The 49,030-nt window shown below is 73.0% G+C and carries 44 protein-coding genes, 1 other RNA gene and 1 pseudogene; 28 read left to right on the top strand and 18 right to left on the bottom strand.

The features are described 5' to 3' along the window. Positions 1-28: 28 nt before the first annotated feature. The 3 genes from ACFCV8_RS12265 to ACFCV8_RS12275 form a co-directional block, all read right to left on the bottom strand. Positions 29-715: a PhzF family phenazine biosynthesis protein gene (locus ACFCV8_RS12265; protein ID WP_376685231.1), complete on the bottom strand. Its 687-nt coding sequence runs from the start codon at positions 713-715 to the stop codon at positions 29-31. A 69-nt stretch (positions 716-784) separates the two neighbouring features. Beyond that, positions 785-2,371 (bottom strand): HtaA domain-containing protein, encoded by a 1,587-nt coding sequence (locus ACFCV8_RS12270; RefSeq protein WP_376685232.1) that lies wholly within the window; start codon positions 2,369-2,371, stop codon positions 785-787. Positions 2,372-2,419: 48 nt separating this feature from the next. Continuing rightward, positions 2,420-3,829 carry an HtaA domain-containing protein gene (locus ACFCV8_RS12275; protein WP_376685233.1) on the bottom strand — a complete coding sequence of 470 codons (1,410 nt, stop codon included), beginning with the start codon at positions 3,827-3,829 and terminating at the stop codon, positions 2,420-2,422. 133 nt (positions 3,830-3,962) lie between these two features. Here ACFCV8_RS12275 and ACFCV8_RS12280 point away from each other — a divergent pair, with 133 nt between their 5' ends. From ACFCV8_RS12280 to ACFCV8_RS12310, 7 genes are all read left to right on the top strand, one after another. After that, positions 3,963-5,054, top strand: a complete 1,092-nt coding sequence (locus ACFCV8_RS12280; RefSeq protein ID WP_376685234.1) for a hemin ABC transporter substrate-binding protein — start codon at positions 3,963-3,965, stop codon at positions 5,052-5,054. Next, complete coding sequence (locus ACFCV8_RS12285) at positions 5,051-6,145, top strand: FecCD family ABC transporter permease (RefSeq protein ID WP_376685235.1); 1,095 nt, start codon at positions 5,051-5,053, stop codon at positions 6,143-6,145. The genes ACFCV8_RS12280 and ACFCV8_RS12285 overlap by 4 nt, the downstream gene beginning before the upstream one ends. Further along, positions 6,142-6,999 (top strand): heme ABC transporter ATP-binding protein, encoded by an 858-nt coding sequence (locus tag ACFCV8_RS12290; protein WP_376685236.1) that lies wholly within the window; start codon positions 6,142-6,144, stop codon positions 6,997-6,999. Before ACFCV8_RS12285 ends, ACFCV8_RS12290 begins: the two co-directional genes overlap by 4 nt. Before the next feature lie 188 nt (positions 7,000-7,187). After that, a complete protein-coding gene (efeO, locus tag ACFCV8_RS12295; protein ID WP_376685237.1) occupies positions 7,188-8,324 on the top strand; it encodes an iron uptake system protein EfeO in 1,137 nt (378 codons plus the stop codon). 20 nt (positions 8,325-8,344) lie between these two features. Beyond that, the gene (gene efeB, locus ACFCV8_RS12300) at positions 8,345-9,646 is read left to right on the top strand and encodes an iron uptake transporter deferrochelatase/peroxidase subunit (RefSeq protein ID WP_376685238.1); all 1,302 of its coding nucleotides are present in this window, start codon (positions 8,345-8,347) and stop codon (positions 9,644-9,646) included. 30 nt (positions 9,647-9,676) lie between these two features. After that, on the top strand, positions 9,677-10,660 hold the full coding sequence (efeU, locus tag ACFCV8_RS12305) for an iron uptake transporter permease EfeU (protein WP_376685239.1): 984 nt from the start codon (positions 9,677-9,679) through the stop codon (positions 10,658-10,660). After that, positions 10,593-11,531 (top strand): hypothetical protein, encoded by a 939-nt coding sequence (locus tag ACFCV8_RS12310; RefSeq protein WP_376685240.1) that lies wholly within the window; start codon positions 10,593-10,595, stop codon positions 11,529-11,531. The genes efeU and ACFCV8_RS12310 overlap by 68 nt, the downstream gene beginning before the upstream one ends. 82 nt (positions 11,532-11,613) lie before the next feature. Here the strand turns inward: ACFCV8_RS12310 and ACFCV8_RS12315 are convergent, their stop codons facing one another. Further along, complete coding sequence (locus ACFCV8_RS12315; RefSeq protein ID WP_376685241.1) at positions 11,614-12,360, bottom strand: bifunctional DNA primase/polymerase; 747 nt, start codon at positions 12,358-12,360, stop codon at positions 11,614-11,616. Between the two features lie 326 nt (positions 12,361-12,686). On the opposite strand from ACFCV8_RS12315, the gene ddaH reads away from it, so the two are divergent. Further along, positions 12,687-13,502, top strand: a complete 816-nt coding sequence (ddaH, locus tag ACFCV8_RS12320) for a dimethylargininase (RefSeq protein ID WP_376685242.1) — start codon at positions 12,687-12,689, stop codon at positions 13,500-13,502. A gap of 52 nt (positions 13,503-13,554) precedes the next feature. Here the strand turns inward: ddaH and ACFCV8_RS12325 are convergent, their stop codons facing one another. Then, complete coding sequence (locus ACFCV8_RS12325) at positions 13,555-14,553, bottom strand: small ribosomal subunit Rsm22 family protein (RefSeq protein ID WP_376685243.1); 999 nt, start codon at positions 14,551-14,553, stop codon at positions 13,555-13,557. Positions 14,554-14,693: 140 nt separating this feature from the next. Between ACFCV8_RS12325 and ACFCV8_RS12330 the strand changes: the two genes are divergently transcribed. Next, positions 14,694-16,007, top strand: a complete 1,314-nt coding sequence (locus tag ACFCV8_RS12330; protein WP_376685244.1) for a hypothetical protein — start codon at positions 14,694-14,696, stop codon at positions 16,005-16,007. Here ACFCV8_RS12330 and ACFCV8_RS12335 read toward each other — a convergent pair. Further along, a complete protein-coding gene (locus ACFCV8_RS12335; protein WP_376685272.1) occupies positions 16,004-17,347 on the bottom strand; it encodes a multidrug effflux MFS transporter in 1,344 nt (447 codons plus the stop codon). The genes ACFCV8_RS12330 and ACFCV8_RS12335 overlap by 4 nt on opposite strands. A gap of 30 nt (positions 17,348-17,377) precedes the next feature. On the opposite strand from ACFCV8_RS12335, the gene ACFCV8_RS12340 reads away from it, so the two are divergent. Then, positions 17,378-18,442: a Gfo/Idh/MocA family protein gene (locus ACFCV8_RS12340; RefSeq protein ID WP_376685245.1), complete on the top strand. Its 1,065-nt coding sequence runs from the start codon at positions 17,378-17,380 to the stop codon at positions 18,440-18,442. Here ACFCV8_RS12340 and ACFCV8_RS12345 read toward each other — a convergent pair. Next, on the bottom strand, positions 18,429-20,066 hold the full coding sequence (locus tag ACFCV8_RS12345) for an alkaline phosphatase D family protein (RefSeq protein WP_376685246.1): 1,638 nt from the start codon (positions 20,064-20,066) through the stop codon (positions 18,429-18,431). The two genes, ACFCV8_RS12340 and ACFCV8_RS12345, sit on opposite strands and share 14 nt — an antisense overlap. Before the next feature lie 127 nt (positions 20,067-20,193). On the opposite strand from ACFCV8_RS12345, the gene ACFCV8_RS12350 reads away from it, so the two are divergent. The 3 genes from ACFCV8_RS12350 to ACFCV8_RS12360 all read left to right on the top strand — a co-directional run bounded on the left by ACFCV8_RS12350 (position 20,194) and on the right by ACFCV8_RS12360 (position 22,615). Beyond that, positions 20,194-20,979 carry an SDR family oxidoreductase gene (locus tag ACFCV8_RS12350; protein WP_376685247.1) on the top strand — a complete coding sequence of 262 codons (786 nt, stop codon included), beginning with the start codon at positions 20,194-20,196 and terminating at the stop codon, positions 20,977-20,979. Positions 20,980-21,109: 130 nt separating this feature from the next. Further along, complete coding sequence (locus tag ACFCV8_RS12355) at positions 21,110-21,577, top strand: lamin tail domain-containing protein (protein WP_376685248.1); 468 nt, start codon at positions 21,110-21,112, stop codon at positions 21,575-21,577. A 135-nt stretch (positions 21,578-21,712) separates the two neighbouring features. Then, positions 21,713-22,615 (top strand): glycosyltransferase family 2 protein, encoded by a 903-nt coding sequence (locus ACFCV8_RS12360; protein ID WP_376685249.1) that lies wholly within the window; start codon positions 21,713-21,715, stop codon positions 22,613-22,615. Positions 22,616-22,663: 48 nt separating this feature from the next. On the opposite strand, the pseudogene ACFCV8_RS12365 reads toward ACFCV8_RS12360, so the two are convergent. Further along, a pseudogene (locus ACFCV8_RS12365) lies at positions 22,664-23,515 on the bottom strand (metallophosphoesterase family protein); the annotation flags it as partial. A 181-nt stretch (positions 23,516-23,696) separates the two neighbouring features. Here ACFCV8_RS12365 and ACFCV8_RS12370 point away from each other — a divergent pair. Next, entirely contained in the window at positions 23,697-26,093 is a 2,397-nt protein-coding gene (locus ACFCV8_RS12370) for a SpoIIE family protein phosphatase (RefSeq protein ID WP_376685250.1), read from the top strand. A 108-nt stretch (positions 26,094-26,201) separates the two neighbouring features. Further along, positions 26,202-28,643, top strand: coding sequence for a polysaccharide lyase 8 family protein (locus ACFCV8_RS12375; RefSeq protein WP_376685251.1), 2,442 nt, complete (start codon positions 26,202-26,204; stop codon positions 28,641-28,643). 12 nt (positions 28,644-28,655) lie between these two features. Here ACFCV8_RS12375 and ACFCV8_RS12380 read toward each other — a convergent pair whose 3' ends face one another. After that, positions 28,656-29,270 carry a TetR family transcriptional regulator gene (locus ACFCV8_RS12380; protein ID WP_376685252.1) on the bottom strand — a complete coding sequence of 205 codons (615 nt, stop codon included), beginning with the start codon at positions 29,268-29,270 and terminating at the stop codon, positions 28,656-28,658. 108 nt (positions 29,271-29,378) lie between these two features. Between ACFCV8_RS12380 and ACFCV8_RS12385 the strand changes: the two genes are divergently transcribed. Then, positions 29,379-30,224 (top strand): class I SAM-dependent methyltransferase, encoded by an 846-nt coding sequence (locus ACFCV8_RS12385; protein ID WP_376685253.1) that lies wholly within the window; start codon positions 29,379-29,381, stop codon positions 30,222-30,224. A gap of 31 nt (positions 30,225-30,255) precedes the next feature. On the opposite strand, the gene ACFCV8_RS12390 is transcribed toward ACFCV8_RS12385, so the two are convergent. Beyond that, positions 30,256-31,731, bottom strand: coding sequence for an MFS transporter (locus ACFCV8_RS12390; protein ID WP_376685254.1), 1,476 nt, complete (start codon positions 31,729-31,731; stop codon positions 30,256-30,258). A 226-nt stretch (positions 31,732-31,957) separates the two neighbouring features. On the opposite strand from ACFCV8_RS12390, the gene ACFCV8_RS12395 reads away from it, so the two are divergent. Beyond that, on the top strand, positions 31,958-32,884 hold the full coding sequence (locus tag ACFCV8_RS12395) for an NADP-dependent oxidoreductase (RefSeq protein WP_376685255.1): 927 nt from the start codon (positions 31,958-31,960) through the stop codon (positions 32,882-32,884). 112 nt (positions 32,885-32,996) lie between these two features. Next, positions 32,997-33,860, top strand: a complete 864-nt coding sequence (locus tag ACFCV8_RS12400) for an RNA methyltransferase (RefSeq protein ID WP_376685273.1) — start codon at positions 32,997-32,999, stop codon at positions 33,858-33,860. A 55-nt stretch (positions 33,861-33,915) separates the two neighbouring features. Here ACFCV8_RS12400 and ACFCV8_RS12405 read toward each other — a convergent pair whose 3' ends face one another. Continuing rightward, on the bottom strand, positions 33,916-34,434 hold the full coding sequence (locus ACFCV8_RS12405) for a GNAT family N-acetyltransferase (protein WP_376685256.1): 519 nt from the start codon (positions 34,432-34,434) through the stop codon (positions 33,916-33,918). A gap of 62 nt (positions 34,435-34,496) precedes the next feature. Here ACFCV8_RS12405 and ACFCV8_RS12410 point away from each other — a divergent pair, with 62 nt between their 5' ends. Continuing rightward, complete coding sequence (locus tag ACFCV8_RS12410; protein WP_376685257.1) at positions 34,497-34,685, top strand: hypothetical protein; 189 nt, start codon at positions 34,497-34,499, stop codon at positions 34,683-34,685. Positions 34,686-34,710: 25 nt separating this feature from the next. On the opposite strand, the gene ACFCV8_RS12415 is transcribed toward ACFCV8_RS12410, so the two are convergent. Both ACFCV8_RS12415 and ACFCV8_RS12420 read right to left on the bottom strand, forming a co-directional pair. After that, on the bottom strand, positions 34,711-35,229 hold the full coding sequence (locus ACFCV8_RS12415) for a GNAT family N-acetyltransferase (RefSeq protein ID WP_376685258.1): 519 nt from the start codon (positions 35,227-35,229) through the stop codon (positions 34,711-34,713). Next, on the bottom strand, positions 35,220-36,458 hold the full coding sequence (locus ACFCV8_RS12420) for a helix-turn-helix domain-containing protein (RefSeq protein ID WP_376685259.1): 1,239 nt from the start codon (positions 36,456-36,458) through the stop codon (positions 35,220-35,222). Before ACFCV8_RS12420 ends, ACFCV8_RS12415 begins: the two co-directional genes overlap by 10 nt. A gap of 409 nt (positions 36,459-36,867) precedes the next feature. Here ACFCV8_RS12420 and ACFCV8_RS12425 point away from each other — a divergent pair, with 409 nt between their 5' ends. The 4 genes from ACFCV8_RS12425 to tgmC all read left to right on the top strand — a co-directional run bounded on the left by ACFCV8_RS12425 (position 36,868) and on the right by tgmC (position 39,539). Then, the gene (locus ACFCV8_RS12425; RefSeq protein ID WP_376685260.1) at positions 36,868-37,074 is read left to right on the top strand and encodes a hypothetical protein; all 207 of its coding nucleotides are present in this window, start codon (positions 36,868-36,870) and stop codon (positions 37,072-37,074) included. 79 nt (positions 37,075-37,153) lie between these two features. Beyond that, positions 37,154-37,414: a putative ATP-grasp-modified RiPP gene (gene tgmA, locus ACFCV8_RS12430; RefSeq protein ID WP_376685261.1), complete on the top strand. Its 261-nt coding sequence runs from the start codon at positions 37,154-37,156 to the stop codon at positions 37,412-37,414. A gap of 5 nt (positions 37,415-37,419) precedes the next feature. Next, on the top strand, positions 37,420-38,379 hold the full coding sequence (gene tgmB / locus ACFCV8_RS12435) for an ATP-grasp ribosomal peptide maturase (protein ID WP_376685262.1): 960 nt from the start codon (positions 37,420-37,422) through the stop codon (positions 38,377-38,379). Continuing rightward, positions 38,376-39,539 carry an ATP-grasp peptide maturase system methyltransferase gene (gene tgmC, locus ACFCV8_RS12440; RefSeq protein ID WP_376685263.1) on the top strand — a complete coding sequence of 388 codons (1,164 nt, stop codon included), beginning with the start codon at positions 38,376-38,378 and terminating at the stop codon, positions 39,537-39,539. Before tgmB ends, tgmC begins: the two co-directional genes overlap by 4 nt. An 85-nt stretch (positions 39,540-39,624) precedes the next feature. On the opposite strand, the gene rnpB is transcribed toward tgmC, so the two are convergent. Beyond that, an RNA gene (gene rnpB / locus ACFCV8_RS12445) (RNase P RNA component class A) lies at positions 39,625-40,026 on the bottom strand. Between the two features lie 107 nt (positions 40,027-40,133). Between rnpB and ACFCV8_RS12450 the strand changes: the two genes are divergently transcribed. The 4 genes from ACFCV8_RS12450 to eda all read left to right on the top strand — a co-directional run bounded on the left by ACFCV8_RS12450 (position 40,134) and on the right by eda (position 43,043). Then, the gene (locus tag ACFCV8_RS12450) at positions 40,134-40,865 is read left to right on the top strand and encodes a MerR family transcriptional regulator (protein WP_376685264.1); all 732 of its coding nucleotides are present in this window, start codon (positions 40,134-40,136) and stop codon (positions 40,863-40,865) included. Then, a complete protein-coding gene (locus ACFCV8_RS12455) occupies positions 40,862-41,461 on the top strand; it encodes a hypothetical protein (protein ID WP_376685265.1) in 600 nt (199 codons plus the stop codon). Before ACFCV8_RS12450 ends, ACFCV8_RS12455 begins: the two co-directional genes overlap by 4 nt. A 68-nt stretch (positions 41,462-41,529) precedes the next feature. After that, on the top strand, positions 41,530-42,330 hold the full coding sequence (yaaA, locus tag ACFCV8_RS12460; RefSeq protein WP_376685266.1) for a peroxide stress protein YaaA: 801 nt from the start codon (positions 41,530-41,532) through the stop codon (positions 42,328-42,330). 89 nt (positions 42,331-42,419) lie between these two features. Beyond that, complete coding sequence (gene eda, locus ACFCV8_RS12465; protein WP_376685267.1) at positions 42,420-43,043, top strand: bifunctional 4-hydroxy-2-oxoglutarate aldolase/2-dehydro-3-deoxy-phosphogluconate aldolase; 624 nt, start codon at positions 42,420-42,422, stop codon at positions 43,041-43,043. Between the two features lie 25 nt (positions 43,044-43,068). Here eda and ACFCV8_RS12470 read toward each other — a convergent pair whose 3' ends face one another. From ACFCV8_RS12470 to ACFCV8_RS12485, 4 genes are all read right to left on the bottom strand, one after another. Next, a complete protein-coding gene (locus ACFCV8_RS12470; RefSeq protein WP_376685268.1) occupies positions 43,069-44,340 on the bottom strand; it encodes a bifunctional RNase H/acid phosphatase in 1,272 nt (423 codons plus the stop codon). Next, a complete protein-coding gene (locus tag ACFCV8_RS12475) occupies positions 44,340-45,083 on the bottom strand; it encodes a zinc ribbon domain-containing protein (protein ID WP_376685274.1) in 744 nt (247 codons plus the stop codon). The genes ACFCV8_RS12470 and ACFCV8_RS12475 overlap by 1 nt, the downstream gene beginning before the upstream one ends. Continuing rightward, positions 45,080-45,919 carry a Nif3-like dinuclear metal center hexameric protein gene (locus ACFCV8_RS12480; protein WP_376685269.1) on the bottom strand — a complete coding sequence of 280 codons (840 nt, stop codon included), beginning with the start codon at positions 45,917-45,919 and terminating at the stop codon, positions 45,080-45,082. Before ACFCV8_RS12480 ends, ACFCV8_RS12475 begins: the two co-directional genes overlap by 4 nt. 308 nt (positions 45,920-46,227) lie before the next feature. After that, positions 46,228-47,268, bottom strand: a complete 1,041-nt coding sequence (locus tag ACFCV8_RS12485; RefSeq protein ID WP_376685270.1) for an ABC transporter substrate-binding protein — start codon at positions 47,266-47,268, stop codon at positions 46,228-46,230. A gap of 197 nt (positions 47,269-47,465) precedes the next feature. Here ACFCV8_RS12485 and ACFCV8_RS12490 point away from each other — a divergent pair, with 197 nt between their 5' ends. After that, positions 47,466-48,683 carry a hypothetical protein gene (locus tag ACFCV8_RS12490; protein WP_376685271.1) on the top strand — a complete coding sequence of 406 codons (1,218 nt, stop codon included), beginning with the start codon at positions 47,466-47,468 and terminating at the stop codon, positions 48,681-48,683. Positions 48,684-49,030 lie beyond the last annotated feature (347 nt).

Below are 49,030 nucleotides of genomic sequence, written 5' to 3' on the forward strand. Positions count from 1 at the left end.
GGTGAGCACACCGGCCCCGCCCCTCGTGTCATCGCCCGGCGCGGACCCGTCCCGGGGCGACCCGTCCGCCGATCTCCACCGTGCCGCCGGGGGCCGGGGCGGTGAGGATCTGGGAGCCGCGGCCCTGGACGATGTTGAGTGCCCGGCCCAGTTCGGCGCTGAGCAGCAGCGCCGCCGCCCCGGTCGCCTCGTCCTCCACGATCCCGTCGTCGCGCCGGGGGAAGGCCCGCGCACGCACCCGGCCCGCCGCCTCGTCCTCCCAGGCCCAGGCGTAGAGCCAGCCCTCCCCCGCCGGCGGCCCGGCGAGCGCCTCGATCTCGGCGACGGACGCGTACCGCTCCAGCGTGCGCGGGGGCGCCCACTCGGGGCGGGCGGTGATCCAGGTGAACTCGCCGTCCTGGCGGGCGAAGACCTCCCCGACCGGCAGCTCCAGGATCTCCAGGTCGAGCAGCCAGGCCGCGCCGACGACCGGATGTCCGGCGAACGGGAGGCGGAGCCCGGGGGTGTAGATCTCCAGATGGCCGCGCTCGGGGTCGTCGACGAACACGGTCTCGCTGAAGCCGAGCCGGGCGGCCAGCGCCTGCCGGTCCGCCCGGTCCGGCCAGGCGCCGCCGTCGCGCACGACTCCGAGGGCGTTGCCGTGGCGGCCGTCGGGCCCGCAGAACACCCGCAGTACGTCGATGCCCGGGGGTACGTCGAAGTCGCTCTCGTCCATCCGGGCATTGAAGCACCGCCCGGACGGCGGCCGTGCGGCCGGTCGGCCCGGGCGGTGCGGGTGCGGGGGTCAGGCGGTACGGCGACGGCGGGCCGCGGCCACCGCTCCGGCACCGGCCGCCACGACCACGCCCGAGGCGGCGAGCAGGGCGCCGGCCGGGACGCCGGAGCCGGTGGCGGCGAGCGAGCCCGCCCCGCCGACCGAGCCCCCGCCCACCGAACCGCCGCCGACCGAGCCACCCGCGAGGCCGTCGGCCGAACCGGACCCGCCGGTGGCCGAGGAGCCGCCCGCCGAGCCGGATCCGCCGGTGGCGCCCGGGAGTTCGGCGTCCTTGTCGAGCGCGACCGCGACGGTCAGCGCGTCGAGCTTCTCACCGGCCCCGTACATGCCGCCGAACGCCTTGGTGCCGTCGGCGGTGAGCGTCGCGGGGACGGCCGAGAGCTTCACCACGCCGTCCTTCGCGGTCAGCCCGCCCGCCGGGATCTCGAGGTCGGCGACGGCCAGACCGGTGTACGTGGAGACCTTCTTGGTGGTGCGGTCCTTGGTGGAGACGTCCGCGACCAGGGTGCCCCCGGTGCCGTTCGCCCGGATCTCCATGCCGCTCAGGGAGAGGTCGAGGGTGTACGCGCCGTTCTCCTCGTGGCCCAGGAAGCGGACCTTGCCCTGGAACCGGGCCTTCAGGGTCTGCTTCTCCGCGTCGAAGCGGCCGGTGGCGTCGGGGAAGCGGTAGCCGTTCGCGGAGGCGGTGGCGCCGTTCGCCGTCTCGGCCCTGCCGTGGGCGATCGGGCCGGTGACGTAGGCGCGGAAGGACTCCTTCACGCCCCAGTCCAGGGTGCCGTCGACGATCTCGCCCCGGACGGCGTCCGGCTTCTCGGCGTCCGGCTTCTCGGTGGCGGGCTTGTCGGTGGCGGGCCTGTCGGTCGCCGGGGCGGAGGGGGACGGGGAGGCGGGCGTGGTCGGTTCGGTGGTGGGCTTCCCGGTCGGCTCCGGGGAGGGCTCCCCGGTGGGTTCGGTGGTCGGGGGCGTGACCGCCTTCACCGAGAGGGTGGCCGGGTCGAGCGCGTCGCCCTCCTTGTACTGGCCGTCGAACGCCTCGGCGCCCGCCCTGGTGAGGGTCGCCGGGATGTCCGCGAAGACCATCGCACCGCCCTCGCCCCGGCCCGGCTTGACCGCCGAGAGGTCGAGGGCGGCGAACTCCACGTCGTCGACGGTGCCCTTCGGGGTGGTGACGTCGACGGTGATGGCGCCGCCGGTGCCGGAGGTGGCCAGCTTCACGTCGGAGAGCGTGATGTCGAGGACGCCGCCGTGGGCGTAGAAGTTGACCCCGCCGTCGAACGCGGTGCCGGTGCCGTGCGTGGCCGTGTCGTAGGTGCCCTTGCCGCCGGAGAAGGTGAACGCCCCGTTGCCGGGTGCCTGGACGGCACCGTCCCGGACGGTGATCCGCCCGCCGGAGAACGGCGAGGCGAGGTACTTGCGGAAGGACTCCTTGACACCCCACTCCAGCGTGCCGTCGGTCAGTTCCATCGTCGGCGCGGCGGCGGGCTTGCTGCCGGTGGTGCCGTCGGCGAGCGCCGGAAGGGCGAACACGGTGGCGCCGAGAGCGGCCGCGGTGGCGACTGCGGCGGTACGGGCTATGAGGCGGCGGGTTGCTGCCATGGTCGTGGATCTCCTCGGGAGCGAAGGGGGGTTGGGGGAGGGAGGCTGCTAGTCGCCGGTGCGCGCGGTGCGGTGACGGCGGAACAGGTGGACCGCACCGGCCGCCGCCACGAGCACGGCTCCGCCACCGGCGGCGAGGTAGGCGCCGGCCGTGGTGGAGGAACGGGCGGACGCGGCGGCCGGGGCGGGGTCGGCGGAAGCGGCGGTGGAGGGCTCCGGTGACGGGTCCGGGTCGCTGCCCAGGTCGGGCAGGGCGGGCAGTTCGGCCCCGGCGTCGACGGCGACGGCCAGCGAGACCGGGTCCATCGCGGTGCCCGTCCGGTAGAGGGCGCCGAAGGTCTTCGCGCCGTCGCCGGTGAGGGTGGCGGGGGCCTCGGTGAGAACGGCGAGCCCGTTCTCCGGTGCGAAGTCCTTCGCGGGGAAAGTGACGAGCGGGACGGCGCCGCGCCGCTCGCCGTCGCCGCGGACGTCGGCCAGGAGCGTGCCGCGGCCCGCCTCGATCCGGACCGCGACCGCCGAGAGTTCCAGGTCGAGCCCGTCGGCGGCGGTGAAGCGGACGCTCCCCGCGAACTCGGCGTCCAGGGTGCGCTTCGCCGGGTCGTACGTGCCGGTGCCGCGCGGGAAGCGGAAGAGCGCCCCGCCGTCCCGGGCACCGTCGGCCAGGGTCCACTTCCCCTTGCCGACCGGGCCGGTGACGTACTCGCGGAAGGTCCGGCGTACGCCCCAGTCGACGGCGGCGTCCTCGAAGCGTCCGGCGGCCTTCGCGGACTTCTCCCGCTTCGCCTTCGGCTTCTTCCCGGGGGACTCGGTGGCGGCGGGCTGCCCGGCCGGGGCGACGGTGTCCACGGAGAGGCTGACCGGGTCGAGCGGGGTGCCCGCCGGGTAGTAGCCCGCGAACGCCTTCGCGCCCTGGGCGGTCAGGGTCGCCGGGACGCCCCGCAGGGCGATCGGGGTGGAGCCGCCCCGCATGTCGATCCCGGACAGGCCGAGCGTCGCCAGCGGCACCTGGGCGGTCGAGGTGACCCGGCCGCTGCCCCGGTCCTTGCTGACCATGTCCGCGTACAGGGTGCCGGTGCCGCCCGTGATGCGGACGGTGGGGCGGCTGATGGTGAGGTCCAGTTCGTGGCCGCCGTCGGACTTCTTGTGGCCCAGGAAGCGCACCCCTCCGGCGAAGCGCGCGGTGAAGTCGCCGGTCGCCGGGGCGTAGGAGCCGGTGGCGGAGTGGAAGCGGAACCGGCTGCCACCGGCCGTGGCCGCGCCGCCGGTCAGGCTCCAGCTGCCGTTCGCGATCGGCCCGGTGACGTAGCTCTGGAAGGAGGACTTGATGGCCCAGTCCAGCCTGCCGCCCTGCACCGTACGGCCGGTCGCCGCCTGTGCGGCGCCGGCCGGGAGCAGGACTCCCAGCACCGTCAGCAGCAGCGTGACGGCGAGTGTGCGGGCAGGTCTGGGCGACAGCATGGAACCCCTCCGGAACGTGGAAATTGAGGTAAGGCTAACCTAAGCTAAGCACGTCATCCGGAGGACCCCCTTCCGCAGCACTTGCTGACAAACCATGACGAACTCCCCCCGCACGACAACAGGACGGTGCCCCGTGCGCATCTCGCAGGACTTCGCCCCACCGGGCCGCGTCGCCCGGCAGCGGAGGACCGGACGGGCTCCGGCCCGCGGCCCACTCGGCGCCCTGGCGGCCGGGCTCGCCCTTGCCCTCGCCCTCACCGGCTGCGCGGGCGGTACGGACGGCACGTCCCCGGCCACCACCAAAAAGGCGTCCGCCGGAACCGCCCCCGACCGCGTCGAGCCGCTGGCCACCACGCCGGAGCCGAAGCTGCCCGTGACGGTGGAGTCGGCGGACGGCGCCGAGGTCACCGTCACCTCGGCGGACCGGATCGTTCCGCTGAGCGGCGGGCTGAGCGAGATCGCCTTCACCCTGGGCCTCGGGAAGAAGGTCGTGGCCCGGGACATCACCGCCACTTTCGAACAGGCGGAGAGGCTCCCGGTGGTGACCCGCGCTCATGACGTGTCGGCGGAGAGCGTGCTGTCGCTGCGGCCGACCGTGGTGCTCGCCGAGACCACCACCGGCCCGGCGGAGGCCGTCGAGCAGATCCGGGAGGCCGGCGTCCCGGTCGTCGTCGTACGGCCCGCCGGGCAGCTCTCCGACGTGGGCCGCCGGATCGAGGCCGTGGCCGCCGCCCTGGGCGTGCCGGACGCGGGCGCCGAACTGGACGCGCGGACCACGTCGCGCATCGACGCCGTACGCAGGTCCGTCCCCGCACCGGCCGACGGGGGCGAGAAACCCCGGGTCGCCTTCCTCTACCTGCGCGGCTCGGCCTCCGTCCATCTGCTGGGCGGCCGGGAGTCCGGGGCGAGTTCGCTGATCGAGGCGGCGGGCGGCGTCGACGCGGGCAAGGCGTCCGGGCTGACGAAGGACTTCACCGCGATCACCAGCGAGGCCCTGGCGAAGGCCGCCCCCGACGCCTTCCTGGTGATGAGCAAGGGCCTCGAATCGGTGGGCGGCGTCGACGGGCTCCTGAAGCTCCCCGGTATCGCCGAGACCCCCGCCGGGCTCGACCGGCGGATCGTCTCCGTCGACGACGGGGTGCTGCTGAACTACGGGCCGCGCACCGACCGGGTGCTGGCCGAACTGGTCGCGCGGCTCCACCCGGAGAGCGGGGCCGCGCGATGACCGCCACCTCCCCGCCGCTCCCCCGCACCGCGCCCGTCGGCGCGCCGGAGCCGCGAAAGCCCCGGCGTTCCTCCACGTTCGCGCTGACCGCCGGGCTGCTCGTCGCGCTCCTGGTGTGCTGCCTGGTCTCCGCCGGGACCGGCGCGTACGGCATCCCGCTCGGCGACGTGCTCGGCTCCGTGCAGCACCGGCTCGGCCTCGGCGGGGCGGCGCTGGACCGGGTCGGCGAGAGCGTGCTGTGGAACGTACGGCTGCCGAGGGTCGTCCTCGCCCTGCTGGTGGGGGCGTCGCTGGGCTGTGCGGGCGCCCTGATGCAGGGGGTGTTCGGCAATCCGCTGGCCGAGCCCGGGGTGATCGGGATCTCCTCCGGTGCGGCGGTCGGCGCGGTCGGCTCGATCGCGCTCGGGCTGACCTTCCTCGGCAACTGGACCGTCACCGTCTGCGCGTTCGCCGCCGGACTGGTGACCGTCCTGCTGGTGTACGCGCTGTCCCGGTCGGGCGGGCGGACCGAGGTGGTGACGCTGATCCTCACCGGGATCGCGGTCAACGCCTTCGCGGGCGCGCTGATCGGACTGTTCGTCTTCTTCGCCGACAACGCGCAGATCTCGCAGATCACCTTCTGGCAGCTGGGCTCGCTGGCCCAGGCGACCTGGCCCAAGGTGCTCGCCGTGCTGCCGTGCGCGCTGCTCGGTCTGCTCGTCGCGCCGTTCCACGCCCGGCGGCTGGACCTCCTCGCGCTCGGCGAGCGGCCCGCCCGGCATCTGGGGGTCGACGTCGAACGGCTGCGGGTGGTGCTGGTGCTGGTGGTGGCGCTGCTGACCGCCGCCGCGGTGGCGGTCGCCGGGATCATCACGTTCGTGGGGCTGCTGGTGCCGCATCTGCTGCGGATGGCGAACGGCCCCGGTCACCGCTTCCTGCTCCCCGGCAGCGCGCTCGGCGGCGCCCTGGTGCTGGTGGCGGGCGACCTCGCGGCCCGTACCGTGGCCGCCCCCGCCGAGCTGCCGCTCGGTGTGCTGACCGCGCTCATCGGCAGCCCGTTCTTCTTCTGGCTGCTGCGCAGGACCCGTCGCAAGCAAGGTGGTTGGGCATGAGGACGCCGGTGGGCACGAGGGTGCCGTGGAATCCGTTCCGGGCCCGGGAGCGGCGGCTGCCCGCGCCCTTCTCCCCCGGCTCCGCCGTCGCCGAGGCCCGCGGGCTGCGGGTGCTGCTGGGGCGGCGGCCGGTGCTGGACGGGGTCGACCTGGCCGCGTACGCGGGCGAGGTGCTGGCGTTGGTGGGGCCGAACGGGGCGGGGAAGTCGACCCTGTTGGCGGCGCTGGCCGCCGATCTGCCCGCCGAGCGGGGCGAGATCCTGATCGACGGGCGCCCGGCCGGCGCGTGGTCGGCCGCCGAACTGGCGCTGCGCCGGGCGGTGCTGCCGCAGTCCGCCGCGCTGTCCTTCCCGTTCCCGGTGGCGGACGTGGTCCGGATGGGGCGGGCGCCCTGGGCCGGTACGGAGCGGGCGGACGCGGACGACCGGGCGGTCGCCGAGGCGATGGCGGCCACCGAGGTCACCGCCTTCGCCGCGCGCCCCTTCGCCGCGCTGTCCGGCGGCGAACGCGCCCGGGTCGCGCTGGCCCGGGTACTGGCGCAGCGCGCCCCGCTGCTGCTGCTCGACGAGCCGACCGCCGCGCTGGACCTGCGCCACCAGGAACTGGTGCTGAGGATCTGCCGGGAGCGGGCCGCCGCGGGCGACGCGGTCGTGGTCGTCCTGCACGACCTGGGGCTCGCGGCGGCGTACGCGGACCGGGTCGCGGTGCTGCACGGAGGGCGGATCGCGGCGGCCGGACCGCCCTCCGGGGTCTTCACCGGCGAGCTGCTCGGCGAGGTGTACCGGCAGCCGGTCGAGGTGTTCCCGCACCCGCGGACCGGGGTGCCGCTCGTCGTACCGGACCGGAGGGCTTGACCATCACTTGACCTTTCCGTGGGTCACCCATGGATCACCCGTGATCGGTCCGTTTCCGGGCCCGCGGGATGAGAGCTGAATCACTGCACGAGTGGGTACCGCTCAGGTAAGCCTCGGTTAAGTTAGGTCTGCCTCACCTGTCTTTGTCCGTTCTTCTCCCGCTTCTCTTCGTCCCCAGTGGAGCCCGCATGCGAGCCGTTCGTTTCTCCGTCGTCACCGCTGCCGCCACGGTGGCCGCCCTGACCGCCGTCACGGGCTGCGCGCAGAAGAGCGACGGCAAGGGCGACAAGGCCCTGGAGGTCGTCGCGAAGGACGACTCCTGCGAGGTGTCGAAGAAGAAGCTGCCCGCCGGTCACATCGAACTGGCCGTGCAGAACAAGGGCTCCAAGGTCACCGAGGTCTACGTCCTGTTCCCGGACGACCGCATCGTCGCCGAGCGCGAGAACATCGGCCCCGGCACCAAGGCCACCATCACCGCCGAGATCAAGGCCGGTTCGTACGAGATCGCCTGCAAGCCCGGTATGAAGGGCCACGGCATCCGGCAGAAGCTGGAGATCACCGGCGGCACCGCGGCCAGGCGCAGTCCCGAGATGGACAAGGCCGTCGCCGAGTACCGCACGTATGTGCAGGCGCAGGCCGACGAGACGCTGCCGAAGGCCAAGAAGTTCACGGATGCCGTCGCCGCCGGGGACATCGAGGCCGCGAAGAAGCTCTACGCCGACTCCCGGCTCGGCTGGGAGCGCACCGAGCCCGTCGCCGAGTCCTTTGGTGACATCGACCCGAAGGTCGACATCCGCGAGGACGGCCTGGAGGACGGCCAGAAGTGGACCGGCTGGCACCGCCTGGAGAAGGCGCTGTGGCAGGAGAAGAAGCTGGGCGCCGAGGAGAAGGCGCTCGCCCCGGTCCTCCACAAGGACCTGCTGGACTGGCAGAAGCGGGTCGGCACCGCCGACATCACCCCGACCTCGATGGCCAACGGCGCCAAGGAGCTGCTGGACGAGGTCGCCACCGGCAAGGTCACCGGTGAGGAGGAGCGCTACAGCCACACCGACCTGGTCGACTTCAAGGGCAACGTCGAGGGCGCCGAGAAGTCCTACGAGCTGCTGAGGCCGATCGCGGTGAAGAACGACGGGGCGCTCACCACCACCCTGGACAAGCGTTTCGCCGAGCTGAACAAGCTGCTGGACAAGTACCGCGAGGACAAGGACTCCTACGCGTTCGTCTCGTACGACAAGGTCGGCAAGGCGGACCGCAAGGCGCTGTCGGACGCGGTGAACGCCCTGGCCGAGCCGCTCTCCCGGCTCGCCGCCGCGGTGACGAAGTAACGAGCCGGAGGGGCTTGGTCATGTCCGAACAGAAGCAGTCCGACGCCGCCGCGGAACCGGCCGCGGAACCGGCTGCCCCCGCCGTCCCGTCCCGGCCCGCCCCGTCCCGCCGCGCGCTGCTCGGCTGGGGCGGCGCGGGCCTCGCGCTGGGCGCCGTCGCGGCCGGCGGTACGGTCGCGGCGGTGCGCGGCGGCGACGACGCGGTACCGGCCGCGGACAGCGGCGGGGCGGTGCCGTTCCACGGCGCGCACCAGGCCGGGATCGCCACCGCCGTGCAGGACCGGCTGCACTTCGCCGCGTTCGACGTCACGACCGGGGACCGCGCCGAACTGATCGCGCTGCTCAAGGAGTGGACGCGGGCGGCGGAGCGGATGACCGCCGGACACGCGGTGGGCGACGGGGCGTACGGCGGCCTCGCCGAGGCCCCGCCGGACGACACGGGCGAGGCGCTGGGGCTCAAGCCGTCCCGGCTCACCCTCACCATCGGCTTCGGCCCCTCGCTCTTCGCCAAGGGCCGGTTCGGCCTGGAGGACAAGCGGCCCGAGGCCCTGGTGGACCTGCCGAAGTTCCCCGGTGACAACCTCGACGCGGCGCGCAGCGGCGGCGACCTCTGTGTCCAGGCATGCGCGGACGACCCGCAGGTCGCGGTGCACGCCATCCGCAACCTGGCCAGGATCGGCATGGGCCGCGCCGCGATCCGCTGGTCCCAGCTGGGCTTCGGCAAGACGTCCTCGACGACGCCGGACGCCCACACCCCGCGCAACATGTTCGGCTTCAAGGACGGCACCCGGAACGTCTCCGGCACCGACACCGCCGCCCTGGACCACCATGTGTGGGCCGACGGGAAGGACGGCGCGGACTGGATGACCGGGGGTTCGTACCTGGTGGCCCGCCGCATCCGGATGCACATCGAGACCTGGGACCGCGCCTCGCTCCAGGAGCAGGAGGACGTCTTCGGCCGCGACAAGGGCGAGGGCGCCCCGGCCGGCAAGTCCAAGGAGCACGACGAGCCGTTCCTGAAGGCCATGAAGCCGACGGCGCACGTGCGGCTCGCCCACCCGAGCAGCAACGACGGGGTGATGATCCTGCGCCGCGGCTACTCGTTCACCGACGGCACGGACGGCCTCGGCCGCCTCGACGCCGGGCTGTTCTTCATCGCGTACCAGCGCGACACCCGCAAGGCGTTCATCCCGCTCCAGCGGCGGCTGGCGGCACACGACGCACTCAACGAGTACATCCAGCACGTGGGTTCGGCGCATTTCGCCGTCCCGCCGGGCGTCCGCGACAAGGGCGACTGGTGGGGCCGGGCGCTGTTCTCGTAACGGGACTCGGAACAGAAGGAGAACCGAAACGTGTTCAGCAACTTCCTGATCGGCCTGCGCGAGGGCCTCGAGGCCAGCCTGGTCGTCTGCATCCTCATCGCCTACCTGGTGAAGACCGGCAACAAGAACAAGCTGGTGCCGATCTGGATCGGCGTCGGCATCGCCATCGTGGTCAGCCTGGCGTTCGGCGCCGGGCTCGAGTTCGGCTCGCAGGAGATGACGTTCAAGGCGCAGGAGGCGCTCGGCGGTTCGCTGTCGATCGTCTCCGTCGGCCTGGTCACCTGGATGGTCTTCTGGATGCGGCGCACCGCGCGGCATCTGAAGACGGAGCTGCACGGCAAGCTCGACGCCGCCCTCGCGATGGGCACCGGTGCGCTGGTCGCCACGGCGCTGCTCGCGGTGGGCCGGGAGGGCCTGGAGACCTCGCTGTTCGTGTGGCGTGCGGTGCACGCGGCGGACGACGGCTGGCACCCGATGATCGGCGCCTTCCTCGGCATCGCCGCCGCGGTCGTGCTGGGCTGGCTGTTCTACCGGGGTGCGCTGAAGATCAACCTGTCGAAGTTCTTCACCTGGACCGGCGGAATGCTGGTGATCGTCGCCGCGGGCGTGCTCGCGTACGGCGTCCACGACCTCCAGGAGGCGGAGTTCATCGGTGGCCTGCACAACCAGGCCTTCGACATCAGCGGTGCGATCCCGCCGGACAGCTGGTACGGCACGCTCCTCAAGGGCACGTTCAACTTCCAGCCCGACCCGACCGTTCTTCAGGTCACGGTGTGGGCGCTGTATCTGATCCCCACCCTCGCGCTGTTCCTCTCCCCGGTAGGGTTCGGACGGGCAGGGGCCCCCTCCGGAGGGGCGACGGATCAGAAGGCGCGGAAAGCAACGGATGAGAAGTCTGAGGCCGGTTCGGCTGGCGACGGGGCTCGCGGCGGCGACGGTGCTGTCGATGACGGCGAGCGGTTGCGTGACGGTGCACGGCGAGCTGGCAGTGGTGCCGGCGGCAACCAGGTCTGAGGCCGCGCAGGCCCTGAAGGACTTCACCGACGCGTACAACGCGGCGGACAAGGCCTACGACCCGGCCCTCGACGCGGACCGGGTCACCGGCTCGCTCGGGGCGATCAACCAGGCCGGGCTGAAGGCGCGGCGCAAGAGCCACCCGGACGGCAACCCGGACCACCGGCCGCTGGTGCTGTCCGACGCCACCTACCTCGTCCCGAAGAAGGCGGGCTGGCCGCGCTGGTTCCTCGCGGACACCGACTCCGACCGCGACCAGGACAGCGGGAAGCTCGACACCCGCTGGCTGATCGTCTTCGTCAAGTCCGGTCCCGACGACGGCTGGAAGGCCGCCTATCTGTCGGTGGTCGCCCCCGACCAGCTGCCCGCCCTGGCCAGGAACGGTGACGGCACGGCCCGGCCGGTGGCCGTGGACAGCGCCGCGACGGCCGTCGCGCCGAAGGACCTGAGCACGCAATACACGCAGTACCTCCAGAAGGGCAGCCCGGACGTCTTCGCCCCGGGCTCCGCCACCTCGGGCTGGCGGGAGACCCGCCGGACCACCCGGCAGGCGGGCTTCTCGTACCAGTACGTCGACCAGCCGCTGGACAGCGGCGCGTTCGGCCCGCTCGGCCTGGAGACGGAGGACGGCGGGGCGCTGGTCTTCTTCAGCAGCAAGCACTTCGAGCAGCAGACCGCGGCGAAGGGGCTGCGCCCGCCGCTCAACGACGACGTGGAGGCGCTGCTGACCGGTGAGGTGCGGTCCACCCTCACCGAGGAGCGGGTCTCCAGCGAACTGGTGTACGTCCCGAAGAAGGGCTCGTCGAAGAACGGCGGCAAGGTCGTCGTCCTGAACCGGCTGCCGGGCCTGACGGCCGCGAAGGGCTCCTGACCGACGGACCGGAGGCCGCCCGGGCGGCCCGCCCGGGCGGCCCGGCCACTCACCGGCCTCACCGACCCAACGGCTCAACGGCTCAACGGCTCAACGGCCAGGCCACCGCGTCGTGGTCCAGTTCGCTCTGGTCGGCCGCGTCGGCGTACTGCGCGCAGGCGTCGGTGAGCGTTTCCAGCAGGGTCAGCGGATCGGGCAGCGAAAGCTCCGGTCCGCGCACCCACGCCACGTCCAGCTCGCCGGGGAGCCGGGCGGGCGGCAGGAGCACGTAGCTGCCGCGGCAGTGCCAGCGCAGCCCCGGATGCTCGTCCATCGTCTCGGGGTGGCAGTCCAGCTCGCACGGCCACCACTCGTCCTCGTCCTCGGGCGTGCCGCGGGTGGCGGTGAAGAAGAGCATCCGGTCGTCGCCGGACCGGGCGACGGGGCCGACCTCGATGCCCGCGGCGAGGAGCCGCTCCAGCGCCTGGCTGCCTGCGGACAGCGGTACGTCGAGGACGTCGTGGATCATGCCGGTCGCGGTGATGAAGTTGGCCTGCGGCTGGCTGCGGGCCCAGCGCTCGATCTGCGCCCGGTCGGTGGTGGACTGCGTCTGCCAGGCGAAGGACAGCGGGTGCCGGGCGGGGGTGGGACAGCCGATGCGTTCGCAGGAACATCGGTATCCGACGGGGTGGGCGGCCGGCGCGATCGGCATTCCGGCTTCGGCGACGGCGAGGAGCAGCGCCTCCCGGGCGGTGCCGTCGACCTCGCTCTGCTGCGGTTTGGGTCGGCGGCGAAGCCATTGGGAAAATTTGCTCTCTGAGCCGCGATAACGGCCGAAATCGGCGCCCATCTATCCCCTTACCTCAAGGTTGCCCATGCCCATGGTCCCACCATCCTGCGCTCCGGGTGGCCGGACTCCGGAAGCGGGGTACGGATCACTGCCCGACGAACCGCAATTTATGCCCGTAATTGTCGGGAAACAAAGGTTCTGTCGCTGGGGGCCGGCCCGTGCGGCGGCGGTGCCCGGGGCCGCCACGCACCGTTGTTCCCACGGGCGGGCGGAACCACCCGATCGGATCACTGTGCGCGGCCGCCCGCAGAGCGGACCATGGGCTCACGCACCGATCCGTGCGCTGTCCCCGGCAGGCGATCCCTGCCTTTCGTGAGGAGCCTTCGTTGCCTCGTGAATCCGCACCCCGCCGCTACCTGATGTGTGCGCCCACGCACTTCAGGGTGACGTACTCCATCAATCCGTGGATGGACCCCAGCAAGCCCGTGGACCTCGCGCTGGCCCAGACCCAGTGGGAGGACCTGCGCGACCGCTACCGCGCCCTCGGGCACACCGTGGAGCTGCTGGACCCGCGCCCGGAGCTGCCCGACATGGTGTTCGCGGCCAACGGTGCCACGGTGATCGACGGCCGGGTGCTGGGCGCCCGCTTCGCGTACCGGGAGCGGCACGCGGAGGCCGGGGCGCACCGCGAGTGGTTCCGGGCCCATGGCTTCACCGAGATCCACGAGCCGGACCACGTGAACGAGGGCGAGGGCGATTTCGCGGTCACCGCCTCGTACGTGCTGGCCGGGCGGGGGTTCCGGTCCAGCCCGCTCTCGCACGGGGAGGCGCAGGAGTTCTTCGGGCGCCCGGTGATCGGGCTCGACCTGGTCGACCCGCGCTACTACCACCTGGACACGGCGCTGTCGGTGCTCGACGAGGCGGGCGACGAGGTCATGTACTACCCGGGGGCCTTCTCGGCGGGCAGCCGGGCCGTGCTGGCCCGGCTCTTCCCCGACGCGCTGATCGCCCAGGAGGCGGACGCCGCGGCGCTCGGGCTGAACGCGGTGAGCGACGGGCTCCATGTGCTGCTGCCGCAGGCGGCGACCGGGCTCTTCGACCCGCTGCGGGAGCGGGGCTTCGAGCCGCTGCCGATGGACCTGGGCGAGCTGCTGAAGGGCGGTGGCAGCGTGAAGTGCTGCACGCAGGAGCTGCGGGGGTGAGCGGGCGGGCCGTCGCCCCGGCCCGGCGGGCACACCGGGCCGGGCCGGTCGCTCAGGCGTCCTCGCCGGGCGGCGGCCAGGCGTCGCCCCACGCGGTGTCCCGGGCGGCCCGGTACAGCTCGCCGTGGCGCTTGGTGACCGTGTCCCGCCGCAGGCCCTCCTCGCGGGTGCACAGGTCGAGCAGGACCTGGCCCTTGCGGATCTGGGGTTTGCGGACGACCCGGGCCGGGACGGGGCCGGCCGGGAAGCGGGTCGCCACGACGTAGCCGAACTTCTCGTCCTCGTACGGCAGTGAGCCGCCCTTGACCCGGCGGTGCAGCGAGGAGCGGCTGACCCGGGCCGCGAAGTGGCACCAGTCGGTGCCCGGTTCTATCGGGCAGGCGCCGCTGTGCGGGCAGGGGGCGGCGATGGTCAGTCCGGCCGCGGTCAGCCGGTCGCGGGCCTCGATGATCCGGGCGTAGCCGTCCGGGGTGCCGGGTTCCACGATCACGACGGCCTGTGCGGCGGCCGCGGCGGCGTCGACGAGCGCGGTGCGGGTGTCCGGGGTCAGCTCGTTGAGCACGTAGGAGACGGTGACCAGGTCGGCGGGGGCCAGTTCGAGGCCCGCGTCGATCCGGGCCCGGCGCCATTCGGCGGCGCGCAGGGCGGGGATGCCGGAGAGCCCGGCCAGTTCGCGGCCGAGGGCGAGCGCGGGCTCGGCCCAGTCCAGCACGGTCGTGCGGGGGCCGTCCCAGGCCCCGGCCACGGCCCAGCTCGCGGCTCCGGTGCCGCCGCCGACGTCGGTGTGGGTGGCGGGCTCCCAGCCGGGGGCGGCGGCCCGCAGCGCGGCGAGCGCGGACCGTACCGCTTCGAAGGTGGCGGGCATGCGGTACGCGGCGTACGCGGCGACGTCGGAGCGGTCGCGGAGCACCGGGGCGTCGGTCGGGGTGGTCCCCCGGTAGTTGGCGATGAGCCGGTCGACGGCCTGGGCGGCCTGCTTGGGCGGCAGTCCGTCGAGCAGTCCGGCCAGTGCCGCACGCAACGTTTCCGCGGGAGGAGGGGTGGCGTTCACCGGCGAATTGTAGGCAAAGAAGACGCACCGGCGGCCGCCGCGCTATCCGCGTAGAACTGCGCGGAATCCGAACTGCCGAGATGGGTGCGCAAGTTGCTACGCTGACCGCCGCGAGGTCGGGACGCCCATCGAGGGAAACCATGAGACAGAAGATCGTGCGCCTGGTTCTGGTCGGCGGAGTGCTCGTGCTCGCGCTGCTCCTGCTGCTCGCCACGTGTGGCAGCGGGGCGAAGGACAAGGACAAGGACGGGCCGGAGAAACATACGGAGAAGGACCCGGCCGGCATCACGCAGCTCACCGTGCCCGCCGCGTACTCCTCCGAGCACGGCTGGGAGCTCATCGGGACGTCGCCCGACTACGCGGTCTCCCGGACCACGGGTGCGCTGGCGTATCTGGTAAGGATGTCGGAGGGCAAGTACCAGCTGCGGACCATCGATCCGAAGAACGGCCGGCCGGGCTGGCACGGCGACAGCTGGCGGCCCCCGTCGCCGAACAAGTTCCCCCGGCTCCTTTCGGTCACCGTCGACGACCACGAGTACTTCGTGACCTGGGCGTACGGGAAGGTCGGCGAGAACGCGCTGACCCCCGCCGACCCGATCGTGTCACTGGACGTGTACGACGTGGAGGACGGCTCCCGGCGCCGGGTCGAGGTGCCGTGGGGCTCGGTCCCGACGGTCTCCACGGCCGGCCCCGGCATCCTCATCAGCGACGGCCGGACGAACAGCGCGGTGGTCGACCCGGGAAGCGGACGGATCACCAAGGTCCAGCCGTCCTCGCTGAAGTACCCGAAGGGCTGCGCGACCTGCAAGCAGCTCACCGAGATCCGCGGGCTGACCAAGAAGGGCCTGCTGGTCAGCGGCTCCAAGGAGTTCTGGGTGCAGGGCGGCTGGTACAGCCGGAAGGTCGCGCCGAAGGGCACCGACCGGGCCAGTGGCGTCCCGACCTCGTTCCTGCCGGGTCTGATCCTGGCGAAGTGGCAGCTCGCGAAGGGCGCGAAGCTGGCCGCCACCCATGACATGTGGGCGGTGCACGACGCGGAGACGGGCAAGATGCTGGCGTCGACGCAGTGCAGCAAGCCCGCGATCAAGCCGGGGCAGTACCCGCAGCTCGTCGCGGCGCCCTCGGGTTCGTACCTGGTGGCCGGGCCGCTCGCCTTCGACCTGGCCACGAAGCGGGGTTTCTGCTTCGAGGGGGCCGACGGCGCCAAGCCGCTGACGCTGGCCTCGGTGAACGACGAGGGCACCGCGTACGGCGCCTCCAGCGTGCGCAACGCGGCGGACGTGCTGGCCGGCAACGGCGCCCCGGTCGCGGTGGCGGTCCGCAGCGGTTCGACGGGCGCGCTGCCGTCGAACGTGCTGGTGCCCGGCATGGAGACCTCGGACGGGGTCGGCCTGTTCCGCTGGACCGACGAGAAGGACCGGCCGCACCTGATCGGCTACCCGCGCTCCTCCTAGGCGGTCTCCCGGAGTGTGTCCGTCCGTTGCCACGGGCGGCACATTCCGAGGAAGGCGGCCATCGCGCCCACTCCGCACACCAGCTGCACCACGGCCATCGGTACGGCCGTGTCCTCGCCCGCGATGCCGACGAGCGGCGAGGCGACGGCGCCGATGAGGAACGACGAGGTGCCCAGCAGCGCGGAGGCGGAGCCCGCCGCGTGCTTGGTCCGCATCAGGGCCTGGGCGTTGGTGTTGGGCGTCGCGAGCCCCATGGCCGACATCAGCACGAACAGTCCAGCCGCCACCGGGACCAGTCCGACCTCACCGAGGACCCCGGTGGTCATCAGCAGCAGCGCGGTCGCCGCCAGCACGATGACCGAGAGCCCGACGGCGAGCACCTTGTCCAGGCTGAACCGGCCGACCAGCAGCTTGCCGTTGATCTGGCCGACGAGGACCAGGCCGACCGAGTTGATGCCGAAGAGCAGGCTGAAGGTCTGCGGCGAGGCCCCGTAGATCTCCTGCATGACGAACGGCGAGGCGCTGATGTAGGAGAAGAGGACGGCGAAGGCGAGGCTGCCCGCGATGGTGTAGCCGGTGAAGACCCGGTCGGCGAGCAGCCCGCGCATCGTGCGCAGTGCCTCGCCGATCCCGCCGGTGTGCCGTTCCTCCGGCGGCAGGGTCTCGTGCAGCCATTTCCAGACGACGAGGGTGAGCGCCAGGCCGACGGCGGTGAGGACGGCGAAGATCCCCCGCCAGTCGGTGAACCGCAGCACCTGCCCGCCGATCAGCGGGGCGATGATCGGGGCGACCCCGGAGATCAGCATCAGGGTGGAGAAGAACCTGGCCATCTCCAGGCCGTCGTACAGGTCGCGGACCACCGCGCGGGCGATGACGATGCCCGCGGCGCCGGCCAGGCCCTGGAGCGTGCGGAAGGCGATGAGCAGTCCGGCGGTGGGGGCGAAGACGCAGATCGCGGTGGCGACGACGTAGACGACCATGCCGAGGAGCAGCGGCTTGCGGCGGCCCCAGCGGTCGCTCATCGGGCCGACGACGACCTGTCCGAGCGCCATGCCGGTGAGGCAGGCGGTGAGGGTGAGCTGGACGGTCGAGGCGGGGGCGTGCAGGGACTCGGTGACCGCGGGAAGGGCGGGCAGGTACATGTCCATGGAGAGCGGCGGCAGTGCGGTGAGGCCGCCGAGGACCAGGGTGACCAGGAGTCCGGTGCGCCGGGTCGCGTCGGCGACGGCGGCCGGGGTCCGGTCGGGGGTGCCGGTGGTTTCGGGGGCGGTGGCCCCGGTTCCGGCGGTCGGTATGTGTGGGTTTTCCGGCTGGGTCCGGCTCGCGCCGTGCTCCGGCATGCTCATCTCCATGTCGTTGAATCCGCATCTATGCTCTCAGCTCAGCCGGACTGGTCGAACCTCTTGGGAGTGGGCGTGGCAGGCGTGAGCAGCGGTGTGGTGCGGTGGGGTGTGCTGGCGACGGGCGGGATAGCCGCGACGTTCGCCGAGGATCTCCGGTCGATGCCGGACATGGAAGTGGTCGCCGTCGCGTCCCGGACGGACGCCTCGGCGCGGGCGTTCGCGGACCGGTTCGGGATACCCCGGGCGTACGGCGACTGGGCCGGGCTGGTCGCGGACGAGGAGGTGGACGTGGTGTACGTCGCCACGCCGCACTCGGCGCACCGGGCGGCGGCCGGGCTCTGCCTGGAGGCGGGGAAGCCGGTGCTGTGCGAGAAGGCGTTCACGCTCAACGCCCGGGAGGCGCGGGAGCTGGTGGGGCTCGCCCGGGAGCGGGGGGTGTTCCTGATGGAGGCGATGTGGACGTACCTGAACCCGGTGATCCGGCGGATGACGGAGCTGGTGCGGGACGGGGCGATCGGCGAGATCCGGACCGTGCAGGCGGACTTCGGGCTCGCGGGTCCGTTCGGTCCCGGGCACCGGTTGCGCGATCCGGCGCTGGGTGGCGGCGCGCTGCTGGACCTGGGGGTCTACCCGGTCTCGTTCGCGCAGTTGCTGCTGGGTGAGCCGGACCGGGTGCAGGCCGACGCGGTGCTGTCGCCCGAGGGCGTCGATCTGCACACCTCGATGCTGCTGGGCTGGTCCGGGGCGGGCGCCTCGGCGCTGCTGAACTGCTCGATCGTCGCGGACACCCCGCAGACCGCCGCGGTCACGGGCACCGGGGGCCGGATCGAGTTCCCGCGCGGTTTCTTCTACCCGGAGCGGTTCGTGCTGCACCGGGAGGGGCGCGAGCCGGAGGAGTTCACCGCCCCGGCCGGCACGGAGCTGCGCGGGATGCAGTTCGAGCAGGCCGAGGTGGCGCGGGCGCTGCGGGCGGGCGAGACGGAGTCGCCGCTGGTGCCGCTGGACGGCTCGCTCGCCGTGATGCGGACGCTCGACGCGGTGCGTGACCGCGTCGGCGTCCGCTACCCGGCGGACGACGTCACGCCGGGGTGAGTCCCTGGTTGCCGACCTCGGTGACGAAGGAGGCGGCGGTCGCGAGGGGCGCGCCGGGGGTGGTGACGGCGGACACCGTGCGGTAGTCGGCGCGTGCCGACTCCCGGCCGAGGGTGACGACGGCGTAGCCGCGGCGGCCGTTGTAGAACTTCATGTGCGGGTTGGCCCGCATCTGGTTGTTCCAGCTGCCGGGCTTGTCCGAGCCGTCCTTGCCGCTGGTGATGGAGGTGGCGACGATCTCGGTGCCGACGGTGCGGGAGCCGGGGTCGTCGAAGTCCCGCTTCAGGTCGAAGCCGTAGCCGACGTGGACGTCGCCGGTCAGCACCATCAGGTTGTCCACCCCGGCCGCCTCGGCTCCCCCGAGGATCCGGGCGCGGGAGGCGGGGTAGCCGTCCCAGGCGTCCATGGAGAGCTTGAAGGCGTCGGTGGGCACGTCGCGTCGCTGGGCGAAGGTGACCTGCTGGGGCACGACGTTCCAGGTGGCCCGGGAGGCGTGCCAGCCGTCGATCAGCCAGCGTTCCTGGGCGGCGCCGGTCATGGTGCGCGACGGGTCCTCGGACTCCGGTCCGGGCTTCTGCCAGCCGTCGCCGTACGCCTGGTCGCTGCGGTACTGGCGGGTGTCGAGGATGTCGAACTGGGCGAGCCGGCCGAACTGGAGGCGCCGGTAGAGCCGCATGTCGGGGCCGGTGGGGCGCTGCGGGGCGCGCAGCGGCTGGTTCTCCCAGTACGCGCGGTAGGCGGCGGCGCGGCGAAGCAGGAACTCGGCGGGCGGGACGTCGTTCTCGGGGGTGTCGCCCGCGTAGTTGTTCTCGGTCTCGTGGTCGTCCCAGGTGACGACGAAGGGGTGCGCGGCGTGGGCGGCGATCAGGTCGGGGTCGGACTTGTAGAGCCCGTACCGCAGCCGGTAGTCCTCCAGCGTGACGGTCTCCCGGTTGAAGTGGGCGGGGAGCTGCCGGTCGGTGTGGTTGCGGGCGCCGCCGGTCGCGGTGACGGCGTACTCGTAGAGGTAGTCGCCGAGGTGGAGGACGACGTCGACGTCCTCCCGGGCGAGGTGCCGGTACGCGGTGAAGTAGCCGTCGTGGTACGCCTGGCAGGAGACGGCGGCCAGGCTGAGCGCGCTGTTGCGGGCGCCCGGGGCGGGGGCGGTGCGGGTGCGGCCGACGGGGCTGGTCCAGTTGCCCGCGCGGAAGCGGTAGAAGAGGACCCGGTCGGCGTCCAGGCCCTTGGCCTCCACGTGGACACTGTGGTCGAACTCCGGGTGGGCGGTGGCCGTTCCGCGCCGTACGACGCGGCTGAAGCGCTCGTCGCGGGCGAGCTCCCAGCGCACCTGGACCCTGGCCCGGGGCATTCCGCTGCCGGGCTCGTAGGGGCGGGGGGCCAGCCGGGTCCACAGCAGGACCGAGCCGGGCAGCGGGTCCCCGGAGGCGACGCCGAGGGTGAAGGGGTCCTCGGTGATCTTCCTGGCGTCCAGCTCGGCGGCGCTCGCGGCGCCCGCGACGGGCAGGTTGACCGAGAAGGCGAGCACGGCGGCGGCGCCGGTGACGGTGAGGAAGCGGCGGCGCCCGAGCTGCTCGGCGGCCCGGCGCAGCTCCCGCTGCTGGTGCGATGCGGACGATGCTGTCATCTGTCCCTCCCCTGTCCGGTGGTGTACCCGGGCAGTCCACCGGCCCCGCGCATCGAACGGTTGTCGTGCTCGCGTCGCTCGGACGTCGGGCGGATGAGGAATGGGGAAGGGCGTACGCTGCGGCGGCATGAGCAACAGAATGTTGAACTCCGGTACGGGGGCGGCGTCGAGGACCGCGGTGGTGACGGGTGCGGGTTCCGGGATCGGCCGCGCGGTGGCGCTGGCCCTGACCGGGGCGGGCTGGTCGGTGGCGCTCGCCGGGCGGCGCCCGCGGCCGCTCGCCGAGACCGCCGAACTGGCCGGGGAGAATGCCCGGGTGATCACCGTACCGGCCGATGTGTCCAGATCCGAGGACGTGGACGCGCTCTTCACCTCGGTGCGCGAGTGCTTCGGCCGTCTGGACCTGCTCTTCAACAACGCCGGTACGTTCGGACCGCGTTCGGTACCGGTGGAGGAGCTGTCGGCGGCGGACTGGCGGGCGGTGGTGGACGTGAACGTGACGGGCGCGTTCCTGTGCGCGCAGGCGGCGTACCGGCTGATGAAGGACCAGGACCCGCAGGGCGGCCGGATCATCAACAACGGCTCGGTCTCCGCCCACACGCCGCGCCCGCACTCGGTCGCGTACACCACGACCAAGCACGCCATGACGGGGCTGACGAAGTCGCTGTCGCTGGACGGGCGTCCGTACCGGATCGCCTGCGGGCAGATCGACATCGGCAACGCGGCCACCGACATGACGGAGCAGATGCGGACCGGCATCCTCCAGGCCAACGGCGAGCTCGCCGCCGAGCCGGTGATGGCGGCGGCGGACGTGGCCCGCACGGTGCTCCACATGGCGGAGCTGCCCCTGGAGGCCAACATCCAGTTCGCGACGGTCCTGGCGACGGCGATGCCGTACGTGGGCCGGGGCTGACCGGGGCGGGACGGGCGCGGCCCGACCGAACCGTGCAAACCGGGACGGAGCGGACACCGGCGTATCGATCCGGCATGCGCTGCCCCTATGCTGACAGTCCTTCACCGGACCGACACAGAAGGAACACCACGTGCGCATAAGCTCCACCGGCCCGCTCGCGCTGGCCGCCGTCACCGCCCTGGCCGGATCGCTGCTCCTCGCGAGCCCCGCGTCGGCCGCCAAGCACCAGGGCGGGCTGCACCTGGGCAAGATCCAGTACGACAGTCCCGGCAAGGACAACCGCAGCAACACCTCGCTGAACGCCGAGTGGGTGGACATCCACAACAACGGCAAGACGAAGATCCAGCTCAAGGGCTACAAGCTCAAGGACAACACCGGCTACACCTACACCTTCGGCAGCCGCACGGTCGCCGCGGGCAAGACCGTCCGGGTCCACACCGGCAAGGGCAAGAACACCACCGCCCACGTGTACTGGAACCGCGGCTCGTACGTGTGGAACAACACCGGCGACAAGGCCCGGCTGATCAAGCCGAGCGGCAAGCTCCTCGACTCCTGTTCCTGGACGAAGACGGGCAACGGCACCAAGAACTGCCACTGACCCGGCGGCCGGCCGGGCACCGGGCCCGGCCGGTACACAGGGGCCGTGTCGGCACGGCGACGGGTGGCCGAACAACGGGCGACCATCTCCTGGGACTACGATCGCGGCACCGCAGCGAGACCAGGAGTACCGACCGTGTCCGAACCGCGCATCGCCGTTTCCGTCGTCACCATGGGCGACCGTCCGCAGCAGGTCGAGGCCCTGCTGCGCTCGGTTGCCGGGCAGGACGTCCGTCCCGCCCGGCTCGTCGTCGTGGGCAACGGCACCTCTCTCCCCGACTTCGCCGCGTTCCCCGGCCTGTCGGACCTCTCCGGCGGTGTGACGGTGATCGAGCTGCCGGAGAACCTGGGCTGCCCCGGCGGCCGCAACGTCGCCCTCGACAGGCTGGCGGAGTTCGGCGACGTGGACGTGGTCATCGAGCTCGACGACGACGGACTCCTGGTCGACGACGGGGTGTTCCGCAAGGTCCGGGACATGTTCGCCGCCGACCCCCGGCTCGGGATCATCGGCTTCCGGATCGCCGACGAGCACGGCGAGACCCAGCGCCGCCACGTGCCCCGGCTGCGGGCCGGTGACCCGATGCGGCCCGGACCGGTCACCGCCTTCCTCGGCGGCGGCCACGCCTTCTCGATGAGGATGCTGGCCGAAACCGGGCACTGGCCCGCGGAGTTCTTCTTCACCCACGAGGAGACGGACCTCTCCTGGCGGGCGCTCGACGCGGGCTGGAAGATCCTCTACGAGCCCGATCTGCTGCTCCAGCACCCCAAGACGTCCCCGGCCCGGCACGCGGTCTACTACCGGATGACGGCCCGCAACCGGGTCTGGCTGGCCCGCCGCCACCTGCCCCTCCCCCTGGTCCCGGCGTACCTGGGCACCTGGACCCTGCTGACACTGGCCCGCACCCGCTCGGCGACCGGGCTGCGCGCCTGGGCCGGCGGCTTCGCGGAGGGCGTCCGCACCCCGTGCGGGCGGCGGCGGCCGATGCGGTGGCGCACGGTGTGGCGGATGACGAAGCTGGGCCGGCCGCCGGTCATCTGAGCCGCCGCCGGCCGTCCGGGCGTTTGCCGGTCCGCGGGGCCGTCAACTGCCGTCGTACGGGAGGATCTGGCGCAGCAGGCCCTTGGGGTGGCCACGTTTGCGCCATTCTCTCGGGTAGCCGATGGAGACCTCCTCGAAGCGCACCCCGTCGTACCAGGTGGTGCGCGGGATGTGCAGATGGCCGTAGACCACCGCCGCCGTGTTGAAGCGCCGGTGCCAGTCGGCGGTGAGCGTGGTGCCGCACCACTGGGCGAACTCCGGGGACCACAGCACGTCCGTCGGCTCGCGCACCAGCGGCCAGTGCCCGGCGATCACCAGCGGGACGCTCCGGTCGTGGGCCGCCAGGCGCCGCTCCGTCTCCGCCACCCGGGCCCGGCACCACTCCTCGCGGCTCGGGTACGGGTCGGGGTGCAGCGTGTACTCGTCCATGCACACCACACCGGTGCGGTGCGCGTACGCCAGCGACTCCGCCTTGGTCGTGGTGCCCGGTGCCAGGAAGCTGTAGTCGTACAGCACGAACACCGGCGCCACGGCCGCCGGCCCGCCGGGTCCGCGCCACACCGGGTACGGGTCCTGCGGGGTGTCCACCCCGAGGCTCCGGCACAGGCCGACCAGATGCTCGTAGCGTTCCCGGCCCCGCAGCCGGACCGGGTCGCGCGGGGTCGTCCACAGCTCGTGGTTGCCCGGGGTCCAGATCACCCGCGCGAACCGGTCCGCGAGCAGCCGCAGCGCCCGCTCCACGTCGTCCGGCCGCTCCGCGACGTCACCGGCGACGATCAGCCAGTCCTCGTCCGAGCCCGGTCTCAGGGACTCCAGGACGGGGCGGTTGTCCGCCACGGCGGCGTGCAGATCGCTGACGGCCAGCAGTGCCCCGCGGCTCGTCCCGGTACGTTCGGACATGCAGAACCTTCCCGCCGGTCGACTGGAGGAAATACTGCCCCACCCCGGTCCCGGCCGGGGCCGGGGCCGTCGGAGCCCGGCCGCCGGAACTGGCGGCCTCGATCGGCGGGGGGATGATGGAGACGTCCGCGGACGCGGTACGGGACCGTCGGCAGAGCCGGGAGAGGGAGCTGAGGGACAGGTGGACGGCAAGACCCTCCCGGGCGCGCCGGGGTACGACGGGCTCCCGTTCGCGGACAGCGCGGCCGGGGCGCTGCTGGACGCGGACGGGATGGTCGTCGGCTGGACGCCCGCGGCGGCGGAGCTGTTCGCGCTGACGGCCGAGGAGGTCTGCGGCCGTCCCGCCGTGGAACTCCTCGCGGACCCGGCCTCCCGTCCCCTGACGCCCGAGGGCCACCGCGGCGCCGCCTGGTCCGGCGAGGCCGTGGTGCGCACCGGCCGGGGCGAGGACATGAACGTCGTCTTCCACGCCCTGCCGCTCGCGGACACCGGCACCAAAACCGACGGCGCGGGCCGGTACTTCGTGCTCTGGGCCCCGGTGGGGACGGTGGACCGGTGGCGGCAGGACCAGGCCTTCACCCGGGAGCTCTTCCTCCAGGACCGGCTGGGGCTCGCCGTGTTCGACGCGGAGCTGCGGCTGGTCAGGACCAACACCCATCTGCTGCCGTACACCGGCCTCCTGCCGGACCTGCGCGGCCACCGCCTCGGGGACTTCCTGGAGCCCGAGGGCGCGGCGGCGGTCGAGGAGCAGCTGCGCGAGGTGCTGCGCACGGGGCGTCCGCTGATCCTCGCGAAGGAGACCGTGCGGACCATCGAGGACCCGGGCGGCGGGGCGGTGATGGGCGTCTCCGCCTTCCGGCTCCAGGCACCGGACGGGGAGGTCTTCGGGGTCACCGCGCTGTTCACGGACGTCACCGAGCAGCGTCGCTCCGACGAACGCCTGGCGATCCTGCACCGGGCCACCGCGGCCGTCGGCGGTTCGCTGTCGGTCGCGGGGACCGGCGAGGAACTGGCCGATGTGCTGGTGCCCGAGCTGGCCGATCTCGCGGTGGTGGAGATCGCCGAGGCGGTGTTCACGGGCGAGGAGCCGGTCCCGGGCGAGGACGGGCTGCTGCCGCTGCTGCGGACGGCGGTGGCCGGAGCGGACCCCGGGGGAAAGACGCCGCGAGGGGCACCGGACGGTGCGGCGGTACGGGCCGACCCGCGCTGCGCCCCGGTGGTGGACCACTCCTCGGCCTCCATGACCGCCCCGCTGCGGGCCCGGGGCAGCTTCCTGGGGCGGGTGACGGTACGGCGCGGCCCCGGGCGGTCCGGCTACACCCTGGCCGATCTGGACCTGCTGGGCGAGATCGCCGCGCGCGCCGCCCTCGCCGTGGACAACGCCCGCCGCTACACCCGGGAGCACCGGGCCGCCGTGGGCCTCCAGCGCAGCCTGCTGCCGCCCGCGCAGGCGGAGACCGTCGCCGTGACCACGTCCGGTTTCTATCTGCCCGCCGACACCGCGACCGGCATCGGCGGCGACTGGTTCGACGTGATCCCGCTGTCCTCCGCCCGGGTCGCCCTGGTCGCCGGGGACGTGGTCGGGCACGGCCTGGGGGCGACCGCCACCATGGGGCGGCTCCGTACCGCCGTGCGCACCCTCGCCGATCTGGACCTGGAGCCGGACGAGCTGATGGTCCACCTCGACGACCTGGTCTCCCAGCTCCGCGACGAGCCGGACGACGGGAGCGTGCAGCCCGCTTCGCTCACCCGTACGGAGGAGAGCGGGGCGGGAAATGGTCACCGGGCCGCCGATCCGGTCGGCGCCACCTGTCTGTACGCGGTCTACGACCCGGTCTCCCGGCGCTGTGCGATGGTCTCCGCCGGGCATCCGCCGCCCGCCGTCGCCGCCCCGGACGGCACCGTCTCCTACGTGCCGCTGAACCCGGGGCCGCCGCTGGGCGTCAGCGGTCTCCCGTTCGAGGTGACCGAGATCGAGCTGGCGCCCGGCAGTCTGCTCGCGCTGTACACCGACGGGCTGATCGAGGGCCGCGACAGCGACCTCGACGCGGGCATGGCCGAGCTGCGCCGCCGTCTCTCCCGCCCCGGCGTCACCACCGCACCGCTGCGGGAACTCGGCCGGGAGATCGTCGCCGCCCGTCCCCCGCACCAGCTCGCCGACGACGTCACGCTGCTGCTCGCCCGTACCCACGCGGTGCCGTCCGAGGACACCGCGGTCTGGCCGGTGGACGCCGACCCGGTCGCCGTCGCCCGGGTCCGGCAGGACGCCGCCCGTCAACTGCGGGACTGGGGGCTGGAGGAACTGGTCTTCACCACCGAGCTGGTCCTCAGTGAACTGGTCACCAACGCCATCCGGCACGCGGGCGGCCCGGTCGAGGTGCGGCTGATCCGCGCGAAGCAGCTGACCTGCGAGGTCTCCGACCCCAGCGCCACCCAGCCGCGGATGCGCCGGGCCCTGCTCACCGACGAGGGAGGGCGCGGCCTGTATCTGGTCGCCCAGCTCACCACCCGCTGGGGCAGCCGCTACACCCGGCACGGCAAGACGATCTGGGCCGAGCAGCCGATCCCGGACGCCTGAGTCCTGCGGGGAGTGCGCACCCCCTTGAGGGCTCCGCCGTCACCATGCTAGAAAACGCTTACTACGGCGCCGTCCACGCACGCACCCACTCCTCCCCCCGGAGTTCCGATGACATCTGCCTGGTCCCGTCGCGCCCTCCTCGCCACCGGCGGTGGCGCGGCGCTCGCCCTCGGCCTGCCGTCCCCCGCCTCTGCCGACACCTCTCTCGCGAGGGCCACCGCGGCCTTCGCCGGCTCCGTGACCGCCGACGGCGACGACGCGTTCGCCGCGCTGCGCGCGAAGTGGCGCGAGCTGTACCTGGGCAGCGGCTTCAGCCCGACCGCCGAGCCGTTCAGATCCAAGCTCGCCGAACTGGGCGCCCAGGCCGCCGCCCACCGCGCCGCCATGGCGCCCGCGACCGGCTCGCTCTGGCCGGATCTGGTCTACCTGGACCCCGACCCGGACACCGACACCGAGTCCTTCGGCTTCTCCGCCAACATGAACACCGGCTACAACCGGCTGCGCACCATGGCGGAGGCGTACGTCCAGCCCGGCACCGGCCTCACCGGCGACACCGCCCTGCGCGACGCGGTCGTCACCGGCCTCGACCACCTCCACGCCGACGTCTTCAACCCGGCCACCGCCCGCTACGGGAACTGGTGGAACTGGCAGATCGGCGCGCCCCAGGCCCTGATGGACACCTGCGTCCTGCTCCACGACGAGCTGACGGACGCTCAGCGGGCGGCGTACTGCGCGGCGGTCGACCACTTCCTGCCGGACTCGGCCGTCGGCTCCTACACCGGCACCAGCACCGGCGCCAACCGTGTCGACCTGTGCCGGGGGATCATCCTCCGCGGCATCGTCGGCGCGAACGCCGGCAAGATCGCGCTGGCCGTCGCGGCGCTCTCGCCGGTCTTCCCGTACGTCACGAAGGGCGACGGCTTCTACCCGGACGGCTCGTTCGTCCAGCACACCAACATCCCGTACATCGGCGGCTACGGCGCGGTGCTCAACGACGGGCTGGGCCGGCTCTTCGCCCTGCTGCGCGGATCGGCCTGGGAGATCACCGACCCGGGCAGCCGGCAGTTCCTCGACACCATCGAGGCGGCCATCGCCCCGTTCATCCACGACGGGCTGATGATGGACAACGTCTCGGGCCGCGGGATCACCCGCGTCGGCACCAGCGACCACACCCGCGCGCACGGCGTCATGGCCTCCATCGTGCTGCTGGGCCTGGGTGCCGAGCCCGGCGAGAACGCCCGCTGGCGGGCCATGGTCAAGGGCTGGCTGGTCCGCGACCGCTACGCCCCCGCGCTCGCGGACGGTTCGCTGAGCCTGGTCAACACCGCGCGCCTGCAGGCCCTCCTCGACGACGCGAGCGTCACCGCCGCCCCCGAGCCGTCCGCGCACCGCGTCTTCCACCACATGGACCGGGTCACCCACCGCCGCCGCGGCTGGGGCGCCGGGCTCTCCATGGCCTCGGCGCGGATCGCCCACTACGAGTTCGGCAACGGGGAGAACAAGCGCGGCTGGCACACCGGGGCGGGCTGGCTCCAGTGGTGGGGCTCGGAGACGAACCAGGACCAGTACTCCGACGCGTACTGGCCGACCGTCGACCCGTACCGGCTGCCCGGCACCACCGTCTCCCGGAAGAAGATGGCCGACGGGCAGGGCGGCGCCTGGGCCAACCCGGTGCCGGACACGAAGTGGGTCGGCGGCACCGGCGACGGCGAGTTCGGCACCACCGGCCAGCACCTCCAGGGCCTGGCGAGCACCATGCACGCCCGTAAGTCGTGGTTCTGGCTGGACGACTGCGTGGTGTGCCTCGGCTCCGGCATCACCTCCGCCGACGGCGCGGCCGTGGAGACGGTGATCGACAACCGCTTCCTCGGCGCCGGCGGCACGCGGCGGCTGCTGCTCGACGGCCGGGCCCAGCCCACCGACCAGGGCTGGGCCACCACCCGCACCACGAAGTGGGCCCATGTCGACGGGCACGCCGGATACGTCTTCCCCGGCGGCACCGCCCTGCACGCGCTGCGCGAGGAACGCACCGGCACCTGGCGGGACGTCAACGACGGCGGCACCACCACCCCGCTGACCCGCCGGTACCTGACCCTCTGGCAGGACCACGGCACCGACCCGGTGAACGGCTCCTACGCGTACGTCCTGCTGCCGGGCGCGAGCGCCGAGCGCACCGCCGCCCGCGCCGCGGACACCGGCTGGCTGCGCATCCTCGCCCAGGACGCGGACCGCACCGGCATCCAGGTCCCGTCGCTCGGCTTCACCGGGGTCACCTTCTGGGCGGCGGGCACGGCGGGCCCGGTCACGGTCGACGCGCCGGTCTGCGTACAGATCCGCGAGAAGCGCGACGGCACGGCCACCGTCTGCGTCGCCGACCCGTCCCGCACCGTCACCGGCCTCACGCTGACCTGGCGCCGCCCGGTCAGGTCCGTGCTGTCCCGGCCGGCGAGCGTCGGCGACGTACGCACCGGCTCCTCGCTGACCCTGACGTTCGGCGATCTGAGCGCGAGCGCGGGCGCCACGCACACGGTGCGTGTCCGGCTGAGGTGACGGGAGGCCGGATCACCCGGCAACGGACGGGCCGCCCGGCCGCAGGCCCGCTTCGAGCAGGGCCACCAGCCGGGCGACCCGGTCCCGCTCACCGGTCCGGTCGGGCCCGCCGGTCATGAGCAGATGGTGGAGGGTGCCGACCAGGGCGAGGGCCGCGGCGGCGGTGTCGGCCGCCTCCGCGACCCGGCCGCCCCGGCGCTCCGCGTCCAGGTAGGCGGTGACCGCGTCCTGGACGGTGCCGAAGCCCGGGGCGCCGCCGGCCAGGGCCGCCCGGATCCGGGCGGAGGCCGCGGGGCGGGCGAGCGCCAGCCCGGCGACGGTGGGCCCGGCCGAGGCCAGCAGGGCCAGCGCGACGTCGAGCAGGTTCGCCCCGACGGTGTCCCGCCCCGCCCGGTCCGCCAGCCCTTCGGCATGCCGGGCCACCCGGGCGAACCGGTCCAGCACCAACTCCGCGACGAACTCGTCCAGTCCGTCGAAATGGGCGTGCAGCAGCCCCTTCGCGCAGCCCGCCTCGCCGGTGATCGCCCTGCTCGTCAGGGCCCCCGGCCCCTCGCGCTCCAGCACCCGCTCCGCGGCGGCGAACAGCCGCTCGCGCACGTCCGGAGTCGTCACACCACGCGGGGACATGGGCCCCTCCCTCTCTCCCTGTTTACAGTATGGGCATTTGCCCATACCTTTGCTCCCATCATGAATGGGCACTTGCCCATACTAGGCCGTTTCCATCGGGAGCACCGGATGCGACAGATCGTCAACGAGAGCCAGGACCAGGCGTGGAACGGTTACGAGGGGACGTACTGGGCCGAGAACCAGGACCGTTGGGACGACGTGAACGACGGGTTCAACGAACTCCTGCTCTCCGCCGCCCGGATCGCGGAGCGGGACCGGGTGCTCGACCTCGGCTGCGGGGCGGGCCGCACCACCCGGCTGGCCGCGCGGCGGGCGAGCGGCGGAAGCGCCACGGGGGTGGACCTGTCGGCCCCGATGCTCGCCCGCGCCCGGGAGTCGGCGCGGCGGGAGGGCCTCGGCAACGCGGAGTTCGAGCGGGCCGACATCCAGGTCCATCCGTTCGGGGCCGGTTCGTTCGATGTGGCGGTGAGCCGGTTCGGGGTGATGTTCTTCGCCGACCCGGTGGCCGCGTTCGCCAATGCCGGGCGGGCGCTGCGGCCCGGCGGCCGGCTCGCCTTCGTCTGCTCCGCCGACCCGGGCCGGACCGAGTGGCTCGGCGCGATCCGGGGGCTGGACGGAATCCTGCCGGTCGGCGATCTGGGCGCCCCGGGCGCCCCGGGCATGTTCTCGCTGGCCGAACCATCGGCCCTACGGGAGGTGCTGTCCGGCGCGGGGTACGAGGCCGTCGGCACCGAGCGGGTGGAGGCGTACGGGACCTGGGGCCGGGACGCCGCCGACGCGGCCGCCTTCCTGCTGGGCTCCGGGCCGGGCCGGCATCTGCTGGGCCAGGTCGGCGCGGACGACCGGGAACGCGCCCGGGCCCGGCTCGTCGGCCTCCTGCGGCCGTACGAGCGGGACGGGGCGCTCCGGTTGCGTACCGCGGCCCTGCTGGTCACCGCCCGGCGCCCGGGGTGAGCGCGGGGCGGTGACCTTCGGGCCCCGGGTTTCAGGCCGCCGCCTTGTCGGAGGAGGCGGACGCGGACGCGGGTGACGGTGCGGTGCGCAGCGTCAGCAGGGCGGCGAGGCCACCGGCCACGGCGAGGACCGCGGCCCCGACGAAGGCGGCGGAGAAGCCGTCGGTGAGGGCCACCGGGTCACCGAGCTCCCGGGAGCCGTTCGCGGCGGCGATCGCGGTCATCGCGGCGAGGCCGAGCGCGGAGCCGACCTGGTAGCTGGTGTTGACGATCCCCGAGGCGAGGCCGCCCTCCTCCGGCCGGGCGCTGGACAGCGCGGTGCCGAGCGACGGGATGAACGCCAGGGACATGCCCACCGCCGAGAGCAGCGAGGCGGGCAGCACGTCGACCAGGAAGCTGCCGTCCGGGCGGGCCAGCGAGAGCCAGAACATGCCCGCGCCGAGCGCCAGCAGGCCCAGGACGATCAGCGGCTTGGGTCCGAAGCGGGAGATGAGCCGCGGGGCCAGGACGATCATCATGATCATGATGGCGACGGTCATCGGCAGCAGCGCGGCGCCGGAGGCGAAGGCGCCCAGGCCCAGGACCTGCTGGAGATAGAGGTTGAGGAAGAACCACATCGGAATCCAGGCGGCGGCCATCAGCAGCTGGGCGATGTTGGCCCCGGCCAGGTTGGGCGCCCGCCAGATCCCCGGGCGCATCAGCGGTTCGCGCCGCTTGGACTGGATCACGACGAAGGCGGCGATCAGGACCACCCCGGCGAGCAGGACCAGCCAGGTCTCGCCGGAGCCCCAGCCGGTCTCGGGCGCCCGGACGATGGCGTAGACGGCGGCGGCCAGGCCCGCCGTGACGGTGACCGCGCCGGCCAGGTCGATCGAGCCGCGCCGCCCCGCGCCCGCGGGCATGACGGCGGGCGTGGCGATCAGGACGATCAGCGCGACGGGGATGTTGATGTAGAAGACCCAGGGCCAGCTGAGGTACTGGGTGATGACGCCGCCGAGGAAGACCCCGGCGGTGCCGCCGGCCGGGGCGGCCGCGCCGTACAGGGCGAAGGCCTTGCCGAGCTCCTTGGGGCGCGAGCCGAACAGCGTCATCAGCAGGGTGAGCGCGGACGGTGCGATGAGTGCGGCACCCACGCCCTGGAGGGCGCGGCCGGTCAGCTCGACCCAGACCTCGCCCGCGAGGCCGGCGGCCAGCGAGCCCGCGGCGAGGACGACCCATCCGGCGCTGAACAGGCGGCGGGCGCCGAGGAGGTCCGAGAGGCGTCCGCCGAGCAGCAGCAGTCCGCCGAAGGCGACGACGTAGGCATTGAACACCCACGACAGGTTCTCCTGGGAGAAGCCCAGGTCGGACTGCATCTTGGGCAGGGCCACCCCGATGATCGAGGTGTCCATGATGACCATGAACTGGGCCAGGGCGATCAGGGCGAGCGCGGACCATCTCCGCGCATCGGCGGGCGCTTTCGACGCGCCGGACGCGCCGGACGCGTTTCGTGCGGTTGATGCGGACATCGCAGAACAACTCCTATACCGGAGGGGGGTATCGACGCGAAGGAATATACCCCCTAGGGGTATCGATGGCCACCCCTTGGGCTCCCGAGTGCGACTGGCGCGATCCGACCGGCACCGCATGCCCTCCGGATCTCCGTCCGGTAGCTTCCACCGGCGAGTTGACGGAGCGTCGGCCATGGGACACGGCCCGGCGAACCGCATGAATCCCCGTGGAACGGAGCAGGTCATGACGGAGACGTACCGCGCGGTGGAGTTCTCGGAGTACGGAGAGCCCGAAGTGCTGCGCGTGGTGGAACGCGCGCTGCCCGCCCCCGGACCCGGACAGGTGCTGCTCGCGGTCCGTGCCGCCGGAGTGAATCCGCTGGACTGGCAGCTGCGCAGCGGGGCCGTCGCCGGGATGATGCCGGTGGAGTTCCCGTTCGTACCCGGCGGCGACGTGGCGGGGGTCGTCGCGGCCACCGGCCCGGACGTGACCGGACTCGCCGAGGGTGACGAGGTGTTCGGCTCGATCGGCTCCGGCGGCTACGCCGAGTTCGCCCTGGCCCCGGCGGCGCGACTGGCCCGCAGGCCCGCGGGGGTGCCCTGGGAGGTCGCGGCCGGACTCCCGGTGGCCGTCAACACGGCGTACCAGGTGCTGACCGACCTCGGCCTGGAGCCCGGGGAGACCCTGGTGGTGGACGGGGCGGCCGGTGGCGTGGGGTCCGTGGCCGTACAGATCGCCCGGCACCTCGGCGCGACCGTGATCGGCACGGCGAGCGAGCGCAACCACGCGTATCTGCGCTCGCTCGGCGCCGAGGCCGTGACGTACGGCGAGGGCCTCGCCGAACGGGTGCGCGCCATTGCGGCGAAGGGGGTGGACGCGGCGTTCGACGCCGCCGGAAAGGGCTCGCTGCCCGCACTCGTCGAGCTGGCCGGCGGACCGGAACGCGTGGTCACCATCGCCGACCACCGGGCGGCGGAGCACGGTGTGCGCTTCGCCTTCGCCGGTCCCGAACGGGTCCGCGAGCGCCTCGACCGGGCGGCGGAGCTGGTGACGGCCGGTGCGCTCGCCCTGACCGTGGCCCGGACGTACCCCCTGACCGGTGCGGCCGACGCCCACCGGGAGAGCGCGGCGGGCCATGTGCGCGGCAAACTGATCATCGTCCCGGCCTGAAAGCCGCCCAACTGGCCTTTCCCGCAAGGGATGAGAGAGGATGCACGCGACATCGGTACGTCTCGGCGCGCCCCGCGCGTACCGCGCGCACGTCTTCGGCCTGGAGGAATCGGTGGCAGTCCAGCGGATCACGTCCCGCAACGCCCGTTTCCAGCAGTTGCAGACACTCCTCGGCAACCGCACCAAGCGGGGACGGGCCAAGGAGTTCCTGGTCCAGGGCGTCCGCCCGATCACCATGGCCGTGGAGCACGGCTGGACCGTGCGCTCCCTGATCCACGACGCCGACCGCCCGCCCTCCCGGTGGGCCGAGGACCTGTTGCGCCGGGTCGGCGCCGAACGCATCGCGATGGCCCCGCAGTTGCTCGCCGAGCTGAGCGAGAAGGGCGACGGGGCCGCGGAGTTGCTGGCGGTGGTCGGGATGGAGCCGGACAGTCTGGCGCGGATCACGGTCCACGAGGACTTCCTCGGCCTGCTCTTCGACCGGCCGACGCAGCCCGGCAACATCGGCAGCATCGTGCGTTCGGCCGACGCGATGGGCGCCGACGGCCTGATCGTCACGGGGCACGCCGCGGACCCGTACGACCCGAAGTCGGTACGGGCCTCCACGGGTTCCCTCTTCTCCGTGCCCGTGGTGCGCAGCCCCTCGCACCGCGAGGTCATGGAGTGGCTGGACGGGGAGCGCGCCCTGGGCCGCCCGGTGGCCGTCGTCGGCACGGACGAGAACGGCGACGCCGGGATCTCCGAATTCGACCTGACCCAGCCGGTCCTGCTGCTGATCGGCAACGAGACGGCGGGCCTCAGCACGGCCTGGCGCGGGCTCTGCGACCATGTGGTCAGCATCCCGATGACCGGTTCCGCCAGCTCGTTGAACGCGTCGAACGCCGCGACCGTCGTCCTCTACGAAGCCCGCCGCCAGCGCCTCGCACGCGCCGGCCGCGCCCCGCTCGCCTCGGCCGTCCCGGCCCCGCGTTCGTAGCCCGGGAGCCGGCGCCCGGTGGCTGCTTGCCGGCCGGCGCCGTGAACCGCCGGGCTCACCGGCCGAAGCTCCGGTACCACCGGATCTCCCCGTCCTGCCGTACGCGGGTGGGCGCGAGCCCGGCGGCAGCGGCGACACCGGCGGACGCCCGGTGCTCCGGATGGACATGGGCGATGACGGTGTGCACCGACTGCCGGCCGAGCCAGTCGACGAGCCCCCGGGCCGCCTCGCCCGCGATGCCCCTGCCCTGCCACGGGGTCCCCACCACCCAGGCGACCTCGGCGACGGTCCCGTGCCCGGAGGCGGAGACCGTCGCCTGGACCGTGCCCGTCGGACAGGACTCGTCACGGAGCCGGATCACCCAGTTCAGCCAGGTAACGGCCGGATCGGGAGAGCCCGCGGTCAGCCGCCGGTAGCGCGACCGCAGGGCCTCCGGGCTCTCCGGCGCCCCGCCGATGAACGTGTGCAGGTCCGGATCGGACAGCACCGGGGCCATCTCCTCGGCGTGCCCGACGCGCAACGGCACCAGGTCGAGCCGCTCCGTACGGATGCCCCGGGCCACGAGAACGCCCACGCCGCACCCCCCCCATTGGCCTGTCGATGTCCTGCGGTCCGTCCGACGGAACGGTACGCCTCATGGAACGATACGCCTCACGCGCCGAAGGCGGCGGACACGGTCCGGTCCGCCGGACCGAGCACCGCCCGCACAACCTGGCCGAGGTCGCACCGGTGGGCACCAAGAACGGCGAGTCGCCGGGACAGTGGCGCGACGACGCGGCGACAGAGGTCGGGCGAGAGCTTCGGCGCGAAGTTCCCCTGCACTGACTGTTCCAGCAGAGGCCCCATCACCTCAGGGCCGGTCGGTCTCCAGCGTGCGCACCATCACCGCGTACACGGGAGAGTCGTCCGAAGGCTTGGCCTCGTCCCGCTTCTCGTAGCCCCACTCCTCGTAGAGCGCCTGCACCTTGGGATGGGTGGAGTCGACGAGGAGCGTCACGAAGTCGACGTCTGACGAACGAATCAGCTCGTCATGGATCTGCCGTGCCCGGCCGGTACCCTGCCACCGGGGCGTCACCATCAGCTCGGACAGTGCAAAGATCCGGCCGCGCACATCCCTGGGCCGACCCGTTCCCTTCCACCATCCGCCCGGTTTGAAATTCGAACCGTACGCGTACCCGACCGGACCGCCGTTCTCCCACCCCGAGACGCACCGCCAGTCCTCGCGTCCCGACCACAGGTCGACAAAATGCGAGAACCTTTCGCGCGAGTGGAACGGGTCGGGATCGTGCGCGTACACCTCGTCATGAATGTCCAGGAGAAGGGACCGGACGTCTCGTGCGTCGCTGTGCGCGTACCACTTCAGGTCCATCGGCGTGACTCCTCGATCCAGTTCACGACCTCGGGCGCCTTCGCCCCCGTGGCCTCGATGACTTGGCGCGTTCTGGCAAGGGTGTTCATCGTGCGCTGGGACCCGGACACGGGCGGCAGCATGGCGTAGACCTTTCGGCCGGTCGCGCACGCCAATTCCACCTCCCCCTGTCTTGCCTGGCACAGCGAGAGATGCGCCGTGTAGAGGGCAGCATCACGGACCATGTCGCCAGGAATGGCGGCAAGAGTACGATGCAGGCAGGATTCGGCGCGTTCGTGCTCCCCGAGCGCCGTCCAGACGTACGACGACAGGGCGGCGAACTCGGCCGGGCCGTAGAATGCGATCCACGCCGACGACCGCTCACGCCTGGCCCGCCCAAAGGCCTTCTCCGCGAGGTCCAAGGCCCGCAATGACTCCACGGGCTGATGCAGCCTGGCCAAGGCGTTGGCCTGCCGCATGTGCCCCAGCGATGCATGCAACGGGTCGCGCCGTGCCACCGACGAGCGCTTCATCACCTCCGCACCGGCCGCCGCCTCGGCGTGGTTCTCCCGCTGGCTTGAGGCGAGCATCAGATGATCCCAGACCCGGTACATGGCCTCGCTGTCGCGCGCGAGGCCCGCAAGGGTGAGGGCCGTATCCAGGTGGGCGCGGGCGCGCTGCGGAGCGCTTGCGTCAATGGCCGCGAAGGCCGCCAGGCACCTGGCGTTGGACGCAAGTCGGTACATCCGGCGCCGAACACGGCCGGAGGCACCGTCGCCCACGAGCGAGGACTGGACACGAGCCGCGAGCTCGGCGGCCTGGTTCTCGACCCGCCGCGCTCCGCCGAGCCGGTCACCGCGCAGCAGTTCGGTGTACTCCTGGTGAAACCGATCGGCGTCGGGCTGTCCCAATCGCGAGGCGCCGGCCGCGGCAGAGGCGGCGACGACGGTTCCGGTCGCCGCAACAAGGAAGGTTCGGCGATGCACTGGGCCCTCCGCTTGTGCGGCAGTACGTGGGGGGTCGAACCCTAGAGCCGACACAGGACACCCGAACACCGCTTCCAGCGCGGCGCAGGTGCGACCGATCGGCCTGCGGGTGCTCCCATTGAGCAGATTCCGCACCGTCCGCGCGGACACATCGCCCGGCTTACCCCCGAGTGCTTCGAGTGCGACGTTCATCCGACGCGCCAACTCGTCCTGCGTGACGCCAAGTCCATCCATCCGGCTCTTGAGGATGACGTTCGCTTCCATGCCACCGAACGTAGCCGCGCCCGTACTGGCCGAACCAGCCGTCGGGTAATGCGGACGCAAAGTCTTCCGGTTGGCTGCGGGCAGGCCGGGGGCAACCCTTCCTGTACGCCGCCGTCGCAGGGTCGTTGACTGGTCATGCGCCTCCGGCAGGCCAAAGGACCTTCGGGAGGCCCCCAGAAGCACCAGGTCACGCCGCGTCCCTCCGACTACGGCTTCCTGCTGCCCGATCAGAGAGGAGCAGTCGCGTGACAACGCCCGAACCGCCCCGCACGCGCCCTGGCACCGGCGGCCGCACCCATGCACCCCCAGAACCCCGCCCGGGTGCGCCGAGCCGGGCCCTGGGAGTACGGGCGGCCGACGGCTGGGAGAGGTTCATGTGCCGCGTCGAGGCCCGGCAGGAGCCGGAGGAGTGAACCCGGTCGGTTCCGACGGCTACGAGCGTCACCCGCTCCTGGACACGCATGTCCGTGACATCGCCTCACGCGGGGAGGGTGTGCTCGTCGCCGTCACGCACGAGCTCCACAGCCACGGCACGGTCCGCATCGCGCACATCCGGCCCGCGTCCGGAGTCGAGTGGACGACCGCGGCCGACAACGTCCAGGCCGCTCGCCCCTGAGTAGCCGCCCGCAGATCGCCGTCCGCGCCCCCTGGCGCAGACGGATTCCCGCACCACACCCTTCAGCCCAAGGAGTCTCATGACCGCCTCTGCCTCCCTCCCCTCCCCCACACGGCCGTGGGGTGCGGGCCGGCTCGCGCCCTACCCGACGGTCATCCGTCGCCCCCACGCCACAGTCGCCATCGACCCCAGGACGCAGCTCGGGGTGTTCCGCGACCGCGCCGGGCAGGTGGTCGAGATGGGCAAACACGGCACCAGCTCCGGCACCGAGACCTCCACGACGACGAACTCGGACTCCCGGAACGACCAGGGTCACGATCAGGACAGCACGCAGGACTGATGGCCATGACCGAAGAGAGGCCGGTCCTGGTGGCCACCGAGGCGGACGACATCACCGCCGACATGGTGATCACCGAACTCAACCGGCGCGATGTGACGGTGGTCCGGTTCAACCCCGCCGACATCGGCGAAAACCTCACGGTCTCGGCTCGGTTCGGCACCTGCCCGGCCCCGGTGGTCGGGCAGGTGCGCACCCCGTCGAGAACCGCTGATGTGACCCAGGTCCGTTCGGTGTACTGGCGCCGCCCGGAATGGCCCACGTTTCCCCACCTGTCCGCTGACGACTCCCGGTTCGCGGCGGCGCAGGTCCGCTACGGACTCGGTGGCATCCTCTACGCCCTCGGCGGCCCGCTCTGGGTCAACCACCCCCTTCACGTTGCCGCAGCCGACTACAAACCCGCGCAGCTCGTTCTCGCCCAGCAACTCGGCTTCACCATCCCGCCCACTCTTGTCACCAACGACCCGGACGAGGCCCGCGAGTTCGTCCACGCTCAGGGTCAGGCAGTCTTCAAGACACTGCGATGGACCCCCTGCACGCGTGGCAGCGTGCCGGTGACGGGATGGGCTGCCCCCGTCGCCCCCGACGAGATCGACGACAGCGTTCGGGTCACGCCGCACCTGTTCCAGGCCCGCGTGGACAAGGTCGCCGACGTTCGCGTACTGATCGTGGGTCGGCACACGTTCGCCGTACGCATCGACTCCGACCTCCTGGACTGGCGCAAGGACTACAGTGCCCTGACCTACACCGTGGAGCACCTTCCCGTCCGGGTGGACAGGGCACTGCACGCCTACCTGGACCGACTGGATCTGGTGTCGGGAAGCTTCGACCTCGCGGTGGACCGGGCGGGGGACTACTGGTGGCTGGAGCTGAATCCCAATGGACAGTGGGGGTGGCTGGAGTCGGAGACCGGCCTCCCGATGTCCGCCGCCTTCGCCGACCTGCTCGTGGAAGGAGACCACCGATGACCGACCCTGCATCCGAGCGGCGCCGTCTGGCGGCGGTGCTCACGGACATGGGCGTTCTGACATCGCCCTGGCTCCGCAGGGCCGTCGAAGCCGTCCCTCGCGAGGAGTTCCTCCGCCCCGGAGTCTTCCTGGACGAGGGGCGGACCTGGCGGCCCGTCACCGCGCTCGGCACGGCCTCGGACGAGTGGCTGAAGACCGCGTACAGCGTCGACACCCTCACCACTCAACTCGACGGCCACCTCACCGCCGACCAGCTCTGCGGGTCCGTCGCAGGCGTGCCCACCTCGTCCTCGACCGACCCCGCCACGGTCGTCAGCATGATCGAGGCACTGGACCTCACGGCGGGACACCGAGTCCTGGAGATCGGCACGGGCACCGGTTACTCCACGGCCCTGATGTGCCACTGCCTCGGTGAGGACAACGTCACCACGGTCGAGGTCGACCCGCAGGTGGCAGCACGCGCCGATGCCGCTCTGGAAACCGTCGGCTATTCGACGTGGACGGTGACGGGCGACGGACTCCTCGGCCATCCGCGCCGGGCGCCGTACGACCGGGTCATCGCCACGTGCGCGGTCCGCCGCATCCCGTACACGTGGGTCCGGCAGACCAGGCCCGGTGGAATCGTCCTCGCCACGGTCGGCTCCTGGCCCTGGGGAACCGGTCTCGCGAAAGTCACCGTCGGCGAGAACGGCACGGCCGAGGGCGCCGTCATCGGGCGGTCTTCCTTCATGCAGGCGCGGGCCCAGGCGGTGACTCCCGTGGCGGGCGACCTCTCCGCGCGGACGGCGTACGCGGACAGCGAGCGGGCCGCGCTGGTATCTCCCCTCGTCCTGGAGGAGTGGATGCCCGCTTTCCTCGCGCAGCTCGCGGCGCCGGCTGCGCAGCTCGTTCGTGCCTCCCGCGGCGACGGCTCTCCCCTGCGGTACCTGTTCGATCCGGAGCGGGAGTCGTTCGCGGAGTTCATCGCCGACGGCGACAGCTGGACCGTCCGCCAGGGCGGCCCCGTGGCGCTGTGGGACGGCATCGAACGCTCCCTCGTCGCCTGGCGGGACGCCGGAGCACCGGGCATCGAAACCGTTCGGCTCCGTGTGACGGGCGGGTCCCATCTGTACGAGATCGGCCGGAACCCCTCGCTACGCTGGGAACACCGGCTCGGTTGAGTCGCCGTCCTCGCCAGGAGCGGCCCGCTCCTTCATGAAGAAAGGCCTCCGGCCTGCGTGTTCGCCGGCTGGAAGCCCTGGGTGGCAGACGAGTCAGGCTGTACGCCGGGTTCTGTCGCCCGGTCGCCTCGCGGCGGCCGGGGAGACGGCCATCCATCTAGGACCGGCATTGCTGCCGGTCTCGTGCGGTCTACCCGCGGACTCGGGCGGGCCGCCCTCGATCATCCGCGCAGGGCCGTCGTACGACGGCCCCTCTTGACCTTGCTCCGGGTGGGGTTTACCTAGCCGCCTGAGTCACCTCAGGCGCTGGTGGTCTCTTACACCACCGTTTCACCCTTACCGAGGACCGAGGTCCCCGGCGGTCTGTTTTCTGTGGCACTGTCCCGCGGGTCGCCCCGGGTGGCCGTTAGCCATCACCCTGCCCTGTGGAGCCCGGACGTTCCTCGGGGAGATCCGAGGATCCCCACGCGGCCGTCCGCCTGGCTCGTCTGCCGTGCCGACCATGGTACCCGGCCGGGGGCGGCCGGGAGTCCGGGGTCCGGAGGCCTGGTGCACGGTTGACCTTGTCGCGACGTCAGGGTTTCTACTGGCCGTATGCGTATCGGAGAGATGGCCGCGCTCGTCGGGGTCACCACGCGGACCGTCCGGCACTACCACCGCATCGGGCTGCTGCCCGAACCCGCGCGCCGGGCCAACGGGTACCGCGTCTACGGTGCGGCGGACGCCGTGGCGCTGGCCCGGGTGCGGCGGCTCACGGAGCTGGGGCTCGGGCTGGACGAGGTGCGGGAGACGCTCGCCGGTTCGGCGGGGCACGAGCTGATGGAGCTGCTGGCCGGGCTGGACGCTGACCTGGCCCGGCAGGAGGAGGCGATCCGGGAGCGGCGGCGCCGGCTGGCGCGGCTGCTGGAGGGGCCGGTCCCCGACGGGGAGCCGGTGTCCCCGGCCCTCGCCGAGCTGCTGGGGACGGGGCCGGTGACGGGTTCGCCCATGGCGGCCAGGGATCGCGAGCACCTGATGCTGCTGGACACCGCGGGGGCGGGCGGGGAGCTGCATGCCGCGTTGGCGCCGCTGGGCGAGGACCCGGCCGTGCACGCGCTGTACGAGCGGCTGGACGCGCTGGAAGGGGCCGCCGTGGACGATCCCCGGATCGGGCCGCTCGCCGCCGAGATGGCGGCCGCCGTACCGGACGCGGTGCTGGCGGTGATCCCCTCGGCCGAGCCCCTCCTGACCGGCCTGGGCGAGGTGCTGCTCGACGACTACGCGCCCGCCCAGGCCGAGACGGTGCGCCGGGTGATGGCGGCCCTCGCCCTGCGGAGGGCGTCGTGAGGGGGCGGCTGCGACTGCTGGCCGGGCACGAGATGCGCGCACTGCACAGCCTCTGGCTGTGGGTACGGGGGCGACGGCACGCGGTGCCCGACGGCGCCCTGGCGGTCGCGTACACCGGGCCGCAGACCGCGATGATGTACGGGCTGCTGTTCGTCTCCGTGGTCGAGACGGTAATGCTAGCTCTGCTGACCCCGTGGCCGGTGGTGCGCGCGATTCTGCTGGTGCTCGATGTGTACGGGGTGGTGTTCGTGCTGTCGACGCATGCCGCGTGTGTGACCCGGCCGCATGTGGTGGGCGCCGACGGTGCGCTACGGCTGCGCTACGGCGCCCGGTTCGACCTGCGGATCCCCGCCGGTGCGGTCACCGGGGCGCGGATCGAGCGGCGTTTTCCGGACCTGGGCCCGATGGCGGCCGACGCGGACGGAGTGCTGGATCTGGTGGTGGGCGGGCAGACTTCGGTGACCGTGGAGCTGGCCGGCCCGGTGGAGTTCGTACGGCCGCTGGGGAAGCGGGGGCAGGCGCACTCGGTACGGTTCCACGCGGACGATCCGGCCGCCGTCGTGGCCGCGCTCACCCGGTGGGAGCGGAGCGCATGACGAGTGCCCGTACGCTGGCGCGGGGCCCCGGTCCCGCCCCGTCCCCGTGCGTACGAAGGAGAACCACCGTGCTCGTGCTGTTGCCGCCCTCCGAAGGCAAGGCCGCCTCGGGGCGGGGGGCGCCCCTGAAGCCGGAGTCGCTGTCGCTGCCGGGTCTGGCCGAGGCGCGGGCGGCGGTCCTGGACGAGCTGGTCGGGCTGTGCGCGGCGGACGAGGAGAAGGCCCGCGAGGTACTCGGGCTGAGCGAGGGCCTGCGCGGCGAGGTCGCGAAGAACGCGGAGCTGCGCACGGCCGGTACGCGTCCGGCCGGAGAGGTTTATACGGGGGTGCTGTACGACGCGCTGGACCTGGCCTCCCTGGACGCGGCGGCCAAGCGGCGGGCCGGGAAGTCGCTGCTGGTCTTCTCCGGGCTGTGGGGTGCCGTGCGGGTGGGTGACCGGATTCCGTCGTACCGCTGCTCGATGGGTGTGAAGCTGCCGGGGCTGGGCGCGCTGGGGGCGTACTGGCGCGGGCCGATGGAGCGGGTGATGCCGGAGGCGGCCGGGGACGGGCTCGTTCTGGACCTGCGGTCCTCCGCGTACGCCGCCGCCTGGAAGCCGAAGGGGGAGACGGCCGGGCGCACGGCGAGCGTGCGGGTCCTGCACTCCCAGATGGTGGACGGGGTCGAGAAGCGTTCGGTGGTCAGCCACTTCAACAAGGCGACGAAGGGGCGGCTGGTACGCGACCTGCTGGTCTCCGGCGCGCGCCCGAAGCGTCCCGCGGAGCTGGTGGAGACCCTGCGCGAGCTCGGGTACGTGGTGGAGGCCGAGGCTCCGGCGCGGGCCGGGCGGGTGTGGTCGATCGATGTCGTGGTGACGGAGATCCACTGAGCCCCGGGGCGACGAACCACAGGCCTCACGCGTTGCACTCCGTGCAACTCTCGTTGCGTACGACGCTGTCGGCGCGGCAGGATGATGCCATGACCTCCTTCTCCGTGCTGGACCTCGCCCCCGTCGTGCCCGTCGTCGTCCTCAAGGATGCCGCCGACGCGGTGCCGCTCGCCCGGGCCCTGGTCGCGGGCGGGCTGCCGGTCATCGAGGTGACCCTGCGGACCCCCGCGGCCCTGGACGCGATCGGGGCGATCGCGGCGGAGGTGCCGGACGCGCTGGTCGGGGCGGGCACGGTGATCACCGTCGGCCATGTCGCCGACACCCTGGCGGCGGGGGCGCGGTTCCTGGTGAGTCCGGGGTGGACGGAGCGGCTGCTGGGCGCAATGCGGGAGTCGGGGCTGCCGTTCCTGCCGGGCGTCTCGACGACGTCCGAGGTGGTCGCGCTGCTGGAGCACGGGGTCACGGACATGAAATTCTTCCCGGCCGAGGCCGCGGGGGGCACGGCGTACCTGAAGTCGCTGGCCTCGCCGCTGCCGCAGGCCCGGTTCTGCCCGACCGGGGGCATCACGGCCGCCTCCGCGCCGTCCTATCTGGAGCTGCCCAACGTCGGCTGTGTGGGCGGGAGTTGGATGGTCCCCACGGACGCGGTCGAGGCGAGGGACTGGGCGCGGGTGGAGCGGCTGGCGCGCGAGGCGGCGGGGCTGCGGGGCTGAGCGCCACCTCGCCCCGCCGCCCGGATCACCTCAGGTGCGAGGTGTCGTTGACCAGCCGGACCGAGGCGTTGCCGTCCGCGTAGTACGCCACCGCCGAGACCGAGGCCGCCGAGAGCTCCATCCGGAACATGGCTTCCGGCGGGGCGCCGAGCGCCAGCCGGACCAGGGTCTTGATCGGTGTGACATGGGTGACCAGGAGGACCGTGCGGCCCGCGTAGCGGGCGGTGAGGCGGTCGCGGGCGGCGGCCACCCGGCGGGCGACCTCGGCGAAGCTCTCGCCGCCGCCGGTGGGAGCGGCCTTCGCGGAGGCGAGCCAGGCGTCCAGGTCGGGGCCGTAACGCTCGCGCACCTCGCCGAAGGTCAGCCCCTCCCAGGCTCCGAAGTCCGTCTCGCGCAGGCCTTCCTCGATCCCGACCTCCAGGCCGAGCCGGGCCGCGACCGCCGCGGCCGTCTCGCGGCAGCGGCGCAGCGGGGAGCTGACGATCGCCTCGACGGTGCCCCGGGCGGCCAGCGACCGGGCGATCCGCTCGGCCTGGTCGCGGCCGGTCGCGGAGAGCTCGGGGTCGCTGCCGCCGCTGCCGGAGAACCGCTTCTCGGGGGTGAGCGCCGTCTCGCCGTGCCGGAGCAGGACGAAGGTGGCGGGCGCGCCGAGGTCGGGCGCCGCACCCCAGCCGACCTGAGGGGTGGCGGAGGCGGTGGCGGCCTCCGGGGCGGCCGGGGCCTGCTTGCGGGAGGCCAGTGCGGCACGGGCCTTCGCCGCGCCCGCCGCCGCGTCGCCGGGCGGGCCGGCCGGGGGCGGCGGTCCACCGGCCCGCGACGTGTCGAGGGCCGCCGTCGAGGCGGACGGCCGCCACTGCTCGCCGCGCCTGCCCGCGTCCATCGCCTCGTTGGCGAGCCGGTCGGCGTGCTTGTTCTTCTCGCGCGGGATCCACTCGTACGTGACGGCGGAGCGCGGCAGGATCGCGGCGGCCCGTGCCGCGAGCGGCTTCATGTCGGGGTGCTTGATCTTCCAGCGGCCCGACATCTGCTCCACGACGAGCTTGGAGTCCATCCGGACCCGCACCTGGACCGCGCCGTCCGCCGAGGCGTCCGGCACCAGTGCCTTCACCGCTTCCAGGCCCGCGACGAGGCCCCGGTACTCGGCGACGTTGTTCGTCGCGACGCCGATGTACTCGGCGGCCTCGGCCAGGGTCTCCCCCGTCACCGGGTCGATGACGACGGCTCCGTAACCGGCGGGGCCCGGGTTGCCCCGGGAGCCGCCGTCGGCCTCGACGACGAACGGGCGCGGCCGGTCCATTACAGTCCCGACTCCGCCGTACGGACCAGGATGCGGCGGCAGTTCTCGCAGCGCAGGACGGTGTCCGGGGAGGCGGCCTTGACCTCGTTGATCTCGGTGATGTTCAGCTCCAGGCGGCAGCCCTCGCAGCGGCGCTGGTAGAGGCGGGCGGCGCCCACCCCGCCCTGCTGCCCGCGGAGCTTGTCGTACAGCTTCAGCAGGTCGGCGGGGACGGACGCGGCGACGACCTCGCGCTCCTTGGTGACGGAGGCGGCCTCGTCGTCGAGCTCCTTGGTCGCGGCGTCGCGGCGGGCGGCCACGACGTCGGTCTTGGCCTGGACGGCGGAGACCCGGTCGGACAGCTCGGTGACGCGCTCCTGGGCGGACTCGCGGCGCTCCATCACTTCGAGGACGACGTCCTCCAGGTCGCCCTGGCGCTTGGCCAGCGAGGCGATCTCGCGCTGGAGGCTCTCCAGGTCCTTCGGCGAGGTGACCGCGCCGGAGTCGAGGCGCTGCTGGTCGCGGGCGGCGCGCTGGCGCACCTGGTCGACGTCCTGCTCCGCCTTGGTCTGCTCGCGGGCGGTGTCGCTCTCCTCGGTCTGCGAGGCGACCAGCAGGTCGCGCAGCTGCGCGAGGTCGCTGGTGAGCGAGTCGATCTCGGCGTGCTCGGGCAGCGACTTGCGGCGGTGGGCGAGCTGCGACAGGCGTACGTCGAGGGCCTGGACGTCGAGGAGTCGGATCTGGTCGGCGGGCGCGGCGTTCAGTTGGGGGCTCCAGAAGAGTGGTGGGTGGTGGTCCAGGGGTCGGTGACCTGCTTCGAGACATGGACCCTCAGGTCCCATCCGTGGCGGTCGGAGATCGCGTCGAGCTGCGCGGCGGCCTGTTCGCACCAGGGCCATTCGGTGGCCCAGTGGGCGGCGTCGACCAGGCCGAGCGGGGATTGCTGGACGGCTTCGGAGGCCGGGTGGTGGCGCAGGTCCGCGGTGAGGAAGGCGTCGACGCCCGCGGCGCGCACCGCGTCGAAGAGGCTGTCGCCGGAGCCGCCGCTGACGGCGACCCGGCGCACCGTCGCCGAGGGGTCCCCGGCGAGCCGGATGCCCTGCGCGGTGGCGGGCAGCCGGGCGGCGGCGCGGTCGGCGAACCCGGCCAGCGTCTCGGGGTGGTCGAGCACGCAGATCCGGCCGAGGCCGCGGCGGCCCTTCGGGTCGGTGGGGTCCGGTACGAGCGGGCCCTCGACGCGCAGGTCGAGCGCGCCGGCCAGGGCGTCGGAGACGCCGGGGTCGGCGGTGTCGGCGTTGGTGTGAGCGACGTGCAGCGCGATGTCGTGCTTGATGAGGGTGTGCACGACCCGGCCCTTGAAGGTGTCGGCGGCGACCGTCGTCGTACCCCGCAGATAGAGCGGGTGGTGGGTGACGATCAGCTGGGCGCCGAGCGAGATCGCCTCCTCGGCGATCGCGTGGACGGGGTCGACGGCGAGGAGTACGCGATCGACGTCCGCGTCGGGGTCTCCGCAGACCGTACCGACCGCGTCCCAGCTTTCGGCCCGCTCGGGCGGCCAGAGAGCGTCGAGCTCGGCGAGGACATCAGACAGACGGGGCACAGGCAGAAGGCTACCTGCCCGCCGTGCCCCGCCGCCCATGGCTGTGGCCGGTCCGCGCGGACCGGCCACAGGCTGTTCGGTGTCCGTCACTTCACGAAGCCGGCCGCGTCGCGGGACCGGCACCCGCTCCACGGGGTCGGCCGCCCCGCACCATGGGGGCGACGCCCGCTCCACGGGACCGGCACCCGCTCCACGGGGTCGGCCGCCCCGGGAGGCCGGGCGCTTCGCGCGGCGGGGCCGCTCCGGGAGGCCGGGGCGCCTCGCGGGGCGGGGCCGCTCCGCGAGGCAGGGGCGCTTCGCGGGGCCGGCTACTTGACGAGGTCGGCGCGGAGGTCGTCGAGGACCAGGTTCGCGGCCGTGACGCCGAGGCCCAGGTACCAGGTCTCGTCGGGAACGTCCTTGGCCCGGCCCTCCTTGACGGCCTTCAGGTTCTTCCACAGCGGGTTGGCCTGGGTGGTGTCGCGCTTGGTGGCCTTCACGTCGCCGTAGACGCCGGTGAAGATCCAGTCGGCGTCGGCCTCGTCGATCTTCTCCGGGCTGATCTCGGCCGCGAGGTCGTCGATCTGCTGGTTCTTCGGCCGGGGCAGGCCGACGTCCTGGAGGATGGTGCCGATGAAGGACGCCTTCGCGTAGAGGCGGATGCGGTCGGGCATGTAGCGGACCATGGAGACGGTCGGCTTGTCCGGGCCGATGTCCTCGCCGAGCTTCTCGGCCTTGGCCCGGTAGTCCGCCAGCTCGCTCTTCGCCTTCTCGGTCCGGTCCAGCGCCGCGGCGTTGAGGAGGTAGTTCTCCTTCCAGGTGAAGCCCGGGCGGATGGAGAACACGGTGGGCGCGATCTTGGAGAGCGCGTCGTACTTGTCGGCGGCGCGCAGCTGACTGCCGAGGATCAGGTCGGGCTTCAGGTTGGCGATCGCCTCGAGGTTGAGGTTGTTGATCGTGCCGACGTTCTTCGGGTCGCCCGCTTCCTTCTTCAGGTACGAGGGGATCGCCGCGTCGCCCTCGGAGGGGGCGTAGCCGACCGGCTTCACGCCCAGCGAGACGACGTTGTCGAACTCGCCGACGTCCAGCACGACGACGCGCTTGGGGGCGGACTTGATCTCCGTCTTGCCCATGGCGTGGGTGAGGGTGCGGGGGAACTGCCCGGCCTTGGCGTCCGTCCCGTACTCCGCCGTCTTCTTCGCCGCGTCGCCGAAGTCCTTGCCGCCGGTGGCGACGGCCGCCTTCTTGTCGCCGCCGTCCGACTTGGCCGAGCCGCCCGAGCCCCCGTCGTCGCTGCCGCAGGCCGAGAGGGTGAGGGCGGCGGCCACCGCCAGGCCGACTGCGGCGGTGCCGCGGCGACGAAGGGACATCACGTGCTCCAGTCGAAGATCACACAGACAATGCTTAGGAGTGCCTAACCTTACTGACCCGATCCGGGCGCAGCACAACCGCCCCCGTCACCTCAGGCGAATCCCGTCATTGCCACCCTTATGCGTGAAGTGGCGAGTCGCGCGTTGTTCGGCTGGAAGTGCGATAACTACCTTCGGTTGCCGGAGGTGACCTTTCGATGACTCTCTGTGCCGCCGAGAACGAGACCTCGGCGGATCCTGGAGCGGCGGGGCGGCCGTACGCACCCGCGTTCACGATCGCCGCGGACGGCTCGTACGCGGCCCGGCTGGCACTCGCGGACGCGGCGGGAGCGGCCGGTGCGGACGACGGGAACGGCGCGGGCGGTACGGGCGAGGGGGCCTGGTTCGTGGAGCGCTGGACGCTCGACGGGCCCGAGCCCTACGCCGTGCCGCTCCCCCTCGGCCAGCCGGAGGAGCCGGACTCCGAGGTGCTGCCGCTGGCCGACGGCCGGGTGCTGATCCGGCGCCGGGTCGCGGACCGGCACGCGGTGTCGCTGCTCTACCCGACCGGCCCGGGGACGGGCGAGCTGCCGCTCGGCACCGTCGCCTGCGCGGAGCTGCGCCTGCTGCCGCCGACGCCGGACGGGACGTGCGCGTACGCCCTGTCGGCCGGGACGTACAGCACGTCCGTGTGGCGGGTGGCGGGCGGTGCCTTCGGGCCGGAGCGGGTGGCGCGGGTGCCGGGGCGGTGCTCCGGCGGCGTCTGGCTGGACCGGGCGGGCCGGATGCTGGCCCTGGACCGGGAGATGCCGGGCGGGGGCCCGGTCAAGGCGGTCGCCGTGGATCTGGAACGGGGTGGTGAGGTGAGCCCGCTGCTCCAGATCGCGCCGGAGAGCAACGACCGGCTGCTGCTGGCCGATCCGGACAGCGGGCTGCTGCTGATCCGCTCGGACGCGCCGGGCCACGACCGGCTCGGCTGGGGGGTGCTCGGCAGCTGCCTGCCGGTGCGCTTCCCGGAGTGCCTGCGGCTGCCCGATGCGGCGGTGACGCCGTTCGCCGTGCAGCCGGGGCAGATGCTGATGCCGGAGAACTGCGCGGTGGCGCTGCGGGTGGACGGGGCGTCGGGCGGCTGGATCGGGGTGTGGCGTCCGGCGGGGCGCCGGCTGCATCCGTTCGCCGCCCCCGAGGGCTGGCAGGCCGGCCGCGGGGTGTGGACCCGGGACGGGCTGCTGCGGCTGCCGTACGCGGACGGGGACACGGCCTGCGGGGTGGCGCTGCTGCGGGCCCCGGCGGACGACGGCCCCGCCGCCCGGCAGCTCGTGACGGCCCGCGGCGCAAGCGGTACGGAGGGCTCCGCCGCCGCCGCGCCGCTGCCCGTGTGCAAGCCGGTTCCTCTGGGTCAGGCGCCTCTGACGGGGCGGGCGTTGCCTGGTTAAAATCTGGGCCGGGCCGATCCGAGCACGAGGCCCTGCGCAGCCGTACCCGGAGGTCGTTCAGGCGGCCGACCGGGGCGCGGTGTGGCGTGATCGGCCCAGGTGACCACACGCAAGCGATCACAACGGGGTGACTTCCCACATGTCTGAAGCCCGAACCGACACGACCCAGCCGCGTCCCTCGGACGCGGAGCGGGCCGAAGCCGGCGGCTACGGAAAGCACCGAGGGGGTGAGTCGAGGGACGACGCGTCGGCACAGCCGCACGGCCGCCACCGCCGCCCCTCCGAGGGGGACGGCCGGGCGGCCTGACCGCGCGGCGAGAGCAAGAAGGTAACGGGTGGGCCCCGGC

This window comes from Streptomyces sp. NPDC056347 (genome assembly GCF_042262625.1).
Taxonomy (GTDB): domain Bacteria; phylum Actinomycetota; class Actinomycetes; order Streptomycetales; family Streptomycetaceae; genus Streptomyces.

Bases quoted from the DNA above. Each gene is read 5' to 3' on its own strand.
- ACFCV8_RS12315 (WP_376685241.1), bottom strand. From the start codon at position 12,360: ATGGGCGCCGATTTCGGCCGTTATCGCGGCTCAGAGAGCAAATTTTCC.
- ACFCV8_RS12265 (WP_376685231.1), bottom strand. From the start codon at position 715: ATGGACGAGAGCGACTTCGACGTACCCCCGGGCATCGACGTACTGCGG.
- tgmB (WP_376685262.1), top strand. From the start codon at position 37,420: ATGACCGAAGAGAGGCCGGTCCTGGTGGCCACCGAGGCGGACGACATC.
- ACFCV8_RS12410 (WP_376685257.1), top strand. From the start codon at position 34,497: ATGGAACGATACGCCTCACGCGCCGAAGGCGGCGGACACGGTCCGGTC.
- ACFCV8_RS12485 (WP_376685270.1), bottom strand. From the start codon at position 47,268: ATGTCCCTTCGTCGCCGCGGCACCGCCGCAGTCGGCCTGGCGGTGGCC.
- ACFCV8_RS12375 (WP_376685251.1), top strand. From the start codon at position 26,202: ATGACATCTGCCTGGTCCCGTCGCGCCCTCCTCGCCACCGGCGGTGGC.
- ACFCV8_RS12385 (WP_376685253.1), top strand. From the start codon at position 29,379: ATGCGACAGATCGTCAACGAGAGCCAGGACCAGGCGTGGAACGGTTAC.
- ACFCV8_RS12490 (WP_376685271.1), top strand. From the start codon at position 47,466: ATGACTCTCTGTGCCGCCGAGAACGAGACCTCGGCGGATCCTGGAGCG.
- eda (WP_376685267.1), top strand. From the start codon at position 42,420: ATGACCTCCTTCTCCGTGCTGGACCTCGCCCCCGTCGTGCCCGTCGTC.
- ACFCV8_RS12285 (WP_376685235.1), top strand. From the start codon at position 5,051: ATGACCGCCACCTCCCCGCCGCTCCCCCGCACCGCGCCCGTCGGCGCG.
- ACFCV8_RS12270 (WP_376685232.1), bottom strand. From the start codon at position 2,371: ATGGCAGCAACCCGCCGCCTCATAGCCCGTACCGCCGCAGTCGCCACC.
- efeB (WP_376685238.1), top strand. From the start codon at position 8,345: ATGTCCGAACAGAAGCAGTCCGACGCCGCCGCGGAACCGGCCGCGGAA.
- ACFCV8_RS12350 (WP_376685247.1), top strand. From the start codon at position 20,194: ATGAGCAACAGAATGTTGAACTCCGGTACGGGGGCGGCGTCGAGGACC.
- ACFCV8_RS12335 (WP_376685272.1), bottom strand. From the start codon at position 17,347: ATGCCGGAGCACGGCGCGAGCCGGACCCAGCCGGAAAACCCACACATA.
- efeO (WP_376685237.1), top strand. From the start codon at position 7,188: ATGCGAGCCGTTCGTTTCTCCGTCGTCACCGCTGCCGCCACGGTGGCC.
- ACFCV8_RS12470 (WP_376685268.1), bottom strand. From the start codon at position 44,340: ATGGACCGGCCGCGCCCGTTCGTCGTCGAGGCCGACGGCGGCTCCCGG.
- ACFCV8_RS12340 (WP_376685245.1), top strand. From the start codon at position 17,378: ATGCTCTCAGCTCAGCCGGACTGGTCGAACCTCTTGGGAGTGGGCGTG.
- ACFCV8_RS12450 (WP_376685264.1), top strand. From the start codon at position 40,134: ATGCGTATCGGAGAGATGGCCGCGCTCGTCGGGGTCACCACGCGGACC.
- ACFCV8_RS12330 (WP_376685244.1), top strand. From the start codon at position 14,694: ATGAGACAGAAGATCGTGCGCCTGGTTCTGGTCGGCGGAGTGCTCGTG.
- tgmA (WP_376685261.1), top strand. From the start codon at position 37,154: ATGACCGCCTCTGCCTCCCTCCCCTCCCCCACACGGCCGTGGGGTGCG.
- ACFCV8_RS12380 (WP_376685252.1), bottom strand. From the start codon at position 29,270: ATGTCCCCGCGTGGTGTGACGACTCCGGACGTGCGCGAGCGGCTGTTC.
- ACFCV8_RS12310 (WP_376685240.1), top strand. From the start codon at position 10,593: ATGACGGCGAGCGGTTGCGTGACGGTGCACGGCGAGCTGGCAGTGGTG.
- ACFCV8_RS12390 (WP_376685254.1), bottom strand. From the start codon at position 31,731: ATGTCCGCATCAACCGCACGAAACGCGTCCGGCGCGTCCGGCGCGTCG.
- ACFCV8_RS12345 (WP_376685246.1), bottom strand. From the start codon at position 20,066: ATGACAGCATCGTCCGCATCGCACCAGCAGCGGGAGCTGCGCCGGGCC.
- ACFCV8_RS12395 (WP_376685255.1), top strand. From the start codon at position 31,958: ATGACGGAGACGTACCGCGCGGTGGAGTTCTCGGAGTACGGAGAGCCC.
- tgmC (WP_376685263.1), top strand. From the start codon at position 38,376: ATGACCGACCCTGCATCCGAGCGGCGCCGTCTGGCGGCGGTGCTCACG.
- ACFCV8_RS12415 (WP_376685258.1), bottom strand. From the start codon at position 35,229: ATGGACCTGAAGTGGTACGCGCACAGCGACGCACGAGACGTCCGGTCC.
- ACFCV8_RS12290 (WP_376685236.1), top strand. From the start codon at position 6,142: ATGAGGACGCCGGTGGGCACGAGGGTGCCGTGGAATCCGTTCCGGGCC.
- ACFCV8_RS12275 (WP_376685233.1), bottom strand. From the start codon at position 3,829: ATGCTGTCGCCCAGACCTGCCCGCACACTCGCCGTCACGCTGCTGCTG.
- ACFCV8_RS12420 (WP_376685259.1), bottom strand. From the start codon at position 36,458: ATGGAAGCGAACGTCATCCTCAAGAGCCGGATGGATGGACTTGGCGTC.